The following is a 55951-nucleotide window of genomic DNA, read 5'->3' on the forward strand; positions in this document are numbered from 1 at the left end:
GCTTCGCTCCGGTCGCGTGAGCGGGACGGAGCACCTTTGCTGGACTGACGGCGGGTGCTCCGCCGCCCGATGCCACCCGCGAAGCGCTCCGCAGGAGATCCGTATGGAATCCCAGCCCGGCCGCCCGGACCCTTCCCGCAGCGTGCACTCTCCGGAAGGGCAGCCGAGCGAGTTGGCGGATCTGCGGCGGCGGATCGCGGAGCTGGAGACCGGCGGGAAGCCGCGGCGGCACCGATGGCGGTCGGTTCTCTCCGCTGTGCTGGTGATCCTGGCCGCGGTGCTGTCCGTACTCTCGGTCGTCGCGGTGTGGGCCAACAGCCTGGTGGAGGACACCGACCGATACGTCGACACCGTCGCGCCACTGGCCGAGGACCCGGCCGTGCAGACGGCGGTCACCAACCGCGCCACGACCGCGATCCTCGACCGGATCGATGTGAAGGCCCTGGTGGCCGAGCTCTCCTCGGCGGCCAAGGAGAAAGGGGCGCCCCCGGCTCTGGCCAGGCTGATCGATGAACTCGACGGTCCCATCGAGAGCGGCCTCAAGGAGCTGGTGAGCAGCACGGTCCGCCGGATCGTCACGAGCCCGGCGTTCGCGACCCTGTGGAGGGAGGGCAACCGGGTGGCGCACCGGTCCCTGGACAAGGCGCTCACGGGCAAGGGCGGCGGCGCGGTGACCCTCAAGGGCGATGAGGTGGCCATCGACATCGGCCCGGTCGTCGAACGGGCCAAGGACGAGCTGGTGAAGGCCGGCTTGTCCCGCGCCGCCAACATCCCCGAGGTCCACACCGATTTCGTGGTGTTCTCCTCGGACGAGCTCGCCAAGGTGAAGACGTACACCCGGATCCTGCAGATCCTCGGTTCATGGCTCGGTGTGGTCACCCTCCTGCTCGCCGCGGCGGCGGTCCTGCTGGCCGCGCACCGCCGGCGCGTCCTGGTGGCGACGGCGCTCGCCGTGGCCTTCGGGATGCTGGTTCTCGGCGTGAGCCTGACCGTCTTCCGCGGCATCTACCTGGACCGTCTCCCGGCCACGGTCTCGCAGGACGCGGCGGCGGCCGTCTTCGACGCGCTCGTCACGTTCCTGCGGGCCGGCGTACGGGCGGTCGCCGCCGTCGCTCTGGTGACGGCCTGCGCCGCCTTCCTCACCGGGCCCTCCCGCCCGGCGGTCACGGTGCGACGGGCGTGTACCGGCGGCATCGGGGCCATGCGCGGGGTGGCCACGTCGAGCGGTCTGCGGCTGGGCGCGGTGGGCCGGTTCGTCCACCGGCACAAGCGCTGGATCGGTGGGCTGATCCTCCTGATCGCCCTGATCGTCCTCGTCACCTGGTCGTATCCGAGCACGGTGGTCGTGCTGTGGATCGTCGCCGCGGTCGTCCTCGCCTTCGCCGTGCGCGAGTTCCTCGACGACCCCGGTACGGCGGACGGGCCGGGCCGACCTGACGGCGACAAGGAACCTCTGCCCTCATGAGCGACGCGCCGCAGGAGAGTGATACGCCGCGCCGGACTGGCCGCCTGCGTCTCCTCCTGCCGCTCCTGCGGTCCTCGGCCGTGGTGGCGGCGACCGGCGCGCTGTACTTCCTGCTCCCCCTCGACCGCGATCTCGACGGGCACACGGTCACGGTCCTCGCCCTGGGTCTGCTGGGAATCGGAGCGCTTCTCGCGCTGCAGACGGTCGGCATCGTCACGTCGCCCTATCCCCGGCTGCGGGCCGTCGAAGCGCTGACCACCGCCGTCCCGCTCTTCCTGCTGCTGTTCTCGACCACCTACTTCGTGTACGCGCACGAGCAGGGGGCCCACTCCTTCTCGGAACCGCTCAGCCGGACCGACGCCCTGTACTTCACGGTGACCGTGTTCGCGACCGTCGGCTTCGGCGACATCGTGCCCGTCTCGGAGACGGCGCGGATGCTGACCACTGCCCAGATGGTGGCCGACCTCATCCTCGTGGGCCTGATCGCGAAGGTCATGGTCGGAGCGGTACGGCTCGGTCTGGAGCGACGCCAGTCCGCCACGACGCCCGAGCAGCGCGATCCATGACGTCCACACCCCCGGTCCTGGAAGGACGCCCTCCATGACGACGCCGACGGCCCGCCCGACCCCCTCCGGAGAACCGGAGGAGCCCTCGGAGGCCGACCGATTGCGGGATTTCCTGCGCACGACGGCGTACCGCAAGGTCCTGGTCTTCAGCGCGCTGATCGGCGTCCCGATCTCGCTGGCCGCCTTCTGGTTCCTCGTCGCCCTGCACGAGCTGGAGCACATGGTGTGGGCGGACCTGCCGGAGGCGTGGGGGTGGGACACACCGCCGGCGTGGTGGCCACTGCCCCCGCTGGCCGTCGCCGGGGTCGTCGTCGGGCTGGTGGTGACCCATCTGCCCGGCGCGGGCGGCCACGTCCCCGCGTCCGGCCTCCACCCGGTGAAGACCTCGGCCGCCGCCCTTCCCGGTGTGGTCATCGCCGCGGCCGCGAGCCTGCCACTCGGTGCGGTCCTCGGCCCCGAGGCACCGCTGATCGCGCTCGGCGGCGGCCTGGCCCTGCTGTTCCGGCGGCTCGTCCGCGCCCCCGACACCCCGCAGAGCACCGCACTGCTGGGAGCGGCCGGCGCGGCGGCGGCCATCGCCGCCATCTTCGGCAACCCGCTCGTCGCCGCGGTGCTGCTGATCGAGGTGGCGGGCGTGGGCGGGCCACAGCTGTTCGTCGTCATGCTTCCCGCGCTGTTGTCGAGCGGTGTGGGTGCGGTCGTGTTCACGGGCTTCGGACGCTGGACCGGCCTTCAGACGGGCAGCCTCTTCGTGCGATTCCCCATGCCGCCCCCGCGTCTGGACACGGGGGACGTGGTGTGGTCGCTCGTGCTGGCGGTCGGCATCGGCGTGCTGGTGCATCTCGTGATCGTCGGGGGGCGGCTGGCCGCCTCGTTCGTGGCGGCGGCACCGCTGGTCCGGACGGTGGCGTGCGCGGTCGCCGCCGGGGGCTGCGCCGCTCTGTACGCGGTCCTCACGGGCCGCAGTCCGGTGGAGGTCGCCTCGTCCGGCCAGGCCGGCCTGGCTCAGCTGGCGGCCGATCCGCACGCCTGGGGCGTGGGCGCGCTTCTGGCCGTTCTGCTGTTCAAAGCCGTTGCGTACGCTCTGTGCCTCGGCAGCCTCCGCGGCGGTCTGGTGTTCCCCGCACTCTTCCTGGGCGCGGCAGCGGGTGTGCTGCTCGCGCCGCTGCCCGGACTCGGGGTGATCCCGGGGGCTGCCGCGGGCATGGCCGCGGCTGCCGCGGCCGCTCTACGGCTTCCGGTCAGCAGCGTGACCCTCGTGGTGTTGGTGCTCGGGAATCTGGCGACGGTCCCCGTGGTGATCCTGGCGGCCGTGACGGCCTTCATCACCGCCGAGCTGCTTCCGCAGGGGCTCTCGGCCCTGCCGCGCCGCCCGCGGGAGAAGGCGGCGGGCGGCGGCACCGTCAAAGCCTGATCGCACTCGGCACCGTCAGGGCCTGATCGCGTGGGGCCCGATCACGCGGGGAGCAGCGTGCCCCCTCAGAATTCGAGGAGGCGCTTCTTTTGCGCCGCGAACTCGGCCTCGGACAGCACGCCTTGCTCCTTGAGCTCTGCGAGTTCCTTCAGCTGCGCGATCTTGGTGTCCATCGACGCCGCGGCCGGCGGCGCGGGGGCGGGTGCGGGGGCAGCGGCCGGAGCGCTGTAGACCTCCTGAGGTGGGGCCGCGGCGGCCGGCCCGTAGTCCTGTTGCGCCCATCGACCGGCCTGGCGACGCGAGACCCGGTTGGAGACGGCGGTGGCGGTACCGGAGATGACCGCGGTGCGGGCGACCCCGCGAAGCAGACCTGGCATGACAGTGTCCTTGTCGTCGGGCGAGTGTCGGACGCCGGGTGGTGGGCGGCCGCTAGGCGGCGGGATCGGCCTCGGTGGCCTCCAGAGCCGCCAGGAGGTCCTCGGCCGGGATCCGTCCGTTGGCCACCATCCGGGCTCCACCGCGACGCAGAGCCGCCGCCAGCGGCGCGGCCCACACGTTCTCGTACACGAGGACACCCGCGGAGTTGCCGGGTTCGAGGACGGAGGCGGCCTCCCGGAGGTCGTCCTCACCGAGCAGTCCGGAGGAAGCTCCCTCGAACAGGGCCAGATCGAGTTCCCCGTCGCCGTCCATGTCGCTGAGCCTCAGCGCTCTGACCGAACCGTCCTCGTCCTTACGGACGAAGGACAGGTCGAGGACGCGAATGATGTGGCGGTCGACAAGGTCGAGCAGCAGAGGAAGTCCTTCGCCGGTCATGCGATTGCCCGGGAACTCCAGGACCAGGTAGTCGACAGGCCCCATCTCCGAGAGTTCGTCGACGCTCATACCGACTCCTCGTCCGGCGGCTTCCCGCCTCGGATGGTGCGGCAGCCGCAACCCGACCGCCTCATTGCCCCGTTCAATTCCAACACCGCGGGACCGGCCACGCACCTTCGCAACCGCCGGGGCCACGGTGGTCGGGCGACGGGGATCCGGGGCCCGATCCTCCGGGGCACACCCCCCGGGAGGCCCGGGCCGGTCACCGCAACCGATGCGGAGAGGTCACGACACGACCGAGCGGTGCCGCTCACGGTCGACGGCGCCTGTGACGGCGCCAGTACCAGAGGCCGCCGACCGCCGCGGACGCCGCCGCCAGGGCGATGCCGAGGACCGGCCAGCGGCTGTCGGCGATGCGCAGGCCGGTCAGGAAGGTCATCGCGGCCAGGGCGAGCGGCACGAGGAGGGAGAGGACCGCGCGGAGTGCGCCGGCCGCCGCTTCCGGCACGGGCCGGGGGGTCCGGTGGCGCGGGGCAGCCGTCGTGTCGGCGAAGTAGTAGGCGAGGACACGGTCCATCAGGCGGGCGTCGGCGCGCCGGTAGGACGACGCCATGTACGGGAGCCAGACGAGAGGGGCGACCAGGCCGACCAGAAAGACCACGCCGAGGAGCAGCCACCGCCGGCTGCGGACGGCGACCCGGCGGACACGCCCCACCTCGTCCTGGCTCTCGTCGCCGGGCGCGATCACACCGAGCAGGCGGGCCATGCGCACGGTGACCCCCCACAGGGCCATCGCCCGCCTCCAGCGGGCCGGTGCGCCGACGGCGGGTTTGGTCCGGGCGAGCGCGTCCCGCGCCTGCCGTGTGTCCTCGTACACGCCTTGGAGGACGAGAAGTTCAGCGGCGCGGGCGCCCGCGGTGGGGTCGCGGCCGTCGAGGGCGGCCAGTTCGAGGACGGTACGCGCCTGGCTGAGGAGCGCAGCGCAGAACGCGAAGGGAATCAGCACGAGGAAGGGCCCGCCCACGAGGGCTCCCTCCGACACGACCCGCCGTCGACCGCGAGTGACGACCTGGGCCCGGAGGTGCACCTCGTCGGCGTCGGGCTGCTCCCGTCGAAGCCGGGCGATCTCCTCGGGCACGGCGGGACCCATGCGGCGGACGGCGAAGCCGGCGAGGATCTCGGGAAGGTGCCCCGGATCGGTGACGACCAACGCCAGCAGCGAACGCTCCGGAGAGGCCCCCTCGCGGGGACCCGCCGTGCTCGGGAGCTCCTGGTTCGACACGGTTCTTCCTCCCCGACCTCAACGGCGCGGGGGGCCTGCGGCGTCAACGCCCACGACCGCTTCCGGGGCCTCGGGAAGACGTACGGCGGCCAGCAGCCCGACGAGCCCGATGACGGCGAGGGTGATCATGGCCGCGGCGTAGGGGTCCTCGATGTGACGGCTCAGCACGATGATCAACGCGATGACGAGCAGGAAGAGCGTGATGGGGACCTGCACGCCCTGCACCGTGGTGTCCAGGTCCTCGCTGATGTCGTTGATCATCACGTTCATGTTCGAGCCGGCGAAGCTGGAGATGAACTGTGCGAGAGCCACGGGGACGAGAACCCGTCGAGAATCCGTCGCGGACCGCCCCGAGGGCTTCGTCGCATCCACCGGGCGTCACCGCCCTGCCCGCCGACGCCGGTGTCCGGGCCGGGCCCGGGCCGGGTCCTCCGAGGTGTCGAGCTCTTCGTCGAGGGCCATCGCCGCCGCGATCAGCGCGAGGTGGGTGAACGCCTGCGGGAAGTTGCCGAGCTGCTCGCCGGACGGCCCGATCTCCTCGGCGAACAGGCCGACGTGGTTGGAGTAGGTGAGCATCTTGTCGAAGGCGTAGCGGGCCTGTTCGATCCTGCCGGAGCGGGCCAGGGCCTCGACGTAGAGGAAGCTGCAGAGGTTGAACGTGCCCTCCGAGCCCCGCAGGCCGTCGGGAGAGGCGGCGGGGTCGTACCGGTAGACCAGGCTGTCGCTGACCAGCTCCTCGCCCATCGCATCGAGAGTCGAGAGCCAGGCCGGGTCCCGCGGGGAGAGGAAACCGACCCGGGGCATCAGCAGCAGCGAGGCGTCGAGGACGTCGGAGGCGAAGTGCTGCACGAACGCCTGGCGCTTCTCGCTCCAGCCGCGTTCGACGATCTGGCGGAACACCGTGTCGCGGGCACCGGTCCAGCGGGCGATGTCGGCGGGCCGTGAGCAGTAGGTCGCCACACGGACACCGCGGTCGAAGGCGACCCAGGTCATCAGCCTGCTGTAGGTGAAGTCCTGACGGCCCCCGCGGGTCTCCCAGATGCCCTCGTCCGGGCGGTCCCAGTTGTCGGCGAGCCAGTCCAGCACGTCGCTGAATGCCTTCCAGCCGCGGATGGCCCCCATGTCCCCGCCCACGGCGAGCGCGTCGGCGGCCTCGCCGTAGATGTCGAGCTGGAGCTGGTCGGCCGCCGCGTTGCCCGCCCGTACGGGTGCCGAGGCCATGTAGCCCTCCAGGTGACCGAGGGTCTCCTCCGTCAGATGCGGTTCCCCGTCCACCCGGTACATGATCTGCAGGGGGTCGCCCGAGGGGGTGCCTCCGGCCTCGAAGCGGTCACGCAGCCAGTGGCGGAAGGAGTGCGCCTCCTGCTCGAAGCCGAGGTCGGCCAGGGCCCGGACCGACAGGGAGGCGTCCCGGACCCACGTGTACCGGTAGTCCCAGTTGCGTTCGCCGCCGATCTGTTCGGGAAGCCCCATGGTCGCGGCGGCGATCGGCGCCCCGGTGGGGGCGTACGTGAGCAGCTTGAGCGTGATCGCCGATCGGTTGACCATGTCCTGCCAGCGGCCTCGGTACCGGGAGGAGCGCAGCCACCCGTGCCAGAAGGAGCGGCACGTCTCGAACTCCTCCGCGACGGCGTGCAGGGTCGGCGGTGTCGGAGCGGGCCCGCCGCCGGCGGTGCTGGTCAGTACCACGGCGGCCGTCTCGCCGGCCGTGAGGGTGAAGCGGGCGGTGATGTCGTCGCCCTCGGTGCGCAGCGTGACGCGGTCGGTGCCCTGGAGATGAAGATCCGTACCCGGACCGTGGAAGACGGCCGAACGGTCGTCGGGCCGGGTGAGGGTGTGGGCGGCGCGCGCGTAGTCGAAGCGAGGGCGGCAGGCGAGAGCGAAGGACATGCTGCCCCGGACCACCCGGGCGATCCTGATCAGGCAGTGCCGGTCCGTCGCGGTGGTGCTGTCGAGAGGGGTCATGAAGTCGGCGACCTCGCCGACGCCTCCGGGCGCCAGGAAGCGGTTGACCAGGACCGCGGTGTCGGCGAGGTAGAGCTGGTGGACCGTGAGGTCCCCACCGTTCTCGGACGTTTCGGCGGTGAGTCGGCAGTGGCCACCCCGCTCGCTGTCCAGGAGCGAGGCGAAGACGCTGGGCGAGTCGAAGCGAGGGGTGCACCACCAGTCGATCGTTCCGCCGGAGGAGACGAGTGCGGCCGTCTGGAGATCGCCGACCATGCCGTGGTCGGCGAGAGGCGGATAACGGTTCATGGCTCCTCCTTCGCTCACCGAACCCGGCGATGGCCGACGACTGTCGGCGAGCGCGGCCGATCGTGGGCTGCGCGGAGTGAGCACTCGGCGACGCCGGGGGCCACGACTCCCTGCACCTGATGGCTCCGCCCCTTTCCCTGAACGGCGTGAGCGGTGGGGCCGCTGGTCGCGGGGACGCCGAACGGCCATGGTCCCGGGGGGCGCCCTCACCCTCATAGCGTGCGCCTCGCGGGGGTGCGACGCATGCGGGAAAGGCATCGGATACCGCCCGACCGTGGGCGTACGGGCGGATGTCACGGGCCGGCGCACCGCGCGCCCGGACGAGAAGGCTGGGACGCTGGGAGGCAGGAAGCACCGCCCATGACGTGACCCTGACGGACGGGGGTGATGAGCGCCGTGGCCGAGACCCACGACCGGGCCGGGGAACCCGCGGTTGCCGCCGCTCCGTACGCCGATCCCCTGGGAAATCCCTTTCTGCGCACCCGGTTCGCCCTCCCCGTACGGCCGACCACGTTCCTGCGGCGTCGGCGGCTCGTCGATCACCTCGATCAGGCGCTCCGGACGCCGTTGACCCTCCTCAACGGTCCGGCCGGAGCGGGCAAGACCCTGCTGGCCGCCGACTGGGCCGCCGGGCTGCGCATGCCGGTCGCGTGGCTCACCGCCGAGGCCGGGGACTGTCGGCCCGGAGTGTTCTGGGCGTACGTCCTCCAGGCCCTGCGCGCCTGCGGTGCGCCGGTGTCCGAGGCGGTGGGGACCCCGGCGGACGCCACCGGGGTGGACAGCAGGCTGCTGGCAGCGCTCGCCGCCGAACTGAACGATCGCGATCGGCCCGTGGCCCTCGTACTGGACGAATACGACCGCGTGACCGCTCCCGAGGTCGCGGAGCAGGTGGAGTTCGTCCTCCACCACGCCGGGCAGGGACTGCGCCTCGTCCTCGTCACCCGCACGGAACCGCTGCTTCCCCTGCACCGTTACCGGGCGGCCGGCGAGCTGACGGAGATCCGCGCCGCGGAGCTGGCCTTCACCCCCGAGGAGGCCGCCGTGCTGCTGGAGCTGCACGGTCTGCGCCTTCCGGCCGACGCCGCGCGCGCCCTGGTGGACCGCACCCGCGGCTGGGCCGCGGGGCTGCGTCTGTTCGTGCTGGCCGCGCGGGACAGCGCCGACCCGGAGCTGTACCTGAAGGAGTTCGAGGCGGGCCGCAGCACGGTCGCGGACTTCCTGCTGGCCGAGGTCCTCAAGGGGCGCACGGCGGAGACCCAGGACCTGCTGTTGCGCGTCAGCGTCCTGGAGCGTTTCTGTCCGGACCTGGCCGACGCACTGACCCTGAGGACCGATGCCGAGCCCCTCCTCACCGGTCTCTGCCGCGAGAACGCGTTCGTCGAGCACCTCGGACACTCGTGGTACCAGCTCCATCCGCTGTTCGGAGAGATACTCCGGGCCCACCTGCGCGAGCGCCTGCCCGGGCTGGAGCCGGAACTCAACCGCCGGGCCGCACAGTGGCTCGGACGTGCGGGGTTCCTGCCGGAGACACTCGCCCACGGCGCCGCCGCGGACGACTGGGACCTCGTCGCCGGTGCGCTCGTCGACGACCTGGCGATCGGCCGGCTCTTCACCGGCCTGCACGCGGACGGCCTGGCCCAGCTGTTCTCCCGCATGGGGCCCGAGGCCAAAAGCCCGGCGACGGACCTCGTGCGGGCGGCCCGCGACCTGTCCCGAGGCGGTGTCGACCGCGGCCTGGCCCACCTGCGCCACGCCGAGGAGCGCTTGGCGGACGACACGCCCGAGACGGCTGCCGCCCGGCTGAGCTGTGCGCTCCTGGAAGCGCTGGCCGGGCGACTGACCGGAAGCCCCGCACGGGCCGAGAAGGCCGCCGAAGCCGCCGAGGAGCTGCGGCAGGAAGTCCCGGCGCACCTCCTGGACCGGCACCCCGAACTCGACGCTCTGCTGCTGACGCACGTGGGATCGGCGCTCTTGTGGGCAGGGCGTTTCGAGGACGCCCGGGCCGCTCTGGCCACCGTGGCCGGCTCTCCGGGCGGAGCCGCCACCGCGCTCCCCCGGCAGGAGGCACTGGGGCACCTGGCGCTGCTCGACTATCTGAACGGCTGGCTCGACCGGGCGGAGCGCACGGCCCTGGCGGCCATGTCCGAGGAGGAGCGGGTCGGTCTGCCCCAGCCGTCGGGCTCGGGCGTCGAACGACTGGTCCTGGCCGCCGTGGCCGTCGACCGGCATGAACTCGGCCGGGCGCAGGCCCTCCTGGACGAGGCCCCCAGGCTTCCCCCCGGGACGCGTGACCCGGTGCCGGCGGCGGGGCGCGCCCTGGCCACGGCTCGACTGCTGCTGGTCAGGGGCGAGGGGCGAGCCGCCGTCGAAGCGGCGGACCCGGCCGTTTCCGCCGTCACCGCCTCCCCCTGGGCGGCGGGCCACGAGGCGCTCGTCGCCTCCGCCGTGCACCTCTCCGAGGGACGGCCGGACGAAGCGGCCGAGGTGCTCGGGGAGGTGACGGCGGACCAGCCGGTGTGTGCCGCCGAGGCCGCGGCGCTCCAGCTCGCCGCCGGGCGACCCGAGACGGCGGTCGACCTGCTCGACGGCATCCGCGCCGACGGACGGACCGGTCCGGCGGTGACGGTGAGGGCGGCGCTGGTGAGGGCCCGCGCCGCGGAGAGTGCGGGAGACCTGGCCACCGCTCGCCGGCTCGTGGCCCGGGCGCTCCTCGACGCCCGGCGTGAGCGGTTGCGGCGTCCGTTCCTCGACGCCGGGCCATGGATCCTGCCCCTGCTGGCCGCGGCACCGCCGCAGGAGCCGGCGGTTGACTGGCTCACACCTGGTCCGCCGGGACGCGCCGGCCGTCCCCGGGTGGGGCCGGGGCCACCGCCGCTCGTCGCGGTGGAGCTCAGCGGACGCGAGCGGGACGTTCTGGAGCGTCTGGCACGGATGCTGTCGACGGAGGAGATCGCCGCCGATCTCTATCTGTCGGTGAACACCGTGAAGACCCACCTCAAGAGCGTCTACCGGAAGCTGGCGGTGAACCGGCGCGGCGACGCCGTACGCCGCGCGCGCGACCTCGGGCTGCTGTGACGCGCGTCGGTGACCTCCGCCTGCCGTGACGCCGTCGGTGATCTCACGCCGGCCCTGACAGGCGCGCGTCGGTGCGGGATACGACGCCGCCAGGACCTGCGGGCTTCGCCGGACCACGCTCCTCCCCCGTGGCGGGTGAGGCGCGAGGCGCTCGCCTCGGCTGCAATGGACCCAGCGGCGGGCGGGCGTCGGCTCGGCGACCGGTCCCGCCGAGTCCGAGAGGAGCCGCACGTGCCCAGAGGCAAGGCCGGCCCGACCACGGCACGCGCGGAGCGCCGTGCCGAGCGCCGCGCCCACGCGGACTACACGGGCGGCGTCTACGGATCCATGCTCGCGGCCTCCGTGGTGCTGGGCGCCGGCACGCTGGGCTCGCTCCCCCGTGTCGAGCTGGTGGTGTTGCTGTTGCTGACGAGCGTGGTGTTCTGGATCGCGCACGTGCATGCCCATCTGTTCGGGGCACGGCTCGCGGAGCAGATGCCGGACCGCCGTGTGGTGCTACGGGTGTGCCGTGACGAGTGGCCGATCGTCAAGGCCGCACTGCCCCCGGCGGTCGCGGTGGCCGTCAGCCCGCTCCTGGGCCTGGACGTGCGCGGTGCCCTCTGGCTGGCCCTGTCCGTCGCCGTGGCAGGGCAGGTGGGCTGGTCGGTGGCCGCGGCGTACCGCGCTGGTGCCTCGCGGCGCCTGATGGCCGTCACCGCGTTGGTCAACCTGCTGCTCGGCCTGCTGATCATCTCCGCCAAGATCATTTTGACGCATTGAGGAACAGGGAAAGCCGTCGTCCCCATGGGTGGCGGGGTCACCTGTGCCGGGTGAGGCGCCAAAGAGCCGGGGGGGCGGACGATCGCGGGAGAGGGCGCGGTCCGACCGTCCAGGCAGTCCGTGAAAGGACAGCTCGTGCGCTACGAGATCCGAGTCGAGGGACACCTGTCGGAAACGCTGGTCAAGGCCTTTCCGGAGCTGGGCCATGTGGTGATGTCCGGCCAGACCGTCCTGTTCGGCCCTGTCGTGGACGAAGCACACCTGTACGGGCTGCTGGCGCGCTGCCAGTCGCTGGGGCTGCGCGTCGTGGAGATGCGGCAGCTTCCGGAGTGACGGAGCGGGAGCGCCCGGCCGACCAGGAGGAGGAGCCATGACCATGTCGTCCGATCCGACATCGCGCATCGGCGAGGAAAGGATGCCGCCCGGCGGGGCGGACCCCGATCCGATCGGCGATCCCGCACACATGCTCGCGCGCCTCGGCGGTACCTGGACCTGGCAGCTGGCCGCGGGCGTCGCCACGCTGGTGCCGGGTGTCCTGCTGCTGGTGTGGCCTGAAGCGACCCTGCAAGTCCTCGGCGTCCTCATCGGGCTGTACCTGCTGGTGATGGGAGTGTTCCGGTTCGTGGCCGTCTTCTCGCGGGAGGGACACTCACGGTTCCCCGGGCTGCTCGTGGCCGTGCTGTACGTCCTGGCCGGAGTGCTCTGTCTGCGGAACCCCCTGCAGACGATCACCGCTCTCTCGCTGATCGTCGGGGCCGTCTGGCTCGTCTCCGGAATCCTCACCCTGTACACGGCCATCGCCGCCGACGACCTGCCGCACCGGGGCGTCCTGGTGGGCGTGGCCGTGCTCGCCATCGTCGCGGCGGTCGTGGTCCTCGCTCTGCCGGCCGAGTCGGCCCGTGCGCTGACCCGGCTGCTGGGCCTGTGGCTGGTCCTGCTCGGCCTGGCGGAGGTGGCGGTGGCCTTCGCGTGGCGGACCTCGCTCCGTCGGACGCCTCCCCCGGGGCGTACGCCCTCCGTACCGACAGGCTGACGCCACCGGCACCGCGACCGCCACCGGCACCGGCACCCGCGACCGGGCCGGAGGAGCACCGTCGCCTCAATCCGCCCAGTACGACGCGAGCGCTCCTTCCTGGTACGGGGCCGGGCTCACGCTGAGTTCGCCGGCGAAGGGGCGGTCGAGGACGAGGACCAGGAGCAGGCTGAAGCCGATGAGGGCGGCGACGGAGGCGACGAAGAGAAGCTGGATCCGCAGTTTGCGCATGCCGTACAGGAAGGTGAGCGGGATGAGGACGAGTGCGCCGCCGAAGGCCAGGATCTGGAGGAGCGGGGGGAGTTCCTGCTCGGCCATGGTCAGTCGGGCGCGGCGCTGGGCGGCGACGTCGTTGAGGTGGTTGACAGCTTCCTCGTAGAAGACCTGTTCGCGCGCCGTCTTCGGGTCGTATGCCTGCAGTGTGTCGAAGGCGGTGCGGAGGTGTTGTTCCGTGGCGCCGTAGCTGGGCTGCCCTTCACGCATGCGGGGCCACTGGTCCTCGACGACCGCGTGGACGTAGCCGCTGAGCGCGGCGTCGAGGTCGGCCCGGACCGAGGGCGGGAAGGCCGCGGCGTCGCGGGCGATGAGCGCGACATCGGTGGCCTCGGTGGCCACGATGGTCTGGGTGCTGTCCAGTTGGGTCCAGAGGGTGACGATGACGAAGGCCAGGATGATCCCGTAGATGGCGCCGAACATGCCCAGCGTCACCCCGACCATGTCGTTGTGCTCGCCCTCCGCCAGCGATGGGTACCTGCGGCGAAGCAGCACGCTGCCGGCCACGGACACGGCGACGGTCCCGCCGACGATGACGGCGGTCAGGTTGAAGGTGCTGAAGTGATTGAGCAGCCAGAGCGACATGTACGGGAAGTCTAGGTACGCGACGATCACGGCGCCGCCGCCTGGGACGGCACTCCCCCACCGACCACGACGCTCCTCTCCCTCTCGAGGGCGGTGTACGACGCCTCGCCCCCCAGCTCGCACTCGCGGCCACGCTCCCGCACGCTCCACTCCATCGAGTGAGCGAGCGCGAGACGTCGAAGCGTGCGGGGCCCGCTAGCGCCGTGGTGCGGGCCCGAAGACCGGTGGCCTCTGGTCGTCGCCGGCAGGGCCGACGTCGCCGTCCTTCCACTCCGGGTCGTAGGCGCAGGGCCCGCTGGCGCCGCCCGTGACGTACTCCCGGTCCGCGTACCAGGTGAAGGACATCCGCTCCGTGCCGTCGTCCCGCTGGACGTACAGCTCCCCGTTCCTGCCCTGCCCGCCTTCGCGGTAGGACGTGATCTTCCAGCCGTCGTCCCTGAGGAACTGGTGCAGCCGGCGCAGGGCGGGGACCGCCTGGCTCGCCGGGACGTGGTCCAGAGCCCACGTGTGGTGCATCGAGTAGGCGCCGTCGACGGTCTTGCTCTCGATCCCCAGCAGGCCCCCGTCGTAGCAGTAGCTGGAGCCGAAGGTGTTCCGCGTGCTGACGCCGATGTCCTCCACTCCTGGTTCTATGGTGCGGGTGAACCCCATGACGGCGTAAGCCTGCTGGGAACGCTGCAGGGCGCGGTTGGCCATCTCCTCGGGCGCGACGCGAGGGAAGTCCGTCGACCTCCACGAGCCCCATGCGAGCGTCACGACCAGGAGGAGGGCGCCGACGAGCGCGGCGCCGCCGCATCCCAGGGCGCCGGGGACGCGGGAGGAGGCCCTGGACCCGGTCGAGTCGAGGGTGGCGGCGCTGAGCACGGTCTCTTTCGGCATACGAGGACGCTAGGGGGCGGGGAGGCGCGGCGGATGGGCGCGGGTACCTGACTCGTGCGAGTACGCGTACTCGAACGATCAGCCGCCGGCACCCCTCCCCCGCACTTCCTTCGTCGCAGCGACCACCGGGCGGTCTCGCAGGGCGTCAGGTGGGCGTATGCGCCGCCTTGTTCGTCGTGGTGCCTTCTTCGTCCTGGGCCTCCGACGCAGCGGGCCGCTGCGGCGCGGGCGGGGTGCGGACCAGCAGCGCGACCAGCACGGTCAGTCCGCCGAGCACGGCGCCGACGCCGAATCCCCACCGGATGCCCACGGCCAGGGCGCCGGTGGCGTCGGCACCCTCGGCCGCCGCCGTGGCGGCGCGCCCCGACATGACGCTGATGACCAGGGCGGTTCCGGCGGCGGCCGAGACCTGCTGGAGCGAGCCCAGGATGGCGGAGCCGTGCGCGTAGAGGTGAGGCGGCAGTACGGACAGGCCGGAGGTGAAGATCGGGGTGAAGACGAACGCCATGCCGACGCTCAGGGCCACGTGCAGGCCGAGCACCAGCCACGGGGAGGTCTCTTCGCCCGCGAAGGCGAACAGCGCGAGGCACACCGCTGTCAGTGCGGCTCCGGGCACGACCAGCCGGGGGGCGCCGAGCCGGTCGTAGAGCTTGCCGACCTGCGGGCCGAGCAGGCCCATCGTGAGGCCGCCGGGGATGAGCAGCAGCCCGGTCTGCAGCGAGGTGAGGCCGCACACGTCCTGCAGGTAGATCGGCAGCAGGATGAACGCGCCCATCAGGGCCATGAACGACAGGCACATCAGGGCGAGCGCCACGGAGAAGTGACGGAACGTGAGGCTGCGCAGGTCCAGCAGCGGAGTGGACGATCGCTGCAGCGACAACTGTCGCCAGACGAACAGGCCCACCAGCACGGCACCGACCACGGTCGTGGCCGACGGCGGCAGGGTGGCCTGGTCGGCGTTCCCGGCACCGAGCCCGCTCAGGCCGTAGACCAGGGCGCCGAACCCCGCTGCCGCCAGGATGACGGACAGCCAGTCGATCCGGCCGGCCTGCGGCTCGCCGATGTTGACCAGTTGGCGCAGGCCGAATATGGCCATGGCTCCGGCGATGGGCAGCACGGCCAGGAACAACAGCCGCCACGTCCCGAGCTGCAGCAGCACACCGGAGACCGCCGGGCCCAGGGCGGGTGCGACGGAGATGACGAGGGTGATGTTGCCCATGACCCGGCCGCGGTCGTGCGGGGGAACGAGGGTCATCAGTGTCGTCATGAGCAGCGGCATCATGACGGCGGTGCCGCTCGCCTGGATGACGCGGGCGGCCAGCAGCACGGAGAAGGCGGGCGCGGCCGCGGCCAGCGCCGTGCCGGTGAGGAACAGTGCCATGGCCAGGCCGAAGGCGGTCCGAGTCGTCACGCGCTGGAGGAACCACCCCGTCACCGGGATGACGACGGCCATGGTGAGCATGAAGGCCGTGGACAGCCACCCGGCGGCCGCCGCGGTGACCTCGAACTCGCGCATGAGCCGCGGGATCGCGTTGACCATGATCGTCTCGTTGAGGAGGACGACGAACGTGGACAGCACGAGAATCCGCAGCACGGCGGTGACGCGGGCGGGCGGGAGGGTGGGTGTTGCGTGCGGTGCGAGCATGGTGCCTTCCGTCAAGTGAGTGTCCTCCGTGGGGGCGCGACACACTGACAGACCACGGCGGCGGGAAGAACTCATCGGTGTCACCCGATCCTGTCGGTGACGCCGCCCAGGCTCAAACCATTTTGCCGATCGGGACCGGCACGCACGAACGGTTTTCCGGCCCCCAGGACCCGGCGTCGTCCTCCGGGCGCACACCCGCGCACGGCAACTCCCGGCAGAAGGACACAAAGGGGGTCTCCGTCTCTCCGATCCGGACGACGGCGCTGCCGGTCGCTCGAGGCCGTTGCGTGCGGTCGACGCGGGACCCCATGGCGGCGGGCAGCACTCGCGGGCCTTGAACTATGGTGTCCCACCACATACGCCGCTGACCTGCGTCTTCCTACGGTGTGCAACACGCAAACGTCCCCGCACATCCCCTGGAAGTGGTGCACATGGCCTCCCCCGCAGCGGCTCCACCCGCCGAATCGAACCTCAAGCGCATCGTCGCCGCGAGTCTCATCGGCACCACCATCGAGTGGTACGACAACTCATCCGACCAAAGCTACGACCTGCTGTTTTCCCGTCATTGACCCTCAGAAGTCAGCACCGAACCAGCACCGGGAAATCTCGTGCTGGTTGGGGGGGGGGAGGATGGGCTCGCTTGCGTAGACTGCGGGCCTCCTGATGGGCACCAAGGATGGTCACTCACAGTAGCGTGCTCTACCGCGTCCACACTTCGGCCCGCCCACTGACGTTCTCTCAGCAAAGGCCAAGCGAAGCCGCTCCGGGACGCCGGCAGCGAGTTCAGACCGCCATCGCCAATAAGGGCCCGAGCACCGGCTGACGCCCCGCCGCAGCGAGCGCGCTCCTCAAGTCTTCGGTGTTGCCGTACACCCTGACCAGCCGACGGGATCGGGGCTCCAGCCGGTCCAAGGTGGTCCATCCAGTGCCCAGCATGACGGCGGCATCGGCCTCGTCGACACCGGCGAGATGCGCCTCGGGCAGCCACTTGGCACGGGTCGGCACACGTGTGTCGGACATCAGCAACAGCCGCATAGGCAAAGCGCCGCTGGGCGTTGGGGTCGTTCCGGCGCCGGGCAGGCGGCAAGATGATCATCTTGCCCATTTCAGGGATACTTTCCGGCCGGTTGTCACACCTGCGGCGTAGCGTGGTCCCGTTCGTCGACGCCGTGGTCGGCGGCATGGTCAGCACAGGAGAAGCTCGATGCGCCTGCAGTCCGCTCACATAACCAAGTACAAGAGCATCAACGACTCCACTCAGTTCTCCCTCGAAGGCGACATCACCGCCTTCGTGGGCAAGAACGAGTCCGGCAAGACTGCCGCTCTCGAGGCCCTCTACCGTGTAAACCCGCTGCCCAGCGGGCATCCCACGACGTTCGAGGAGCTTCGGGACTATCCGCGGCGTCACCGCGCCCGTGACAGGAACCGGATCGCGCAGGCTCGCCCGGTCACCGCGACGTTCGAGCTGGAGCAGGGCGACATCGACGCCGTCACCAAGCAGTTCGGCCCCAAGGCCTTCACCGCGAAGAGGATCACGGTGTACCGCCAGTACGACGTCGACACCCGTTGGTACCACGACCTCGCCACCGACACGCTGGCCGCCGCACAGCACCTGGTCGCCAAAGCCGGGCTGGACGTCACCCGGTTTGCCAAGGCCAAGGACATCGACACACTCATCGAGGCGCTCCGCGCCGATGAGAACGCCGAAGCTGCGGTTCAGCTCGCAGACGACCTTGCCGAGCGTGACCTGAACGCGGAGATCAGGAAGATCCTGCACTTGCGGCTGCCACGGTTTCAGTACTTCGACGAGTACAACGTGCTACCCGGTAGCGTCTCGATCGCACGACTGCAGACAGTCGAAGAGGACGAATTGGAGCCGGAGGAGCGCACGGCCCTGTCCCTCCTGAAGCTTGCCGGGGTGGAGTCCGAGGAGTTTACAAGGGACAACTACGAGAGCCGTAAAGCCGCCCTGGAGGCCGCAGCCAACGAACTGACCGACCAACTCTTCGAGTATTGGACTCAGAATCCGGATCTCTCGGTAGAGCTGGACATCGAGTTCAAGCAGGCCCCCACGCCGCACGAACCGCATCGCACCGAGCCGTGGCTCCACATCCGGATCAAGAACCAGCGGCACCGGGTCACCCTCGGGATGGAAGGCCGGTCGAAGGGCTTCATCTGGTTCTTCTCCTTCCTGGCCGCGTTCTCGGAGTACAGCGATGTCACACGGCGACGGATCATCCTCCTGGACGAGCCCGGCCTGAACCTCCACGCCAAGGCTCAGAACGACCTTCTGCGCTACATCGAGGAGCGCCTGGTCCCACAGCACCAGGTCATCTACAGCACCCATTCCCTGTTCATGATCCAGCCCTCGAAACTGGACCGGTGCCGCACGGTCGAAGATGTCGACAACGACGGGACCCAGGTCAGCCAGGAGCTGTGGCGAGCCCGTGCCGACACCGTCTTCCCGCTGCTGGGAGCCATCGGCGTCGACATGACTCAGACACTGGTGATCGGGCCGAACCAGCTGCTGGTCGAAGGTCCGTCCGACGTGGTGTACCTGACCGTGATGAGTCAGGTTGTACGTGAAGCTGGCGGCACGCCCCTCGACCCCAACTGGACCATCACGCCAGTCGGCGGGCTCGACAAGGTTCCGTCCTTCGTGTCCCTGCTCGGCAGCAGCGACCTGAGCATCGCGGTGCTGATGGATGTCGCGGGCGGCGGCAACCAGCGCATCGCACAGCTCGTCTCGCGGGGGCTGCTCGACAAGGGCCGTCTGATTTACCTGACCGAGTTCACCAGCACGAGCGAAGCTGACATCGAGGACCTCTTCACCCCGAGCTGGTACCTCAAGCTCCTGTCCGCCGCGAATGTCGGGCGGTTCACCAAGGCACAGCTCAAGGGAGGCGGTCGAATCATCAGGCAGGTGGAAGCGGCCCACGGTGGCCGGTTCGACCACTACCAGCCTGCCAGCCATCTGATGCGCTCGCCCGGCACGCTGCTTGACCACGTCGACAACGAGACCCGGGACCGGTTTGAGGCCCTCTTCACACGCCTCAACGCCCTCCTCTGACTGAGTTCGCCTGGCCGGTGCCGCTGTCCCGACGCACTGCGGCACCGGCTAGCGACGGAGCGGGCGCGCGGCGGGACATGCGGCGGTACGCCGAGTGGTGCGCCACCGCGGGCCGTCGGCCGGTGCCGACGGCCCGCAGGCCGTGATCGCAACCGCTGCCTCCCGCGGACCTGGGCGACACCACGCCGAACGCCTGAGCCCTCACAAAGTCGTCGGGGTGAGAGCATCTGGCGTGCGGCAATTCTGTCAGGCCGCCTCGACCACTGCCTCGAACTCGGTGGGCAAGTTGAGCTCGGTCTGCATCGTGAAAACGGCATCCATCAGTGACCTCAGCCGTTCCGGAGCGTCGGGCATCACATGCGCATAGGTCTGATGCGTGATCCTAGGGTCGCGATGCCCCAGCCACTCAGCCATGTCCGTGACCGGCACCCCCTTCGACAGGCCGGCGGAAGCGAAGAAGTGGCGAAGCCAGTGCGTCGTGATCCTCCGCGTGATGCCCGCCGCCCTCTTGGCGTTCCGCCACTGACGGTCGACGAGGGAATACATGAGAATGTTGGTCCTCCCGACGTTCGAGAAGAGGTAGTCCCCCTCTAGGCGATTGGGCCCCTCCTCCACGCGAAAGGTGCCGTAGAGCCGGACGTGCTCCTGCACCTTCGCAGCAATGGTGGGTGGCACAGGAACCGCTCGGCCCTCGTCCAGGTCACGCCACTTGAGGTGGCGGACGCAGTGGGCGCGTCCTCTCCCCTTAGTGATGGCCTTCTGTACTGCCGTCTTGGGTTCCTCGTTCTCGCCGTCCTGGGTGACCTGGCGGTCGACGTAGAGCGTGCCACTATCGAAGTCAAACTGCTGCAGCGTCACTGCGCACGCCTCACCGATGCGCAGTCCGCACCCAGCCATGAGCCACACGAGCAACTTATTGGGGCCGGGGAGGTGCCGCTCGATCGCCTCGATCTCCGCCAGTGTTGGCAGACGGATCGTCTTCTTCACCCTGCGCTTCACCCGTTGCCGCCCCGTGCGGACATGCTGGCACGGATTCCTGGTTATGTACTCGTTGGCCACGGCGAAGCTGAAAACGCCCGCTAGCGTCTCATAACGGTTGATCGCCGTGCTCTCTTCATAACCACGTTCTTCCACCATCCATTTCAGCCATGCATTGAGATGCTTCGGCTTGACGGCACCGACGGCCATTGACCCGAAATATGGCTCCACGTGAAGACGAAGGCTCGTCTCATATTGATAACGCGTCCCATTCACTCGGCTCCCGGAGTCGATGAACTCCCGGTACACAGTCACAAGGGGGACCAGGAGGCCGGTAGGAGCGACATAGGTGCCGAGGTCCTTCTCCCTCTCAACCTTGGCAGCAAAGGAGTCGGCGCCCCCTTTTCTCTCGAACGACTTCTCCCGTTGCCGTCCACCACGTCCGCCGGGCTCCCGGTAACGCACAGTCCAAGGATGCCCGCACCGGATAGTGGAGCACGGATAGTTGCCACTCTTTGCATCTTCCTTGCACTTCTGAAATACCCGGGCCAATCTATCGAGCCACCCGATCCATCACAGACAGAGAGGGTCCAAGCAAGTTATCCATACTTCCTTTCCAGGTAGTCGACCACGTCGCGCTCACGAAATCTGAGCAGACGACCGACCTTCTGAGGCCGCAGCCCCCAAGCTCGATATTTGTTCTTAATCGTCTGCTCGCTGACTTTCAACCAGTCAGCTACTTCAGCAGGCGTCAAAAGCCGATAGCTTCCTCCCTGTGCCAACTGTCGATATCCTTTCGAATACAACGGATTCGTCGCCAGAGCTCGAATCCTGCGGTAAGTATGGGCGCGCTCCAGTCCACCATCAAGTTGCCGGAACACAGCACAGATGATCCGCACGATCCCCGGTTTCGAAAACCGGGGATCGTGCGGTATATATCCGCCAGCAGGCGGAGGTTCGTCATCCGGGACGCCAGGCTGCAGGGATCCCCATGCCGTCGCGGGCGCGAAGCAGAGTCTGGCCTTCGGGTGAGCAGTCACCAAGGTCAGGAACGCGACGACCGCGGCGCAGGTCGGCTTACCCTGCTCTCGGCGGAGAGGCCGTTGGCGGCGCAGGCAGAGGGTCGTGGCCAGGACCTCCCCGGCGCAGGCCCTGCCTCTCGCTGAATCTGTGTTCATCTCGTCGAGGGTGAAGAATGCAGAGCGTGAAGGAGAGATCGGAGCGGGGGCTTGGACAGATGCCCTCCCTGAATGGAGCCGTGCGGCATGGGGCGGGATCGGTCACGGGCGCCCCGCCTGATCACGGGTGTTGTAGGTTGACATGTACCTTGGAGGAGTTCCAGTCCTGATAGGGGTTTCCCTGTCTGCCGTGAGCGATCCGGACGCAGCGCGGATTCGGTACGGCGCCCGAGGGGTGCCGTTTACGGATGGACAGCAGGGTGGCGCTGCCCCCACTGCTGCTCCAAGAGGCGAGCCCGCAGCCTCTACACGGAGCCGGTGAGCGCCTGGTGCCTCGTTGCTATGGCGCGTACGTGTTCGGCGACCGCAGCGATCCCATGGGCCATGAGCGGAACCACAGCGCTCACATCGCGGGCGTCTTCCCAGATGCCGGCCGACGGCGTACGGAAGGGCACAACGGCCAATCCGTGTACCGCGAACGGCGTGGCATCCAGGTAGCGCATGCCTCCAGTACCGCACAAGTAACCGGTCGCACCGGTTACGGAGGCAAGGTCGGCGAGGCGCTGCGAGCGCTCCTGCCGAGCCGGAAGCGTGCTGCTACGCACGATCCGTCCCTTCCACCCGAGCAGACGGAGGAGGATACGCGTGGACTCCTCGGCAACGTCGGCTGTGCGGACGGTCTGCTCAAACTGCCTCAGTACGGAGCCCAGTTCACGACGCAGCAACCACCAATCAGCGCTGTCCCTGTAGTAGTGAGGCAGCAGGTACGCGACACGTCGGCGCGAACGTTCCGGATCTGCCAATACCGCGTCCTTGATCAGGGTCGAGCGGCCGTGGGGCAGGTGGGTGGGGATCGAGAGCCACTGATGCCGGGCCGGGCTGGACATGCTGCCAAGCCGGGCGCGGTGCTGGAAGTCGCGGCGGGCGAACTGGACGTCGTCGAGGACGATCCAGCAGTCCGCCGCGAAGATCTTCGCGAGGGTGCTCAGCCGGGGGAAGAGGTTGGGCTGGTGGATCGCCACCAATCCCCCCGGGGCTGCTTCACCTGCCGATGAGCCTGCTGGTGAAGCCGGCACGGATGAGGTCTTCGTACGCGGTACGCACATTCTCCGGGACGTCCTGCTCGATCGCGAAGCCCTGCTTCGGATATTCGATGATGCGCTGGAGGTCGCCGACGAGCATGTCGATGACGAGCTTCTCGTCGCCGATGCTCTTCAGGTAGTCGTCGAACTCCATCGGTTCGGAGGCGCACAGCACTTCGACCTCGGGCCACAGCTTGCGGGCGGTGGCGAAGGAGCGGCGCTCCATGTAGGGCTTGGAGACGAGGAGCACCGACTTCGGGGTGATGCCGGCGGAGGCGAGTAGCTCTCGGGACAGTTCGACGTTCTGGCCCGTGTTGCCGGCGTTCGGCTCGACCAGGATCGCGCTGTCCGGTACGCCGAGCGTGAGGGCGTGCTCGCGGAAATGGACCGCCTCGCCACGGGGGAAGACCTTAGCGGTGGTGGGGCTGTTGCCGCCGGTGAACACCAAGGTGGGGAACAGCCCGGTCCGGTACAGCTCGGCGGAGAAGGCCGCGACGCCGAGGTCGTGGCTTCCGAGGCCGATCGCGACGTCGACGGGACGCAGGTCGTGACCCATTTGGTGGTAGTCCCAGACCAGCTTGGCGTTGCGGATCTGCTCGTCGTTGATGGCCGGCTGGTTGTCGGTCACTCGCTCGTCTCCCTGGTCAACGTGGTGAAGGGCTGGCTGGCCCATCGGCCGTCCTCCGGATGTCCGTGATGCTGCGGAGTTGGTGGGTCAGGCCGTACTGGGCTGCCCGCTTGGCAGCGTCGTCGAGGACGCGTAACCCATCATCCAGGGTCGCGCGGTCGGACAGGAGGATGTGCCCGTACGCGGTGTCCAGCCGTACCCGCTGCATCGGCGCCTCGGTGATGCCTGTGCTGCGGGCCACGTCGATGAGGCGAAGGGCCGCGTCGAGGTTGCCGGATCCACGGTGGGCGAGGGCGAGCTTCTGCTGTGCGACGGACCAGTCGTCCTGCTCGGCCAGGCTCTCGAACTCGCGGATGGCTTCTTCCATCACCCGGACCGCGTAGTCATTGTTGCCGTCCTTGCTGAGGGCGGTGCCGACCCACAGGCGCGCACGGGCGCGGTCTCGTGGGGATAACCGCTCGTCGATCGCGAGGTCTTCGTACTGTCGAGCCGCAGTCTCCAGGGCGCCGGACATCTCGGTGACGACCGCCAGGGAGAGGTCGAGCTGCGCCACACGACGCGGGATGGCCAACTCGGTGTAGAGCGAGCGGGCCTGGGTGTAGCTCCGCTGGGCGGAGAGCGGTCCGACGACCGCCCCCTGGTCCCGCTTGAGATCGCCCTGCAGGGCGATCGAACGGGCGAGGAGGTACGTGCCGCGTTCGTCCAAGTCCGATGGCCGGTAGGTGGATGACCACCGCCGAAGCAGGTCGTCCGCGAAGGCGAAGTTCTGATGGGACAGTGCGACGACCGCGCGTTCGAGGTCGTCCGTCCAGGACTCGTACTCCCAGGCCCGGGGCCGGGGGATGGTGACGCGCGACGTACCGCCGGCCGGTCCTGTCCCCTCTCCTGCGGTGAGCTTGGCGAGCTCCGTCTCGAAACGCACGTGGGTCGCGGCATCGGCCCGGGCCAACGCGGTGTCGAGGATGGCCTGGCTCTCGGTGTTGGGCCGCCGCTTGTCCCGGTACTTCTCCCAGTTGCTGATGGTGTTGACCGCGATGCCGAGGTGCTCGGAGTAGCGACGCACGCTCAGCCGAAGTGCCTTGCGCAGGGCAAGCGCCTCCAGGCCGGTCCATTCGTGAACGGTCGCCACGTGCCACTCCCTTCCGATGCTCATCGAAGCATGTGGCGTCCGTGCCGGGGAGCGGTTGTGGGACAGAAGTGGGACAGACGTGGATTCCGCGATCGCAAGGCGGCGACCAGGCTCAGAGTGTCCCCCTTCCCCGATCCGATGGGTGGTCACGACCATGGAGCCCCTTACGGAACAGCGGAACGTCATGGGCCCGCTCGTGTTCGGATTCCTGCGGCTCGTCGGGGTGTCCGAGAGCCGGCAGCGGGCTCTCGTCGAGGCCGTCACCGACTACTGCCGCCGCCACGAACTGACCCTGGGCGGTATGTACATGGAGCGGCGCGCGGCGACATCGTGCGCGTTCGTCGGCATGCTCGACGCCGTCCAGGCCACTCGCCCGTACGGCGTCGTCTTTCCTGCCCCGTCCCACTTGGGCCCCAGGGCCATAGCGGCTGAGCGCCGACAGCGGCTCAACGCGGCCGGCGCGGAGATTCTGCTCGTACGAGGGGTCCGGCTGGCCCCGACTCGTGATTCCGCCTCGGCACCGGCCTCGGGGAGCGCCACCTCATGAGCCTCAACCGGGAACTGCTGCTGCTGCTGGACAGCCGCCGCATCGACGGGCTGGCCAACATCCTCGACGCCCCGCAACACCAGAAGAGCCTGACGCTCACCGCCGACGACAAGGCTCCACGCACGGCACGCTCGTTCACCCGCGAGACTCTGACGGCGTGGGGCGTGGAAGACCTCCTGGACCATGTCGTGCTCATCGTCAGCGAACTCGCGACGAACGCCGAGCGCCACGGTCAACCCGCCGTGCGGCACAACCGCGTAAGGCAGACCGAGCACGACCGGCACCGGGACGAGATCACGCTGACCCTCGCCCTCCAAGCCGGCGTCGTGGGGATCGAAGTGGAGGACAACTCCCCGGAGACCCCTGTTCCGCGGATCGCCTCCCCCTACTCGACCGGCGGACGTGGCCTGCTCCTCGTTTCCGCCCTGGCCGACGCCTGGACCGCCTGCCCCAAGCAGGACAGCACCGGCAAGCGGGTGGTCGCCTTCGTGAGGCGTTCCGAGAGCTCCGACACCCCCTGATCCACTCCACTGGAGAACCCCATGCTCACTCTGCCCAGACCCTCGCTCTCGCCCCTGAAGGTGCTGCTCCTCGACCTGGACGGCGTCCTCCTCGACACCCGCCCGGTCATGGAGCGCGCGTGGCAGCAGGTCCTGCAAGAGCACGGTCTCGACGTGCCGTTCGAGGAGTACGAGCGCCACCTCGGCCGGCCGTTCGCCGACATCATGGAGCGCCTCGGATTCAGCGAGCCCGAGCCGCTCCACCGTACGTACGACGATGCATCGATCACCGCGTCCCACCTCGCTCGCGAGTTCGACGGAGTCACGGAAGTCCTTCACGGCTTTGCCGCCGCCGGCTGGCGCCTCGGCATCGTCACGTCCAAGCCCCTCGACCGGGCGGGCCCCCTCTTGACCGGCCTCGGATGCCCGTTCTCCACGGTGCGCACGCCGAACGGTGGTGGCCGCGGCAAGCCCGCGCCGGACCCGGTGCTCCTCGCGTTGATCGACTTGGGCGTCGACCCCGCCGAGGCCGTGTACGTGGGCGACATGCCGGTCGACGAGGAGGCGGCCCGCCGTGCCGGAGTCCCGTACATCCACGCGGGCTGGGGATACGGCCGCCCGACCGCCCCCTCCGCTGTGGTCGCTGACTCTCCGAAGGACCTGCTGCGGCTCCTCGCACCGGGCCCCTTCATCGAAGGGGACCTCCTGTGACCTCCCATCGCAGCCCGCTCGGCCTGGCCCGAACCGACCTGGCCGGGCCGCCCCAGTGGGCGCTGGTCAGTGAAAGCACGCTGGCGACTCTGGCATCCGACCGCATCGCCACGAGAGAGCTGGAGGCCCTTCCTCCGGATCCTCAAGAGCTTGAAGTGCTCGTCGACCACGTCATGAACGCTCTCCAGATGTACGGCGGCACTCTCGCGACGACGCCTTCCAGGGCCGAGTGGCTGTACGTCCAGCACGTGCCGGTCCGCCGCCTGGTGGCTCACGTCGCACGCAAGCTGATGGCGCTCAGTGCCTGGGAGCCGTTCACGAAGGCGCCCGGCCCGCTGAAGCTCGCTCCGCACGAGGGGCTCGTCGGGCTGCGGGAAAGCAGTTCCCGGGAGTACCGCGCCTACACCGTCACGTGGTCGGGCATCGCATATCTGCTCGGGGCAGCTGCCTCGTACAACCCGTTCCGTACGGCGCAGCTGCGGAACCTGCAGTCGGCTCGTGTCAACAGCACGGTGCCGAGCCCTCCGCCGTCGGAGCTTCCGTACACCGGTGTCGTCGCCCTCTCGTGGTCGTCCCGCCATGCCGCCACCCTGCTTCCGGTGCTCGAAGACCTGGCGCGTTGTAGACGGACGAGTCTCCTCGTCGATCTCGCCACGGATCCGGCAGAGCGCTGCGACACCGCAGCCGACAAGGGCATCAGACTGGTTACGCCTCCCCCTGGTCTCTTCGGCCTGTCAGGAGCCGTGGAGTGCCTGCAGCTGCGGGACGACGAGCACGTCGTCCGGGTGGGGGAGCACACCGTCCGGCTCTCGCGTCTGGTCCGGCTCCTGGCCGTTCTGCTGGAGACGAGCGGGGGATGCACCCAGCCGTCGTGGCGTTCCACGGTCCGTCTGGAGACCTGGCTGAGCGGTGTGCTGGCGGCATCTCGTCCACACACACTGCTCGTCAGCAACGACACCAGCCCCATCGGCGCGCTCGCCGTCCACCTGGCCGACCGCCGTGGCGTGAACACGGTCCATGTACAGCACGGCGCCTGGACCGCGGAGTCGATGGCATGGCCGGCGCTGCACAGCCGGGACATTGTCGTCATGGGTAAGCGTGACGCCGCTCTCGCCCAGGCCTGGGCACGGCACCCGGACGCCGAGGTCCACGTGCTGGGCCAGCCCCGCTTCGACGCGCTCGCCCGCCTCGATCGCGAGGCCCAGCGGCGCTACTTGGAGGATCTGCTGGCGGCCAGCCGCCGGCGAGGCCCTGCCCGTATCGCGGTGTGGGCCTGCCAGCCTTTCGGACCTGATCGGCTCAAGGCCCAGGCCGACCTTCTCCTGGACGGACTGTGGAAGGCCGGCGGCGACTGGGGCCTCGTCATCGCGCCCCACCCGGCACAGAGCGTCGACATCTTCACCTCCCTGCTCGAACGGGACGGCCGGCCGCTCGTGGCCGTGGCCGATCCCCGGGTCGGCGCCCGCGGCTGCCTCGCCGGTGCCGACGCCCTGGCGAGCGCCTACTCGACGTGCGGCATCGAAGCCGCGCTGGTGGGCGTTCCGGTGCTCGAACTCGGCTCCCCCGGCGACCACACGCTCGGACTGTCCGACCACGGCCTCGCACGGCGGGGCAGCACTGCCGACGACGTCGCCGCCGCCCTCGTCGCACTGCGGGGCACTCGCCCGCCTGCCGACCGGGACGCCCTGGACGCGGTGTGCCGGTGGCGCGGCGACAGCGCCGCCCAGGTCGCACGCCTCATCACGTGCGGCGCCGACGGCCATGTCGCGCACTCCCACCCCATCCACCACGATCCCCGCGGCACCGATTCCGGACTGTCGCAGGGCGAAGGAGTACCTGCCCGATGACACACCTGACCGCCGACAGCGTCGCCGAACTCTTCGTGGGCGCTGTCGCCCTGGCCAAGAGCGGCGAGAGGACCAGCCCTCGCGGCATGGCGACCCGTGAGGTCCTCGACGTCCACATGCGGCTGACCCAGCCGCAGGCCCGCCTGCTGTACGCACCGCCGACGCGCCTCATCAACCCCGCGTTCGCGGTGGCGGAAACCGTCTGGATCCTCTCTGGCTCGGACGCCCCGTGGATCTTCGACTACAACACGCGCCTGCGGCAGTACGCCGACGACGGCGTCCTGCGCGGCGCGTACGGACCGCGGATGCGGAAGTGGGCCGGGAACGTGGACCAGCTGGCCCGCGTCGTCGAGATCCTCAAGGAGGACCCCGACTCCCGCCGAGCTCTGATCCAGCTCTATGACCCGGCCCAGGACACCGCCGGGCACAAGGACGTGCCGTGCACGCTGGGCTTCCGCTTCTACCTGCGTGCCGGCCGCCTGCACATGTCGACGACGATGCGTGGTCAGGACGTGTGGATCGGCATGCCGTACGACCTGTTCTCCTACACCACGCTGCACGAGTTGGTCGCGGGCTGGCTCGGCGCCGAGTTGGGCGAGTTCCACCATCACGTGGGATCGCTGCACATCTACGAGAACCACCTCGACCAGGCCGCGGAGCTGGCCTCGGTCACCGCGAGCGCGGTCATGCCGGACCTCGCCACGCCCTGGCAGGGCTTCGACGACCTCCTCGCCCAGGTCGAGTCGCGGGAGGTCACCGGCCACCCGGGCTGGGACACGATGGCCGAGACACTGCGCAGCTATCACCTGTGGAAGGACGACCGGCGTGACGACGCAGTGCGGTTGGCCGACAAGATCGACGGGCCGCTCGGCGAGGCACTGAGCGCCTGGTACGACAAGTTGAACCACCGTGCCCGCATGTCCACCGTGCGCTCTACGGCGGAGACGCTGTGATGGCCGCCATGGACCGCTCGCCTTCGGTCATCCTCGGCCTGTGCTCCTACACGCATGACTCCTCGGCCGCGCTGCTGGTGGACGGGGAGTTGATCGGCTTCGTCGAGGAGGAGCGGCTCTCGCAGCAGAAGCACACCAAGGACTACCCCTGCCACGCCGTCGATTGGCTGCTGGGCGAGGCGGGGCTCATCGCCGCCGACGTCGACGCCGTCGCGTACAACTTCGAGCCCGGCCGCTACCTTGCCGAGTCGCCGGCGGCCCTGCGCCTGGCGCTCTCGCCGACGACGCGTGACCGGGCGCTGCCGAGGGCTCGCGGCTTCGCCAAGGTGGCGCTGCGAACCCAGCTGCGCACCCGCGTCCTGGGGCGGCGGTTCCCCTCCGCCCGCGTCTCCCCCGTCCTGCACCACCGCGCCCACCAGCTGGCGGCCTTCGCCGCCTCCGGGTGGAACGAGTCTGCCGTGCTCGTCGTCGACAGCCTCGGCGAGCGGCAGACCACGACCATCGCCCGAGGGCACGACGCGCTCCACCCCACCACCCACACCCTGGAGGCGATCAACGACCCCGCCTCCCTGGGCTATGTGTACGGCGCGGTCACCGAGCACCTCGGGTGGCGTCGTGGTGACGAGGAAGGCACCGTGATGGCGCTCGCCCCCCTCGGCGACCCGGAGCGGTTCCGACCCCTCTTCGCCCAGGCTGTGCGCACCACACCCACCGGGTTCGTGATTGACCCCGCCTACTTCCCGCCACGCGTGCTGACCTCGGGCTACCCGCGGACCTCCCGTCGTTTCATCGCGGAGACGTGCCCTGAGCGTCACCCGAGCGAGCCGCTCCAGGACGTCCACCGGGATCTGGCCGCGGCGCTCCAGGAGCGCACCGAGGAGGTGATGCTGCACTTGGCCCGCCGGGCGCGGTTGATCACCGGATCCCGCCGTCTGTGTGTCGGCGGTGGAGTCGCCACGAACTGCGTGAGCATCGGCCGGATCATCGAGGCCGGCATCTTCGACGAGGTCTTCGTCCCGCCCGCCCCCGGCGACGCCGGCACCGCGATCGGGGCCGCCATCGCCGTGCACACCGGCAGCCGCAGCCGACGGTCCGTGTCCGGCGTCGCTGGGGCCTGTTACCTCGGCCCGTCATACCAGGACCAGGCCCTCGATCTCACGCCCTGGCCAGAGCTCCACCAGAAGACGCTGGGCATCGAGACCGCCGAGTTCCTCGCCGACCAGCTCGCCCACAGTCTGATCGTCGGGCTCTTCCAGGGCCGGGTCGAAGCCGGCCCCCGCGCCCTGGGGAACCGCTCCATCCTCGCCTCTCCCCTGGAGCCCGGGGTCGTCGAGCGGTTGAACGCCACTGTGAAGTTCCGTGAGCCGTTCCGCCCGTTCGCTCCCATGGTCCTGGCCGAACGCGCTGCGGAGTTCTTCACCCTCGGCCAGGAGGCGCCGTACATGTCGATGGCGTCCGGCGTGACCGACAAGGCGCGCGAACGCGTGCCGGCCATCGTGCACGCCAACGGCACCTCCCGCCTCCAGACCGTCACCCGGTCGCAGAACCCGTTCATGCACGACGTGCTGAGCGCCTTCGCCCGCCGCACTGGGGTGCCGGTGCTGATCAACACCTCGCTCAACATCAAGGGCAAGCCGATCTGCGGGACACCGGAGATGGCGCTGGACTGCCTGGCCAGCTCCGGACTGGACGCCCTGCTGCTGGAAGGCCGGTGGATCACCAAGTGAAGATCGGATACAGCTTCTGGGGCTTCCTCGGCAACGGGATCACCGACACCCCGGACGGGGGCCGCAGCCACCGCCGCCCCCTGATCGACGCCCTCCTGGGCCGCGGCCACGACATCGTCTTCCTGCAGGCCAACCGGGACGTGGCGGAGGCCGGCGACGACCTGGGCAACGCCTACACCTTCGACAGCGGCGGCCCGGACATCGACGTCCTGTTCCTGGAGTGGCGCTGGGCGATCGACGGGCGCAACACCACCCCGTGCGGCAGCGAGGGTCACACCTGCGACCTGCACCGCCAGGCCGAACTGGTCACCCGGTACACCGTGCGCAGGAAGACACCGACCGTGATCTGGGACAAGGACCGCCGGCTCCGGCCGGACAGCGTGTGGCGGCGCGTCCGCCAGACCACCGTGTGCGAGGCCGCTCTCGAACCGACGCCCGGCGCCCATCGACTGCTCTTCCCGGTCGACGACCGTCTCCTCACCGAGGCGGACCCGATCGTGCTCGCCAAGAAGCCCCGGGACCTCGTCCTCGCGTACCTCGGCAACCAGTACGACCGCGACGAGCACTTCGACCGCTTCTTCGCGCCGGCCGCCGCCCACTTCGATCACCTCGTCGGGGGCAAGTGGACGAAGACCGGCCGCTGGCCGAACGTCCGATTCCTCGGCAGGCTTCCTTTCGAGGTGGTGCACTCCGTGTACGGCAGGTCCCTGGCGACCGTCCTGATGCTGCCGGATCGGTACGCCGCCGTCGGACAGATGACGCAGCGGATCTTCGAGGCCGTGCTCGCCGGCTGCCTGCCCCTCGCCCCCGCTGACATCCTGCACGTCGACCGCTTCGTGCCCAAGGAGCTGGTCGTCAGCTCCGGCGGCGAGGTGATCGAACGGCTGACGCACCTCCAGCGGATCGCCGGCACCCAGCAGCACGCGGATCTGATCGCGGCCTGCCTGGACCGCCTGGACCTGTTCCGCCTGAGCCGGCAGGTCGACGCGCTGGAAGCCCTCCTGGACGCGGCCGCCGACACCGTCGCGGTGGAGCGGGGAGCGGCCTGATGCGGCTGAGCAGCCAGGCCACCGCGTCTGGATCATCCGAACGTGCACGTACAGCCGGTCCGGCCGAGCACCCGAGCACCTCTACGCTGGAGCATCATGAAGAAGGTCGCCATCGTCGGCTGCGGAGGCAGCGGCAAGTCGTACCTGGCACGCGAGCTGGGCAGGATTCTCGACGCCCCGGTCACGCACCTGGACGCCGCGTTCTACGACGACGCGTGGAACGAGCTGCCCATGGAGAAGTTCGCCGCCCTGCAGCGGGAGCTGGTCGCGCAGCCGAAGTGGGTGATCGACGGGAACTACAACTCGACGCTGCAGATCCGGCTCGAAGCCTGCGACACGGTGGTCCTGATGGACGTCTCGACCGTGGCCGCGCTGTACGGGATCGTCTCCCGGCAGATCCGGCACGGGGCCGGGCACAAGGGCAACGGGGTGCACAACCGCATCCACTGGGGCGTGATCAAGTACGTGGCGACGTACCGCCGCAGGATGCGCCCGCGGGTCATGGCGAAGATCGAGGAATTCGCCTCGGGCCGTGCCGACGTGGTGCTGCTGTCCGACCGGAGGCAGACGCACCGCTGGCTGCGAAAGGTCGCCGCCGAGAACCGCTGAGCACTCCGCGCCCCCGACGGGAGGGTGCGGCATGAGCGGCACCAATCCCTTCCTGGACCCCGCGCGGCAGGTAGAGCTGTACGGCCACGCCTCTCGGCTGGCCGGCCGGTCCGACGCGCTGATGCGGGCGAAGACCTCCGGGCGTCCCGTACCGGACTCGATCGTCGGGCTGGTGCGCGCCCACCACGAGCGGCCGGATCGTCTCGGCCTGGTCCTGGACCTCGGGTGTGGTCGCGGTACGAGCAGCCTGACCCTCGCCCAGGAACTCCGGCCCCGGCGCGTCGTCGGCCTCGACGCCGCGCCGGCCTTGATCGAGCAGGCGCGCCAGCGCGCCCGACGGCTGGCCGACCTCCCGGTGAGCTTCCATCACGGCGACTTCCATCACCTCCCCGTGTCCGCCGGGTCGTGCGACGTCATCGTCGCCGCGTTCTGCCTGTACCACTCACCGCATCCCCAGACGGTGGTCGCGGAGATCGACCGGGCGCTCGCTCCTGGCGGTCTGGCCGTGCTCGTCACGAAGGCGCTCGACAGCTACCGGGAGATGGACCGGCTGGTCGCGGCCGCCGGCCTCGACCCGCGAGCCGAACAGCACGAGAGCCTGTACGTCTCGGCGCACAGCGGCAACCTCACCGATCTGGCCGCCGCGTCTCTCGACGTGCTCGCCGTGGAGCACGAGGAGCACACGTTCACCTTCGACGGCCACGACCACGTCGCCGAGTATCTGGCCACCAACCCGAAGTACGACCTCGCCCCCGGCCTGTACGGCAACGCGGACGCGCTCGCGGCGGCCCTGCACGAGTTGCTGCCGGACCGGCTCCTCACCACCAGGTCACTCGTCACCTTCGTCGTGGCCCAGCCCCGCGGAGGACGGCGATGAGGCTCCGGCACTTCACCAAGCGCTACGAGGCCCCTGGCCAGGTTGCCTCGGCAGCCCGCCATCACGCCTGGCTCACCGAGCACGCCCGGCCGCTGCGGCTGCCGGCGCTGACCGTGGTCGGGCCGAGAAGTCTCACGTACGAGTGGATCGACGGACGGCCGGCCCAAGCCGAGGACCTGCTGCCCCTGGCCCGGATGCTGGGCGACGCCCACGGCGCCGCGTGGGGCAGCGACCTTCGGCCGTCCTCCCTGAACACGCCGCACCGTTTCCAGGACGGCACCGCGTTCGGCGACTACATCGGTCCCCGGGACACCGCTCTGCGAAGAAGGTTGGAGCAGGGCTACCTGCCGAACCGGTCCGCCCTCCACGCCATGCTCGGGCTGCTGGAGAAGACCGCCGAGGGACGGACTGCCTTCTACAAGGACAGCAACCCCCGAAACTTCATCATCACCGAGGCCGGCGACATCTACACAGTCGACACCGACGACCTCACGCTCGCGCCCATGGGTTACGACCTGGCGAAGCTGATCGCGACGCTGGCCCTGACGTACGGGCCTCTGCCGGCCCCAGCCATCGACGCCGCCCTTCTCGCCTACAACGAGGCCGCCGAGCGGCACCACGCCGGGCTCGGCACGACAGATCGCCGGCGGCTTGATGACTTCCTCGCCCTGCACGCCGTCCTGACCGCTCCGTACATCGGGCGCAACGGCTATCTCGACACCTGGGTACCCCGACCACGCCCCCGAGGTTCCGCATGATCACCACAGAGCTCGTCTTCGTCCGCCACGGCCAGGCCCAGTGCAATGTCGACGGCCTGGTCGGCGGCCCGCGCACCTGCACCGGGCTGACCAACCGCGGATACGCGCAGGTCGAGCAAGTCGCACTCCGCCTCACCGCCGAGCACCGCGACAAGCGTTTCGACGCGCTGTACGCCGGCCCGCGCATCCGCTTGCGCCAGACCGGCGAGATCATCAGCCAGGCCCTCCGGCTCCCGATGTACACGGACGACCGTCTCGACGGTCCCGTCCACGGCGCCGCCGACGGCCAGCCCTGGGCCGAGGTGAAGACCGCCGCCGATGGCGGGCCCCATGCCCACCCCGACAAGCCCTGGGCTGCTGGGTCCGACACCTGGAACAGCTACGTGGAACGGGCCGGCGGCTTCCTGCGGGAACTCATCGAGCAGCACGAAGGTGAACGCGTCCTCTTCGCCGCGCACGGCGAGACCGTGATCGTGGCGCACACCCTGCTCCTGGGGATCCCGCGCGGCTCTGCGGCCGGATTCACGGTCTCCCACGGGTCGATCACCCGCTGGCAGCACCACCTCAATCGGCTCGGACAGAGACGGTGGATGCTGGACCGGCACAACGACACCGAGCACCTGGCCGCCTTAGCGCAGGAGGCTGCCTCGTGATCACTATGTTCGACGATCCGCGTCTGAACCTGGCCCGAGGCGCGCTCGGAGCGGTTCGGATCGTGCACGATCCGACTCTCCCGCCCCGCGTGCTGCGTCTGGTCGACGCCGAGGGCGATGAATTCTTCGCCAAGCAGCACGGCGAACGCAGCCGTTACACCCGGGAGCTGCACGCCTATCTCGCCTGGGGAGCACACCTGATCGGCCACGTCCCCCGTGTGGTGGGCCGACAGGACACCACGTGCACCCTGCTGCTCACCGCTGTTCCCGGTGTACGGGCGGATTCGGTCGCACCAGGGTCGCCCGAGGAGGAGCAGGCTCACTACGAGGCCGGGCGCGTCCTGGGCAAGCTGCACCACGCCACCTCGGTACCGCGCACTGGCGCCGTCGGCACGGAACTCGCCCAGCGGCTGCGCGACTGGATCACCCGCGCGGACCGGGCCGCCCTCATCTCCACGGTCGAGCGTGCCCGCCTGAGCCACATGGCGGACGTCCTGGCGTACACCCTCATGGACAGCGCGGTATGCCACCTCGACTACCAGCCGCGGAACTGGCTCCTCGGGGAGGTCTTCGGGCTGTGCGACTTCGAGCACATGCGCCGCGACGCCCGCATCCGTGACTTCGCCCGGCTCGAGTTCCGCCGCTGGCAGGCCGCCCCCAACCTCCGGACGGCGTTCTTCGCCGGATACGGACGGCCTCTAAACGACACCGAACAGCGGCTGCTGGAGTCCTTCGGCGCGATCGAGGCCGTCACAGCCCTCGTACGCGGACACGAACAGGACGACCTCGCCCTCAGCGCCCACGGCCGCACCGTTCTGACCCGCCTCACCTGAGCCACCACCCTCCCCGGATTCCTGGAGATTTCCGTGTCACAGCACCCATCACACCTGACCACCCCCGTCCCCCGCCGGGCCGTGGTGACCGGCGCCGCCGGCTTCATCGGCTCCCATCTCGTGCACGCCCTCGTCCAGGCCGGCGCCGTCGTCGTCGGCGTCGACCGGCGCGACCCGGCCACCGACCACGCCGCCGCGGCCAACCTCGCCGTCCTGCAGGGGCTCCCGGGATACATGCATGTCACCGCCGACCTGCTCGACTGCGCGATCGAGCCGCTTCTCGTCGACGCGAACGCCGTCTTCCACCTGGCGGGCGTCCCCGGTGTACGCCCCTCCTGGGGGCCGAGGTTCAGCGAGTACGTCGCCTCCAACGTCCTCGCGACCCACCGCGTCATGGAGGCCGCCACCCGGATGGGCGTTCCCCGGCTCGTGGTGGCCTCCTCCTCCAGCGTCTACGGCCCCACCGACGGCGGTGCGAGCGTCGAGACCGACCGGCCCCAGCCGGCATCCCCGTACGCGGTCACGAAACTCGCCGAGGAGCAGCTCTGCCTCGCGCACTCCACCCAGGCCCACTGCCCCACCAGCGTCGTCGCCCTGCGGTACTTCACCGTCTACGGCCCCCGGCAGCGCCCCGACATGTTCACGCACCGCGCCCTCACGGCCGCCCTCACCGGCCAACCGCTGCGCCTGTACGGGGACGGTCACCAGCGCCGGGACTCCACGTACATCGCCGACGCGGTGGCTGCCACCATCGCCGCGGGCACCATTCCGACGGCCAACGGGGTGATCAACGTGGGAGGTGGTTCGAGCGCCTCCCTGCTCGAAGTGATCAACATCGCGAACAGCTTGTCTGGGCGCGAGATCCAGGTTCACCAGGAGAACCCGCGCAGCGGTGACGTCCTCACCACCCGCGCCAACCCCGGCCGCGCCCACGAGGTCCTGGGCTGGCGGCCCCATGTCGACCTCCACAACGGCATGCGGGCCCAGATGCAAGCACTGGCCGCCGAGTCCACCGCGTACGGTCGCGCGGCATAACCATCAGGACGGACTTCGCCTCGCCCACCGCTGGCACCAAGTTGGCCCTCCTCCCCCGCCCGTTCGTTTCTGACACTCACAGACGGGAGCACTCCGTGGCCGCCACCACAGCCGCACCAGCGAACATCACACGCCCTCGCCACATAGCCGTCATCCCCTGCCGCTGGGGAGCCTCCCGGCTTCCCGGGAAGCCCCTGGCACAGCTCGGGGACAAGCCGCTGCTGTGGCACGTCCACCAGCGCTGCCTGGAGGCGAAGCGCCTCGACGGCGTGGTCGTCGCCACCGATGACGAACGCATCGAGGATGTATGCTACGAACTGGGCATCGAGTGCCTGCGCACCGGCGAACACCCCACGGGCACCGACCGGGTCGCGGAGTGCGCGGAGCGCCTGCCCGCCGACGGGTACATCAACGTCCAGGGCGACGAGCCGTTCATCTCACCCGCCGCGATCGACGCCGTCTCCGAAGCGTTGGAGCACCTGCCGCCTGAAGCGCTCGCAGTGAACTCCTACACGGAGCTGGATGACGTCGGTGCCGTCCTGGACCACAACGCCGTCAAGGTCGTCGTCGATGCCGAGGGCAACGCCCTGATGTTCTCCCGGCAGCCGATCCCTTACCCGCGCGGGGAGCGGCCGAGGTACCTACGGCAGCTCGGTCTGTACGGCTTCACGAGAACAGCCCTCCGGACGTTCCGACATCTGCCCCAAGGGCCGCTGGAGCGCGCCGAAGGCGTGGAGATGCTGCGCTTCGTGGAACATGGCCATGGTGTGCGGATGCTCAGCGTCGTGGACGAAGGGATCGCGGTCGACACACCGGAGGACCTCGTGAGGGCGGGCAGACTCCTGCGGGCTCGCACGGAGCGCGGGTAGCGCCCGAAGCACGGCGCAACCGTGATCGCGGACGTTGTCGAGCCCTGACCACTTCTGGAAGGTGCTCACGATGCCCAGGCATCGCCTCGACCATGGTTGTGGCGTCATTGCGCCATCGCGTCTTTACGCAACCTGCGGCGCTTGGCCAGGGATTCGGCACTGCACGAAGATGATCCTCGCGACGCGGCCCCGGCGGCACGGGAGCCACGTCCGAACGGCAAGGACCGGGCGTTGCCCTGGAGGCGCACGGTACGACGAGCGAACCCCTTCCTCCACGCGCTCGTCGAACCTGCGGCGCTCGCCCGGTCCTGCCGTCCTGCTGCGAAGTTCCCGCAGACGCATGCGCTCAGCCGCCCTGGCCGCAGCCTGCGAAGTCGAGGTGCGCTTGGCTCGGGTCAAGCAAGGTCCGGAAGGACGGTCTAGGTTCTGTCTCCCCGATTGCGGTCAGGGGGCTAGGTTCTGCCTACTGACCGTCAGCTGAGAGCAGAGGATGTCGTACGCCCAGCGCTCCCACTGGTCCGGCGGCCACTCGCGGTCGCGGGTCAGGACCAGGAAGAGCTCCGGACTGAGCAATGCGTAGATGATGTCCGCCGCCTCTCCTGCGGAGAGGGCGGGGCGGGCGCCGGGCTTCTCTGTCAGGGCCTTCGCTGCTGTCGAGATGACCGTGTACCGCGGGTTGGTCCGGTCTGGCCACAGCTCCCGGATCTCAGGGTTGGTCGCTGTCGCGGCGCGGACCATCTCGTCGATGGCCGCGACACGTTCGAGTGTCCTGCGGGTGCCGGCGACCAGTGCAGCCAGGGCGGACTCTGCGGTGGGCGCGGTCGTGACCTCCGCGAACCACGGCCGGTCCATCGTGGGCACGGGGTCGTCGTCTCCCGCGATCGCGACATCGACCAGTTCCTTGAGCAGCGAGGGCTTGTTCCGGAAGACGAAGTAGATCGTCTGCACCGCCACGCCCGCCCGGTCGGCGATCTCCTGCAGCTTGGTCGCCCCGTAGCCCTGCTCGACGAAGAGGCCGGCGGCCGCGTCGATGATCCGCCGCCGTGTCTCCCGGGCCTTGTCGCCCCGCTTTCCCTTGACCTCAGTCATGACTGGAGTCTATATCTAGAGTGGAACTCTAGAGGTTGACTCTAGTGACTGGAGGGTGAGTCATGCACGCCATCGCCAACCGTCAGCAGGCAGAGGCATGGAACGACTGGGAGGGCATCCACTGGGCCGAACACTCCGAGCGCTACGACGCGATGATGGGCGCGTTCAACGCACCTCTGTTCGCCGCCGCGGGCATCGCGGCCGGCGACCGGGTCCTCGACGTCGGCTGCGGCACCGGCCAGACGACGCGCGTCGCCGCGCGGCAGGCGTACGACGGAGACGTTGTCGGAATCGACCTGTCCGCGCCCATGCTGGAACGCGCCCGACGTGACGCCGCCGCGGAAGGCATCGACAACGTCACCTTCGAGCAGGGCGACGCCCAGGTGCATCCGTTTCCCGACCGCGGGTTCGACGTCCTCATCAGCCGCGGCGGCGTCATGTTCTTCGCCGACCACATCGCGGCCTTCACTCATCTCAGGCACGCGCTCGCGCCGACGGGCCGACTCGCGTTCCTTGGCCCGCAGCCCGGGGGCCCGGACAGTGCCTATGCCCGTGCGACCTCCGCGCTCTCACCGTTCCTGCGCGAGGCATCCCCTGCCGCCAGGGGTATGGGGTCGCTTCTCGACCCGGCGCGCATCCGCCAGGTGCTTGCCGCCGCCGGGTTCACCGACATCGACGTAGTCTCCGCCGAGGCTCCCATGACGTTCGGCGCCGACGCGGGCGACGCCGTCGGCTTCCTCTTCGCCATGGGCCCGACCCGCTACAACCTGCGCGATGTCGAGCCGGTGACCATCTCCCGTATCCGTGCCGAAGTGCATGACGCGCTCACGGAGTTCGAGACGCCCGACGGCGTCCGCATCCCCGGGGCAGTCTGGATCGTCACTGCTTCGCAGGAGCACACCCCTTCGATCACGTGATTCGTCGTTCCAGACGTGACCAGCGGGAGGGGAGCTGACGGACGATGAGTGGGCACTGCTGAAGCCGCTACTGCCTTTGGACAACAACCGGTTCGGCTCGCCGGATTACACGCAGTTCGAACCGGTGATCCAGGTCAAGATCCGCGCCCCGCGCACGGGTCGGGGGCGCCCCCGCCGCACCCCGGGCAGAGTCGCAGCCGACAAGGCATACGCAACCGCGACAAGGAGCGCCACAAGAAGCACAACGTCTGGGCGATCAGCAAGCTGAAAGAGTTCCGGGCCGTCGCTACCCACTACGACAAGCGCGGATACGTCTACCTCGGCACCGTGACCGCTGCTGCACTAGCCATCTGACTCCGATCATGGTCGGAGGACAGAATCTAGCCCTGTGGACGTCCCGCCGTGACCAGCCAGGAGGTGCTCAGGAGGCGAACCGTGCCGTCGGATGTCTCATGCGCGGCCAGGTGGGCGGTGAGCGCCTCAACGGCGCGGGCACGGGTGGGCGGGTCGGCCTGCTGCATGAGGTGGCGGCCGGGGCCCGTGGCCAGCAGGAAGCCCGCAGCGTCCATGGCGTCTTGGCCCCAGGTGCCGTACGCCGTCACCTCGTCAACCGTGACGTCGGCGTAGCCGGCGGCCGTGAGGACGGCGCGGACGCAATCCGGGGCGGACAAGGAGAACATGCCGGGCCCGTCGCCCGGTGTGCCGAAGTCGCCCACGGGCAGGATGCCGTCCAGGGATGTCATGGCCGTCACCCAGCCGTTGAGCTCGGGGGCGGAGGGGCAGATGAACGCGAGACGACCTCCGGGGCGCAGGGCGCGTCCGATGTTGCCGAACGCCTTCTCGGGGTCCGCGTAGAACATCACGCCATAGCGGCTGATGGCCGCGTCGAACGCGGCCTCCTCAAAGGGGTGCACCTGCGCGTCGCCTTGGAGGAAGGAAACATTGGCCACTCCCTCGACCGCGGCGCGGGTGCGTGCCTCCGCGAGCATCGGTGCGGACAGATCCAGGCCAAGCGCACTGCCCTCGGGGGCTCGGAGGGCGGCGAGGCGGGTGGTCTGGCCGGCGCCGCAGCCGAGGTCAAGGGTGCGGCAGTCATCGGTTACGGAGGCAGCGGTCAGCAGAGGCTCGTTGAAGCCTTCATTGACGGCGTTCCAGCGATCCTGGTAACGGGCCCAGTGGGCGCCTTCCGGACCGTTCCACGCTTGCGCCTGCTGGGTGTTGACGATCTCCGGCACAGAGCCTCCTCAAGGACGTAGCAGAATGGGCGAATGCCCAAACCTGCGCGCCCCACAGTATGGGCGAGCGCCCATACTGGCAATGGCCATACGATCCAGGTCCGTCAGGACGGCGGAGCACGACAGAGAGGACGGGCAGGCTGATGTCACCGCGTGGAGTGGCGACCCCGGACGTGCGCGAGCGCCTGTTCGCGGCCGCGGAACGCGTCGTCGAGAGGGACGGGCCGGGCGCCCTCACCAGCCGTGCCGTCACCATGGAGGCGGGGTGTGCCAAGGGGCTGCTACACACGCACTTCGCGAGCTTGGACGCGTTCGTGGCCGAGCTCGTCCTCGACCGGTTCGCACGCACCACCGAGCGGGCTGGCGCCCTGGCCGGGCTCGCCGGGCAAGGTGCGGTGACCGGAAACCTGGACGCTGTCGTCCTCGCACTGTTCGACTCCGGCGGTCCCGCCCTGTCGGGCCTCGCTATGACTCGGCCCGCCGCCGCGCTCCGCGTCCGGGAGGCCTTCCAGTCCGGGGCGCCCGGCTTCGCGGCGATCGAAGAGGCGGTCACCGACTACCTCCGTGCGGAACAGGAGCTCGGTCGGGTAGCCAGCCGCGTGGACGCGAGCACGGCGGCCCTCGCCCTCGTGGGCACTTGCCACCACCTACTGATGACCTCATGGCCGGGCACACCCGACCCGCGCCCGGCCGTCCAACGGCTCGTCACCGCACTCGTGAGCCAGTGACCCGAGCCAGTGATGCCTTGACAGGGGCCACCAGCACCCGAGCCAGGTGCTCACATACCCGGAGTCCTGGCGCACTGATCGATGACACCACGCTTGCCCGAGAGCCGCAGCGGTCGCCTCAGGTGGCCGCCGCACCACCATCGCCCTCGCGCTGCGGCAGTGAGCCGTTTCACCTGGTCGTGATACCCCCTGGGGGGTAGAGAAATCACCCAAGACGCCTTGCATGACCGACGAGCGATGGGGTAGACATAACGCAGCCGGATACCCCCTAGGGGTATCAAGGAATCGGGAGGGTTTCATGCCCGCGTACACCACCACCTACAAGGTCGACGGCGTCAACAGCACCCACTGCAAGGGTGTCGTCACGAAGGCGCTCGGCGAGATCGAGGGGGTCGACGCCATCGACATCACGATCGGCACCGGCCTCGTCACCGTCCACAGCACCGCCGCGCTCGACGACACGGTCGTCGAGGAGACGATCGAGGACGCCGGCTACGACTACCGCGGCCGCGCCTGATCCCAGCACATCACCAGCGAACGAGGAGCAGCAGTCATGAGCACCCCAACGACGGCCGGCGCCGCCCAGGTCGAGCTCGCCATCGGCGGCATGACCTGCGCCTCGTGCGCGGCCCGCATCGAGAAGAAGCTCAACCGCATGGACGGGGTCGAGGCCACCGTCAACTACGCCACCGAGAAGGCGAAGGTCACCTTCGACGCCGACATCGACGTCGCCGACCTCATCGCCACCGTCGAGGCGACCGGCTACACCGCGGCCGAGCCCGCTCCCCCGAAGAGCGAGACCCCCGGCGGCCAGGACGGCCCCTCCGACGAGGAGAAGGCCGACGAGGAGCTGCGGCCCCTCAAGCAGCGGCTGGTCACCGCCGTCACCCTCGCCGTACCCGTCATCGCGATGGCGATGGTCCCGGCACTGCAGATCGAGTACTGGCAGTGGCTGAGCCTCACGCTCGCCGCGCCGGTCGTCGTGTACGCGGCCTGGCCGTTCCACCGGGCCGCCTGGACGAACGCGAAGCACGGCGCGGCGACGATGGACACGCTGATCTCGGTCGGCACGATCGCCGCGTTCCTCTGGTCGCTGTGGGCGCTGTTCTTCGGTACGGCCGGTACGCCGGGGATGACCCACCCCTTCGAGTTCACCATCGCCCGCAGTGACGGCGCCGGGAACATCTACCTGGAGGCCGCGGCCGGTGTCACCGCCTTCATCCTGGCCGGCCGCTACTTCGAGGCCCGTTCGAAGCGCAAGGCGGGCGCCGCGCTCAAGGCGCTGATGCAGCTGGGCGCCAAGGAGGTCACCGTCCTGCGGGGAGGCCGCGAGGTCACCGTACCCACCGCCGAACTCGCCGTCGGGGACCGCTTCCTGGTCCGTCCCGGCGAGAAGATCGCCACCGACGGCACCGTCGTCGAGGGCTCGTCCGCCGTCGACGCCTCCATGCTGACCGGCGAGTCCGTCCCGGTCGAGGTCTCCGCCGGCGACTCCGTCACCGGCGCCACCCTGAACGCCGGCGGCCGGCTGGTCGTCGAGGCCACCCGCGTCGGCTCCGACACCCAGCTCGCCCGGATGGCGAAGCTGGTGGAGGACGCGCAGAACGGCAAGGCCGCCGCGCAGCGCCTCGCCGACAAGATCTCCGCCGTCTTCGTGCCGATCGTCATCGCGCTCGCCCTCGGCACCCTCGGCTTCTGGCTCGGCACCGGACAGGGCCTCACCGCCGCGTTCACCGCCGCCGTCGCCGTCCTGATCATCGCCTGCCCCTGCGCCCTGGGCCTCGCCACCCCGACCGCCCTCATGGTCGGCACCGGCCGCGGCGCCCAGCTCGGCATCCTCATCAAGGGCCCCGAGGTCCTGGAGACCACCCGCAAGGTCGACACGATCGTCCTCGACAAGACCGGCACCGTCACCACCGGCCGGATGACCCTGATCAAGGTCCACACCGCCGCCGGTACGGACGAGACCGACGTGCTGCGCCTCGCGGGCGCCCTGGAGCACTCCTCGGAGCACCCGATCGCGCAGGCCGTCGCCACCGGCGCCGCGGCCAGGGTGGGCACGCTGCCGACGCCCGAGGACTTCGCCAACATCCCCGGTCTCGGCGTGCAGGGCGTCGTCGAGGGCCACGCCGTCCTCGTCGGCCGCGAGAAGCTGCTCGACGAGTGGGCGATGGAGCTGCCGAAGTCGCTGAAGTCCGCCAAGGACGCGGCGGAGACGGCCGGCAGGACGGCCATCGCGGTCGCCTGGGACGGGGAGGCCCGTGCGGTCCTGGAGGTCGCCGACGCCGTCAAGGAGACCAGCCCCGAGGCCATCAGGCGGCTGCGGGCGCTCGGACTGACCCCGATCCTGCTGACCGGTGACAACAAGGCCGTCGCCGAGTCCGTCGCCGCCGAGGTCGGCATCGACGAGGTCATCGCGGAGGTCATGCCGCAGGACAAGGTCGACGTCGTCAAGAGGCTCCAGGCGGAGGGCCGTTCGGTCGCGATGGTCGGGGACGGTGTCAACGACGCCGCCGCGCTCGCCCAGGCCGACCTGGGCCTTGCGATGGGTACGGGCACGGACGCCGCCATCGAGGCCGGCGACCTCACCCTCGTACGCGGGGACCTGCGGGCCGCGGCCGACGCGATCCGACTCTCCCGCAGGACGCTCGGCACGATCCGCTCCAACCTCTTCTGGGCCTTCGCCTACAACGTGGCGGCCCTGCCGCTCGCCGCTGCCGGACTGCTCAACCCGATGATCGCGGGCGCGGCCATGGCCTTCTCCTCGGTCTTCGTGGTCGGCAACAGCCTGCGCCTGCGGGGCTTCCAGCCCATCGACAAGTAGGGCGAACCAGCACCGAGGGGCGGACCCGGCCGAGTCCGCCCCTCTTCCGTGCCCCGTCGCTCCCTCACGCCAGCCACCGCCCCACCCCACGAACAGTGCGCTGCTTGTCGGCGCCGATCAGCCGTTTCAGCAGCTCGCACGGGCCCCTTGCCCGCCGAGGCCCGTTCATCCGGCCGTCGTCTGCCACCCCGCCCGGCCGCAGGTAGGCGGGGCACGGTTGACTGTCGGGGGCGGCTCCGCCCCGCCAGCGTGAATGCCAGACCGCCCGGCTGACGGCCTGCGGCGAGGCGTCGCGCGCCGCCGCCGGCAACTTCCCCCCACAACCGACCCACCCCGACATCACAAACAGCACGAGGTGAAGCCCGATGTCCCCCTCCTCGACTCCCTCCCGCCGAAAGGGCACCCGCGCTCTTCTCGCGGCCGGCGCCATCGCCGCCGGAACCTTCCTGCTCGCCGCATGCGGCGAGGGCAGCCCTACCGATGGTGCCGCTACCCAGGGCAAGGAGCCGCAGCCTGCGCTGCACAGCCACATCCACGGACTCGGAATCGACCCGGAGGACGGCCGGCTCTACGTGGCCACTCACGAGGGGATCTACACCGCGGATGACAAGGAAAGCCCTCAGCTCGTCGGGGACAGCAGGGACGACTTCATGGGCTTCACCGTGGCCGGCGCCAAGACCTTCCTGGCCAGCGGCCACCCGGCCCCCGGCAGTGACCAGCCGGACAACCACGGGTTGATCAAGAGCACCGACGCCGGAAAGTCCTGGAAGTCCGCCTCGCTCAAGGGCGAGGCGGACTTCCACAGCCTCGACCACGCCAAGGGCATCACTTACGGGTACGACAGCACGGGCGGTCTGCTGCGCGTCAGCAAGGACGGCACGACCTGGCAGGACCGCGCTCGCCTGCAGGCCCTCGACTTCGCGGTGAACCCCGCCGACCCGAGCCAGCTTGTCGCCACCACGGCGGAGGGCGTCGCGCGCAGCACGGACGGAGGCGTAACCTTCGCCCCCGGCCAGGGGCCGGGGATGGAATTCCTCTCCTGGGCGTCCACCGAATCCCTCTTCGGCGTCGACTTCACCGGTGCCCTCAGCATCAGCTCGGACGGCGGAAGCACCTGGAAGAAGACAGCTTCCGTACCCGGAGGCCAGCCACAGGCCCTGACCGCCGTCGACGAGAAGCACATTCTCGCAGCCACCCAAGACGGCATCTACGAGTCCCGGGACGCGGGGAAGACGTTCACCAAGCGCATCTCCGTGGCCAGCGGCAGTCACCACTGAGGTGAGCATCCTGGCGTGATCACGCCATCGCGTGTTGCCGCAAGAGAATGCGCTTGTCGCGCGCTGCGCGCCCACGCCAGGATGCTTTACACGGCTCGGGATCCGGCGCCCCGGTACCGAGCCTCAACGTCTAGGACCGGGCGATGCCCCATGGTTGCAGGTACGTCTGCGGCACATCCCCCGCCCGCCCGGCGTACCTCACGGTGCGCTCGCCCGGTCCTACGGCTTCTCGAGACGCGACAAAACCGGGTGTCCAGGGGAGGGCGAGAATGCTGGAGAGGCAGAGCACAGTTGACAGCGTCCCCATCGGCTCGTTCGTAGCCTTGGGAGACAGCTTCACCGAGGGGCTCGGCGACGAGGCTCCCGACGGCACTCTCCTGGGGTGGGCCGATCGCCTCGCCGACCTGCTGGCCCGCCGCTCGCCGGTACCCTTCCGCTACGCCAATCTCGCCGTTCGTGGCCGGCTCATCGACGAGATCATCGAGGAGCAGGTGGCGCAGGTGGGCGAACTGACGCCGGACCTGGTGAGCTTCTGCGCCGGCGGCAACGACATCTTACGGCTGGGCAGTTCGGTGGACCGCATCGCCGAGCGGTTCGAGGAAGCAGTGGTCGAGCTCAGCTCCAACGCGAAGACCGTGCTCGTGTTCACCGGCTTCGATCCCCGGAGCACGCCCGTACTGCGCCGACTGCGAGGGAAGATCGCCACCTACACCGCACACGTCCACGCCATAGCGGATCGGCACGGATGCCTGGTCGTGGACCTCTGGTCGATGAAGGCCCTCCAGCATCCCCGCGCGTGGAGCGATGACCGACTGCACCTGTCGTCCGAAGGGCACCGACAGGTCGCACTACGAGCCGCAGGCGTTCTGGGGCTACGCCCGATGCGAAGCGCACCCGCAACCCACGCACTACAGGGACGCGTACGACAGCCCCAGAGGCTGGAAGACCTTCGCTGGGCCAAGGAACACCTCCTTCCCTGGCTTGGACAGCACGTGCTCGGCAGGGCATCCGACGAGGTCCTGGTGCCGAAGCGTCCGCAACTGCTTCCCCTGTAGCTCCCCGATGGCCCCGTATCGCCGGCGGTCAGTTCTCTTCCCAGGTCCGCACGGCCGAGAGCGTCCCCATCCGCAGGTTCCAGCGGCCGTTCCGCCCGATGAGTTGCACTGCGGCCAGGGGCGGCACATCGATCCGCCAGAACAAGGCCCGCGGCATGCCCAACGCACCGACGACCGCCGCACGCACCACCGACTGTTCCGCGACGGCCAGCACCCGCCCGGCATCAGCGGGCAATCCGTCGAGCCAGACGGCGACCCGCTCGCACAGCTGTGACACGGACTCGCCACCATGCGGTGCCGCTTCGGGATCGGTCGTCCAGGCGGCAAGCCCGTCGCTCTCCCGCTCGGCGACTTCACCGAGGGTCCGCCCTGCCCACCTGCCCATGTCCACGTCGCGAAGGGCCGGCTCGACGGTTACGACATCCCACCTCAGGGCACGGACCGTCTGCTCGCATCGCTCCGAGGGTGCCGAGTAGTGCAGTGAGGCTCGCGGCAGGGCAGCAGCCAATTCCCCGGCCTGCCGCAGCGCCCGCTCGTCCAGCGGCACATCGCCGAATCGCACATCGCGCTCCGCAGCGGCGGGGGCGCACAGCAGCGTGAGCCGGACGGTCACAAGCGTTCCCTTCGTTGTGCACAGAAACCGGATCATCGTAAGACGCTCCCGGCGAGAGCTTTCTCCCCCTTGTCCGACCCACTTGTGACATCCCTCACGCCGTGCCGCGCAGACCCTCATTGGAGCTAAGTTTCTAAGCAGCTTAGTATTCGTGACGTCTTCGCAGCCGGTCGCCCATCCGGGGCGGCGACGGAGACGCCGCCGCGCCAGCTGTACGCCCAGTCCGTCGGCGGTCGAGGAAGAAGGAGCTCCGCCGTGGCCTCCCACCGCCGCCCGAAGCAGTCAAGTCCGCGCTACACCGGCGTCATCACCGCCACCGCCGCGGCGGCCGTGGCCCTCTCCACCCAGGCCGCTTCGGCCGACCCCCTGCCTGACCCGAGCAAAAAGGGCGTCAAGGCGCAGGTGGACCGTCTCTACGAACAGGCGACCCAGGCCACCGAGAAGTACAACGGGGCCAAGGAGAAGTCCGACGCGCTCAAGAAGGAAGTGGAGACCCTCCAGGACTCGGCGGCGCGCAAACAGGTTGAGCTGAACGAACTCCGCGACAAAATCGGTACGGTGGCCGCCGATCAGTACCGTTCCGGCGGCCTCGACCCTGCCCTCCAGCTGTTCCTGTCCGAGGACCCCGACACGTACCTGGAGAAGGCGTCCGCCCTGGACCGGGCCGGCGAACGGCAGGCAGCCGTGCTGCACCAGTTCCTCGCCCAGCAGCGGGCGCTCCAGCAGCAGCGCGCGGAGGCATCCGGGAAGCTGCGTGACCTGAACTCCGTACAGAAGGAACTGGGCAGCCGGAAGACGGAGATCCAAGGCAAGCTGCGGGAAGCCCAGCGCCTCCTCAACACCCTCTCGGCAAAGGAGCGGGCCCGGATCGCGCAGGAGGAGGACCGGGCCAACCGGGCGAGCGAGCGCACCGAACTGAGCAACGAGGCCAGCGCCTCCGGGCGCGCCGCGGCGGCCTTCGCCGCGGCCAAGAGCCGGGTCGGCATGCCGTACGTCTGGGGTGCTAGCGGCCCGACATCGTTCGACTGCTCCGGGCTCACGTCCTGGGCGTACCGCCAGGCCGGCGTGACGATACCCCGGACCTCCCAGGCGCAGGCCGGCGCCGGGACGCGCATCAACTCCCTGAGCGCCCTAAAGCCCGGCGACCTGATCCTCATGCGCAGCGACCTCAGCCACGTCGGCTTCTACGCCGGGAACGGACAGATCCTTCACGCCCCCAAGCCCGGCGCACAGGTCCGCTACGAGTCTATCGCCCGCAGCGGCATGCCCTTCATGTGGGGCGTACGCATCGGCTGACGCACACAGCGGAAGGGGCGCCGGTACGAGACCGGCGCCCCTCGCGTGCGGACGGGCTTCAGGGCGAGGGCGCGACCGCTGCCCCCGGCTCCGCTACCTCGAGCCGCTCGCCGGTCCGGCGCGGCTGCAGCAGCCGCTCGGCCAGCACGCCGAAGACGAGACCGAATCCGGCCCACAGCGTGGCCTGGATGGCGAGCGCGGAGATGCGGAACTGCCAGACGACCTCGGCGGGGAAGTCCTTCGGCATCTCGCTGACCGCGGGCAGGAAGGCGTACGCGAGTCCGACGGCGAGGGCGAAGAACGCTCCTGCCGCGACGGTCGCGTTCCAGTTGCCCAGACGGAGCGCGAGCCGCTTGCCGAGGATCACCGCGGCGACGGCGAGCAGCACGCTGAGCACCACCATGAGCAGGTAGAGGGTGGTGCGTTGACTGATCGTGGCCGGGTCGCTGACCGCCGGCGGGTTGGCCGGGTACTTGAAGAACGGCACGACGTAGACCGCGAGCAGGCCGCCGAGAGACAGCAGCCCGGCCGTGGCGCGGGGGCCGAACGCACCGACACGGCCCAGGGCGAAGCAGTACGCCAGCGCGGCGATGCCGCCCAGGCCGACGCCGTAGACGAGGACGCCGGTCGCGAGACCGGTGGTGGACTGGGCAGCACGGCTGACCAGTTCCTCGCCCTCCTCGTGGCTGTGTGCCGCCTCATAGGCGATGCCCGCCTCCGTCGGCGGCTCGCCGAGGAAGTAGGCGACGACCAGAGCGAGGAGTCCGGCCACGAGGCCGGCCACCATGCCGCGGGCGAGGAGCTTGCCGACGATTGTGGAGTTCATGATCCGGGTTCCTCTGTCTCAGTGGCAGGGGAAGCCGAGCAGGTGACGGCCGTCGTGCACCCACTCATGGACGCCTTCGCCAGCGAAGATCGCGGTGGCACCCTGTTCTGCGCCGACGAAGAAGAGCGCAAGCAGCATCAGGGCCCCGAAGAACACGGCCCAGGGCAGAATCGACTTGATGGGGAGTACGGCGGGGGTGGCGGCAGCACTCGGCTGAGCAGTGGCCTGGGCCATGGCAGGACCTCCAGGGGAACTCGCGTCCCGGTCGGTGGAGCTCGAACGACGGGGCGAGTCTGACTCGCCGGGCCGCAGGGCTCAGGGAATGAGCGGCTGCCGCCGGACACACAGTGGCGCGACCGTGCCGGATTCCCACCGGCTTCCGCTGCCCGTCGATTGACTTGTCCTGGTCAAAGTAGCCGACAGGACCCGCGCCCACAGTCAAGAGCTTCTAAAGAAGGTAGAAGAAACGACCAGGGTCCCCCAGACCTCACGCACTCCGGGACGGCCTCAGTGCGACGCGAACGCGCCTGCCGTATACGACGACGCCTCGGCGAGTGACTAGAGAGCGCCGCCACGCGTCACGCTCGTCCAGTCGGACCACTGCGCGGCCGTCGGCACCGACCACCGCACAGACCGATCCGAGCAGACGGGAAGAGCATCGTTGAGCCGTAAATTTATTTCTTAGTTGATTAGTAAAGACCCTCACCGATTCCTCTAAATCGGACAATCGAGCGAGCGTCTACACGACTTATTCACGCCATGTTCCGGACGGAATTCCGAACAATCCCGAAGAGCTGGTTAAGATAACGACGTGATTACAGCCCGGTCGCGCTCGCGTGCGTCGCAATCCCGCCTTTCGGTGAGGCTGCGACGGCTGCTCGGCCTGGTCGCGCTCCTGTTCGGCCTCCTGGCCGGGCATGGAGTGCACATGGACATGGACGGGGCTGTGGTTGTCGTGTCGCCCGCCCTGTCCAGCATCTCCCACAGCATTGAGGAAAGCTCCGGCGGACTGGACCCGGCGCATCCGGCCCACGAATGCTCGCCGGGACTGCCGGACGGAACGCCGGCACCCAATACGCCGTGTTCCGCACGACAGCCCGATGCGCCGTGCTCTTCCGAGCCTTGCATCCAGACTCACGTCCACGTGGTCGAGGCCAACACAACACCGTCCGCCGCCCCGAGAGCCTCGACGGTTCTTCAGGTGTAGAACGCCCTGCCGTCCGCTCACTTCCGCCCACCCGCCTGCGTGCTTGCGTGCCCGGTGGCGAGACGAGCGGCGCGTTCTGCCCCCCCCATGACCCACATCTCTCGCGGGTACCGCTCCCTCCTGTCACCAGGGACCGAGACCGGTACGGCCCCGCCCGGAGGAACTGTGCCTCGCCATCCCAACAACCCTTTGATCGCCGCTGTGATCGGCGCCCTGATGCTGTCGGTCTTCCTCTGCCTCACGCCTGGGGGCGAAGCCGGGCACGCCACAGTGGACAGAGACACCGTCACCACGGCCGCGCTCGGCCTCTATGCCGAGCGCGCGGAAGACCGGTCCCCGCAACACGGGCACCACGGCCACGGCACCCACTGTTCCTCCGCCGGCGTCGTGCCGGAGACCCCCGCCGCGACACGGCACGTGTCCGACGCCATCGCGCTCGCCGCATCCTTCGGCGACACCCTGCCAGCCTCGGCCACTGTGGTACGTGCTCCGCCCCATGCCCCAGCGCCCATAGCGGGATCAGGTCGCTCGACGCAGATCCGCGTCTGCCGGTGGCGCATCTAGACCGTTCGGCTCCCGGCCGCGTGCAACGCGGCCGCACTCCCGAACGAGTACTCGACGCGCACCACCGAAATGAGAGCGGAACATGCACTCCTCGACCACCGACGTCACACCCCCCACCCGCTCCGCCCTGTCCGGGCTGGTAGGCAACACACCGCTCCTCCACATCTCAGAGCCGCTCGCCCCTGTTGGCCGCGGATTCTGGGCCAAGCTGGAGGGCTTCAACCCCGGCGGCATCAAGGACCGCCCCGGCCTGCACATGGTCGAACGAGCCCGCGCCCGCGGCGACCTGCGCCCCGGCGCCCGGATCATCGAGTCCACCAGCGGAACGCTCGGTCTCGGGCTCGCCCTCGCCGGCATGGTGTACGGCCACCCCGTCACCCTGGTCACCGACCCGGGCCTGGAGACGTCCATGACCCGGCTGCTGACCGCCTACGGCGCCCAGGTCAACGTCGTCGCCGAACCCCACCCCACCGGCGGCTGGCAGCAGGCCCGCCGCGACCGCGTCGCCCAGCTCCTCGAACAGCACCCCGGCTCCTGGTGCCCGGACCAGTACAACAACCCGGACAACACCACCGCCTACACGCCGCTCGCCCTCGAACTCGCCACGGAACTCGGCCACATCGACGTCCTGGTGTGCAGCGTCGGCACCGGCGGACACTCGGCCGGCGTCTCACGCGTCCTGCGCCAGCTCTACCCCGACCTGACCCTCGTCGGAGTCGACACCATCGGCTCCACGATCTTCGGCCAGCCGGCGCGCACCCGGCTCATGCGCGGCCTCGGATCGAGCATCTACCCGCGCAACGTCGCGTACGAGCAGTTCAGCGAGGTGCACTGGGTCGCGCCGAGCGAGGCGGTGTGGTCCTGCCGTCAGCTCGCCACCTCCCACTACGCCACCGGCGGCTGGAGCGTCGGCGCCGTCGCCCTGGTCGCGGGCTGGCTCGCCCGCTCCCTGCCCAAGGAGACACGGATCGCCGCGATCTTCCCCGACGGCCCGCAGCGCTACCTCAGCACCGTGTACGACGACGACTACTGCGCGGCCCACGGTCTGCTCGACGGGCCGCCCGCGATCGAGCCGGACGTCATCGGTCGTCTGGACGAGAAGGAGGTCACCCGCTGGACCCGCTGCGCCACCGTGGTCGACCCCCTCGCGCTCACCGATACGGACGCTGACATGGACGTGGACGTGGACGGCGAGGACCTCGCGGACGCCGCGGAGGAGCAGGTCTGATGAAGGGCACGATCTCCCAAGTCCGCTCGTACGACCGCAGCGTGCAGCTGCTGATGGTGAACCAGTTCACCATCAATCTCGGCTTCTACATGCTGATGCCCTATTTGGCGGCGCATCTCGCCGGGCCCTTGGGCCTCGCCGGCTGGCTCGTCGGACTCATCCTCGGCGTACGCAACTTCAGCCAGCAGGGCATGTTCCTCGTCGGCGGCACCCTCGCCGACCGGCTCGGCTACAAACCGATGATCATCGCCGGCCTCGTCTTGCGGACTGTCGGCTTCGCGACCCTCGGCCTGGTGGACTCCGTGCCCGCGCTGATCGCCGCTTCCGCGGCGACGGGTCTGGCCGGCGCCCTGTTCAACCCAGCCACCCGCGCCTACCTCGCCGCCGACGCGGGCGAGCGCCGGGTGGAGGCATTTGCACTGTTCAACGTCTTCTACCAGGCGGGCATCCTGCTCGGGCCGCTGGTCGGCATGGTGCTGACCGGGGTCGACTTCCGCGTCACCTGCCTGGTCGCGGCGGGCATCTTCGCCGTGCTGAGCGTCGTGCAGATCCGCGTCTTGCCCGCCCGCCGGGCCAAGGAGACGAAGGAGAAGGAGGGGCAGAGCGTGCTGGCCGAGTGGCGCGGCATCCTCGCCAACCGCCCGTTCCTGCTCTTCTCGGTGGCCATGATCGGTTCGTACGTCATGTCCTTCCAGGTCTACCTTGCGCTTCCCCTGGAGGTCCGGCGGCTGGGCGGCGAGGGCACCTTCGGCACAGCGGCCGTCGCCGCCCTGTTCGCCGTGTCCGGGCTGAGCACGATCCTCTTCCAGACCAAGGTGACCGCCTGGTGCAAGGCCCGTATGGCGCCGGGGCGCGCCCTCACCTGGGGCCTGCTCACTATGGGCGTGGCCTTCGTGCCCCTGCTCGCGGCCACGGCGATTCCCGTACCGGGCGACGGCATCGGGCTGTGGCTGCTGGCCGCCGTACCGCCGACGCTCGCGGCGCTGCTCCTGGCCGTGGGCACGATGATCGCCTACCCGTTCGAGATGGACACCATCGTCCGGCTCTCCGGCAACCGCCTCGTCGCCACGCACTACGGCCTCTACAACACCATCTGCGGAGTCGGCATCACCGTCGGCAACCTCCTGACCGGGGCCGCGCTAGACGCCGCCCGGAAGGCCGGCCTTTCCGCCCTGCCCTGGCTAGCGCTGACCGCGCTCGGCCTGGCGTGCACCGCCACCCTGTACGGCCTGCACCGCACCGGCCGCCTCGCCGAACCACCGGCCGAGGCCCGGCCGCAGCCCGTGACCGTCTGACCTGACGCCGACGGCAGGGGGCGGGCGCCCACGACGCGCCCGCCCCCTGACCGCCATGCCCACATTCGGGAGTGAACCTTGACGACCGTCCCGTCGCTGAAGGCGCCTACCACCGTACGGCTCCATCCGTTTCGCGCCGTCCGATACGACCCGGCGCGGGCCGGCCAGCTGGCCGCCGTCCTCAGCGCCCCGTACGACGACATGAGCCCCGCCCACGCCCGTGCCCAGCGCGCACGCCCCCACCACATAGCCCGACTGCTCTTCGCGCCCAATCCGCAGGACGCCGCCGGTCAGATGGAACGGTGGCTGGAGCGCGGCGTACTGCGCCGCGACCCCGCCCCCTCCTTGTACGTCTACGAGCAACGCCTGGGCCCCCGACTCCTGCAGCGTGGCCTGATCGGCGAGCTCACCGTCGCCGGCCCCCACGCCGGCCCCGTTGTCCCGCACGAGGACGTGCAGGAACACGTCGTACGGCAGCGCGCCGCCCACATGTCCGGTCTCGGGGCCCAGTTGGAGCCCCTGCTGCTCACGCACCGCTCCACCGAGGGGACCGGCCGCCGTCTGGCGGAGTGGGTCGCGGAGCACCCGCGCGTCGCCAGCGCCCAACTGGGCGGCGTCACGCACTATCTCTGGCGGTGCACCGATCCCGCCGACCAGGACCTCCTCACCGCCGGCCTCGGTGGGCCCCGGATTCCGCTGGTCGCCGACGGGCACCACCGCCTCGCCGCCGCGCGCCGGCTCGCCCGGTGGCGGGACGGCGTCCCCTGGCAGCGCAGCCTGGCGTTGCTCGTCGACTCGGCATCGACTCCGCTGCGGCTCAGGGCGATCCACCGTGTCCTGCCCGGTCTGGAGGCGGAGAAGGCCGCGCGAGCGGCAGCCGGCGTCGCGCGCGTCCGGCCGCTTCCTTCCGGCCCCCGACTCCCCCGGCCGGGCGAACTGGTGCTCGTCGGCGACAGGCGGGCCTGGAGCGTGACGGAACCGCGGGCGTCGACTCTGTCCGACGCGCTGGCCGGACTGCCGATCGAGTGGCGGGCTCAGCCGGCAGCTGTGACCGACAGTCTCCTCATCCCGGTCTGCTGGTCCATACCCGACCTGCCCGGCGCGGTCGTCCACCTGCACGACGCCGACCGGGCCGTCGCCGCGGTGACCTCCCGGGGCACGGGCATCGCCGTGCTTCTGCCGGCCCCCACCGAGGACGGAGTGCGAGAACTCGCCGAGCAGGGCGTTCTCCTACCCCGCAAGTCCACCTCGTTCGGACCGAAGCCCGCCGCCGGACTCGTGATGCGGGTCCTACGGAACACATAGGCGCAGCAGCGGGGCACGGCCGGTTGGTGCCGGCCGTGCCCCTCATACGCGTCCCGAGCTTCCGTCAGCTCTTGCCGAGCATCTTGTTCATCTGCTCGATCTCTGCCGTCTGGGCCTTGATCACCTCATCGGCCAGCTCGAGGGCGGGGCCGTACTTGCCCTCCGCCTTCTCCTTCTCGGCCATCTCGATGGCACCCTCGTGGTGCTTGATCATCATCTCGGCGAACATCTTGTCGAACTCAGCACCCTTGGCCTTCATGAGCTCGTCCATGTCCTCCTTACTCATCATGCCGGGCATGCCATGAGCCATGTCGTGGCCTTGGTCAGCCATGTCTGCGGGGACTTCCTCGCCCCAAGAGGTCAGCCAGCCGGACATAGTCTTGATCTCCGGGTCCTGGGCGCCCTTGATCTTCGCGGCCAGTTCCTTGGTCTCCGCGGACGACGCCCGCGTGGGGGCCAGATCGGCCATCTCCACGGCCTGGCGGTGGTGCTGGATCATGTCCTTGGCGAAGGAGACGTCCGCCGCGTTGTGGTCACCGGTCTGCGCCGGCGCGCTGGTGGCGGGGGCGGAGGTCGTGGACTCCATGGAGCCCATGTCGTGCCCGCCTCCTCCATTGCCGCCGCAGGCGGCGAGCACCAAGGCGGCGACGCCGGTGGCTGCGACGAGGGCGGTACGGCGGATCGGCTTACGGTACGTGTTCATGTATGACTCCTGCGTTCGCTTCGGAAGGTATGCCGATGAGCGCCGCCTCGCCCGGTGGGCGAGCCACATGGGTCACGGCGCCGCAGGTGCTTCCTAGATCCGCAGGAGCTGAAGTTCGGACAGCGAGGGCGGAGCACGCCCACCGTTGGCTGCAACGGTGTCTGTGGTGACGAGGCCCGCGGCAGGTTCGGCCGGGCAGATCACCGTGGGCTGGAGCGGGGGGAGAGAGACCGAGGCCCCGACAGCGGCCGAGGCGCACGTCGGATCGGCGTGGTTGCCTTTCCCTTCGTGGCCCGAGCAGTCGTGATCACAGTGCCCAGTCGCCGCGTCGATCACCACGGCTGCGGGCTGGTGGGAGCCGCTCGCCTGCGCGATCGCAGGAACGGGCCCCATGGCGTGCATGCCCAGCAGCCCAAGGAGCACGGCCAGGACGAGCAGCACATCCAGACGCAGCCTCTTCGGCGGCGCTGCGCTCTTCCTGACGGCACTCATGGCCCCATCGTAGGCGCTGACTTTCAGCGGGTGAGATCAGCAAGGCCGTTCAGTGCGGTGTCGATCTCTGCCGGCGTGTTGATCACGGCGGTGCCGATGCGGGTGTAGTTCAAGGTGGACAGCCGTACGCGGCGGGATGCGGCGTGGTCGACGACCTGCTGGTGGGTGTATCCGGCCACGCTGAAGCAGGTGATGCCGGCTGACAGATCGGGGTCGGCAGGA

55 protein-coding genes and 1 riboswitch (1 of these 56 running past the window's edge) are annotated in these 55951 nt (G+C 69.8%); of the genes, 33 read left to right on the forward strand and 22 right to left on the reverse strand.

Annotated elements, in window-relative coordinates; all coding sequences use genetic code 11:
* Window positions 1-103 precede the first annotated feature (103 nt).
* Genes ACZ4VW_RS08595 through ACZ4VW_RS08605 form a run of 3 tightly spaced genes read left to right on the forward strand, consistent with a single transcriptional unit; the run spans window position 104 to window position 3445 of the window.
* Window positions 104-1465 carry a hypothetical protein gene (locus ACZ4VW_RS08595; RefSeq protein WP_467959912.1) on the forward strand — a complete coding sequence of 454 codons (1362 nt, stop codon included), beginning with the start codon at window positions 104-106 and terminating at the stop codon, window positions 1463-1465.
* The gene (locus ACZ4VW_RS08600; RefSeq protein WP_467959914.1) at window positions 1462-2031 is read left to right on the forward strand and encodes a potassium channel family protein; all 570 of its coding nucleotides are present in this window, start codon (window positions 1462-1464) and stop codon (window positions 2029-2031) included. Before ACZ4VW_RS08595 ends, ACZ4VW_RS08600 begins: the two co-directional genes overlap by 4 nt.
* Window positions 2032-2065: 34 nt before the next feature.
* The gene (locus ACZ4VW_RS08605; RefSeq protein WP_467959916.1) at window positions 2066-3445 is read left to right on the forward strand and encodes a chloride channel protein; all 1380 of its coding nucleotides are present in this window, start codon (window positions 2066-2068) and stop codon (window positions 3443-3445) included.
* A gap of 65 nt (window positions 3446-3510) precedes the next feature.
* Here ACZ4VW_RS08605 and ACZ4VW_RS08610 read toward each other — a convergent pair whose 3' ends face one another.
* The 5 genes from ACZ4VW_RS08610 to ACZ4VW_RS08630 all read right to left on the reverse strand — a co-directional run bounded on the left by ACZ4VW_RS08610 (window position 3511) and on the right by ACZ4VW_RS08630 (window position 7793).
* Window positions 3511-3822, reverse strand: a complete 312-nt coding sequence (locus ACZ4VW_RS08610) for an SHOCT domain-containing protein (RefSeq protein WP_467959918.1) — start codon at window positions 3820-3822, stop codon at window positions 3511-3513.
* Window positions 3823-3874: 52 nt separating this feature from the next.
* Window positions 3875-4327 (reverse strand): DUF6325 family protein, encoded by a 453-nt coding sequence (locus tag ACZ4VW_RS08615; RefSeq protein WP_467959920.1) that lies wholly within the window; start codon window positions 4325-4327, stop codon window positions 3875-3877.
* 241 nt (window positions 4328-4568) lie between these two features.
* Window positions 4569-5540: a hypothetical protein gene (locus ACZ4VW_RS08620; RefSeq protein WP_467959922.1), complete on the reverse strand. Its 972-nt coding sequence runs from the start codon at window positions 5538-5540 to the stop codon at window positions 4569-4571.
* A gap of 18 nt (window positions 5541-5558) precedes the next feature.
* On the reverse strand, window positions 5559-5852 hold the full coding sequence (locus tag ACZ4VW_RS08625) for a hypothetical protein (RefSeq protein ID WP_467959924.1): 294 nt from the start codon (window positions 5850-5852) through the stop codon (window positions 5559-5561).
* Window positions 5853-5918: 66 nt separating this feature from the next.
* Window positions 5919-7793, reverse strand: a complete 1875-nt coding sequence (locus tag ACZ4VW_RS08630; RefSeq protein WP_467959926.1) for a glycoside hydrolase family 15 protein — start codon at window positions 7791-7793, stop codon at window positions 5919-5921.
* 387 nt (window positions 7794-8180) lie between these two features.
* On the opposite strand from ACZ4VW_RS08630, the gene ACZ4VW_RS08635 reads away from it, so the two are divergent.
* The 4 genes from ACZ4VW_RS08635 (at window position 8181) to ACZ4VW_RS08650 (ending at window position 12660) form a co-directional block, all read left to right on the forward strand.
* Entirely contained in the window at window positions 8181-10868 is a 2688-nt protein-coding gene (locus tag ACZ4VW_RS08635) for a winged helix-turn-helix domain-containing protein (RefSeq protein ID WP_467959928.1), read from the forward strand.
* Between the two features lie 231 nt (window positions 10869-11099).
* On the forward strand, window positions 11100-11627 hold the full coding sequence (locus ACZ4VW_RS08640) for a hypothetical protein (protein ID WP_467959929.1): 528 nt from the start codon (window positions 11100-11102) through the stop codon (window positions 11625-11627).
* Between the two features lie 135 nt (window positions 11628-11762).
* Window positions 11763-11960 carry a hypothetical protein gene (locus ACZ4VW_RS08645; protein WP_467959931.1) on the forward strand — a complete coding sequence of 66 codons (198 nt, stop codon included), beginning with the start codon at window positions 11763-11765 and terminating at the stop codon, window positions 11958-11960.
* Window positions 11961-11997: 37 nt separating this feature from the next.
* Window positions 11998-12660, forward strand: a complete 663-nt coding sequence (locus ACZ4VW_RS08650) for an HdeD family acid-resistance protein (RefSeq protein ID WP_467959933.1) — start codon at window positions 11998-12000, stop codon at window positions 12658-12660.
* 66 nt (window positions 12661-12726) lie between these two features.
* Here ACZ4VW_RS08650 and ACZ4VW_RS08655 read toward each other — a convergent pair whose 3' ends face one another.
* The 3 genes from ACZ4VW_RS08655 to ACZ4VW_RS08665 form a co-directional block, all read right to left on the reverse strand.
* Window positions 12727-13518: a bestrophin-like domain gene (locus tag ACZ4VW_RS08655; protein ID WP_467959935.1), complete on the reverse strand. Its 792-nt coding sequence runs from the start codon at window positions 13516-13518 to the stop codon at window positions 12727-12729.
* 195 nt (window positions 13519-13713) lie between these two features.
* Complete coding sequence (locus ACZ4VW_RS08660) at window positions 13714-14397, reverse strand: hypothetical protein (RefSeq protein ID WP_467959937.1); 684 nt, start codon at window positions 14395-14397, stop codon at window positions 13714-13716.
* Window positions 14398-14542: 145 nt separating this feature from the next.
* Entirely contained in the window at window positions 14543-16042 is a 1500-nt protein-coding gene (locus ACZ4VW_RS08665) for a DHA2 family efflux MFS transporter permease subunit (RefSeq protein ID WP_467959939.1), read from the reverse strand.
* A 431-nt stretch (window positions 16043-16473) separates the two neighbouring features.
* On the opposite strand from ACZ4VW_RS08665, the gene ACZ4VW_RS08670 reads away from it, so the two are divergent.
* Window positions 16474-16611, forward strand: a complete 138-nt coding sequence (locus ACZ4VW_RS08670) for a hypothetical protein (RefSeq protein ID WP_467960833.1) — start codon at window positions 16474-16476, stop codon at window positions 16609-16611.
* Window positions 16612-16825: 214 nt separating this feature from the next.
* On the opposite strand, the gene ACZ4VW_RS08675 is transcribed toward ACZ4VW_RS08670, so the two are convergent.
* Entirely contained in the window at window positions 16826-17062 is a 237-nt protein-coding gene (locus tag ACZ4VW_RS08675; protein WP_467959941.1) for a hypothetical protein, read from the reverse strand.
* 184 nt (window positions 17063-17246) lie between these two features.
* On the opposite strand from ACZ4VW_RS08675, the gene ACZ4VW_RS08680 reads away from it, so the two are divergent.
* Window positions 17247-19112 (forward strand): ATP-dependent nuclease, encoded by a 1866-nt coding sequence (locus tag ACZ4VW_RS08680; RefSeq protein WP_467959943.1) that lies wholly within the window; start codon window positions 17247-17249, stop codon window positions 19110-19112.
* A gap of 246 nt (window positions 19113-19358) precedes the next feature.
* On the opposite strand, the gene ACZ4VW_RS08685 is transcribed toward ACZ4VW_RS08680, so the two are convergent.
* The 5 genes from ACZ4VW_RS08685 to ACZ4VW_RS08705 all read right to left on the reverse strand — a co-directional run bounded on the left by ACZ4VW_RS08685 (window position 19359) and on the right by ACZ4VW_RS08705 (window position 24107).
* Entirely contained in the window at window positions 19359-20555 is a 1197-nt protein-coding gene (locus ACZ4VW_RS08685; protein ID WP_467959945.1) for a tyrosine-type recombinase/integrase, read from the reverse strand.
* 134 nt (window positions 20556-20689) lie between these two features.
* Window positions 20690-21268 (reverse strand): helix-turn-helix domain-containing protein, encoded by a 579-nt coding sequence (locus tag ACZ4VW_RS08690; RefSeq protein ID WP_467959947.1) that lies wholly within the window; start codon window positions 21266-21268, stop codon window positions 20690-20692.
* 305 nt (window positions 21269-21573) lie between these two features.
* On the reverse strand, window positions 21574-22290 hold the full coding sequence (locus ACZ4VW_RS08695) for a WbqC family protein (protein WP_467959949.1): 717 nt from the start codon (window positions 22288-22290) through the stop codon (window positions 21574-21576).
* Window positions 22291-22309: 19 nt separating this feature from the next.
* Window positions 22310-22978 (reverse strand): YdcF family protein, encoded by a 669-nt coding sequence (locus ACZ4VW_RS08700; RefSeq protein ID WP_345279495.1) that lies wholly within the window; start codon window positions 22976-22978, stop codon window positions 22310-22312.
* Window positions 22979-22994: 16 nt separating this feature from the next.
* On the reverse strand, window positions 22995-24107 hold the full coding sequence (locus ACZ4VW_RS08705) for a helix-turn-helix domain-containing protein (protein ID WP_467959952.1): 1113 nt from the start codon (window positions 24105-24107) through the stop codon (window positions 22995-22997).
* A 154-nt stretch (window positions 24108-24261) separates the two neighbouring features.
* Between ACZ4VW_RS08705 and ACZ4VW_RS08710 the strand changes: the two genes are divergently transcribed.
* From ACZ4VW_RS08710 to ACZ4VW_RS08775, 14 genes are all read left to right on the forward strand, one after another.
* Window positions 24262-24654 (forward strand): hypothetical protein, encoded by a 393-nt coding sequence (locus ACZ4VW_RS08710; protein WP_467959953.1) that lies wholly within the window; start codon window positions 24262-24264, stop codon window positions 24652-24654.
* A complete protein-coding gene (locus tag ACZ4VW_RS08715; protein WP_467959955.1) occupies window positions 24651-25175 on the forward strand; it encodes an ATP-binding protein in 525 nt (174 codons plus the stop codon). Before ACZ4VW_RS08710 ends, ACZ4VW_RS08715 begins: the two co-directional genes overlap by 4 nt.
* Before the next feature lie 21 nt (window positions 25176-25196).
* Window positions 25197-25865, forward strand: coding sequence for an HAD family hydrolase (locus tag ACZ4VW_RS08720; protein WP_467959956.1), 669 nt, complete (start codon window positions 25197-25199; stop codon window positions 25863-25865).
* Complete coding sequence (locus ACZ4VW_RS08725) at window positions 25862-27712, forward strand: hypothetical protein (RefSeq protein ID WP_467959958.1); 1851 nt, start codon at window positions 25862-25864, stop codon at window positions 27710-27712. The genes ACZ4VW_RS08720 and ACZ4VW_RS08725 overlap by 4 nt, the downstream gene beginning before the upstream one ends.
* The gene (locus ACZ4VW_RS08730) at window positions 27709-28665 is read left to right on the forward strand and encodes a thymidylate synthase (protein ID WP_467959960.1); all 957 of its coding nucleotides are present in this window, start codon (window positions 27709-27711) and stop codon (window positions 28663-28665) included. Before ACZ4VW_RS08725 ends, ACZ4VW_RS08730 begins: the two co-directional genes overlap by 4 nt.
* A gap of 8 nt (window positions 28666-28673) precedes the next feature.
* On the forward strand, window positions 28674-30392 hold the full coding sequence (locus ACZ4VW_RS08735) for a carbamoyltransferase family protein (protein ID WP_467959962.1): 1719 nt from the start codon (window positions 28674-28676) through the stop codon (window positions 30390-30392).
* Window positions 30389-31441 (forward strand): glycosyltransferase family protein, encoded by a 1053-nt coding sequence (locus ACZ4VW_RS08740; RefSeq protein ID WP_467959964.1) that lies wholly within the window; start codon window positions 30389-30391, stop codon window positions 31439-31441. The genes ACZ4VW_RS08735 and ACZ4VW_RS08740 overlap by 4 nt, the downstream gene beginning before the upstream one ends.
* A 96-nt stretch (window positions 31442-31537) precedes the next feature.
* Window positions 31538-32050, forward strand: a complete 513-nt coding sequence (locus tag ACZ4VW_RS08745; protein WP_467959966.1) for a P-loop NTPase family protein — start codon at window positions 31538-31540, stop codon at window positions 32048-32050.
* Window positions 32051-32081: 31 nt separating this feature from the next.
* On the forward strand, window positions 32082-32927 hold the full coding sequence (locus ACZ4VW_RS08750; protein WP_467959968.1) for a class I SAM-dependent methyltransferase: 846 nt from the start codon (window positions 32082-32084) through the stop codon (window positions 32925-32927).
* The gene (locus tag ACZ4VW_RS08755; protein WP_467959970.1) at window positions 32924-33685 is read left to right on the forward strand and encodes a phosphotransferase; all 762 of its coding nucleotides are present in this window, start codon (window positions 32924-32926) and stop codon (window positions 33683-33685) included. The genes ACZ4VW_RS08750 and ACZ4VW_RS08755 overlap by 4 nt, the downstream gene beginning before the upstream one ends.
* The gene (locus ACZ4VW_RS08760; RefSeq protein WP_467959972.1) at window positions 33682-34338 is read left to right on the forward strand and encodes a histidine phosphatase family protein; all 657 of its coding nucleotides are present in this window, start codon (window positions 33682-33684) and stop codon (window positions 34336-34338) included. Before ACZ4VW_RS08755 ends, ACZ4VW_RS08760 begins: the two co-directional genes overlap by 4 nt.
* 5 nt (window positions 34339-34343) lie before the next feature.
* Complete coding sequence (locus tag ACZ4VW_RS08765; RefSeq protein ID WP_467960793.1) at window positions 34344-35171, forward strand: phosphotransferase; 828 nt, start codon at window positions 34344-34346, stop codon at window positions 35169-35171.
* Between the two features lie 33 nt (window positions 35172-35204).
* Window positions 35205-36206: an NAD-dependent epimerase/dehydratase family protein gene (locus tag ACZ4VW_RS08770; RefSeq protein WP_467959974.1), complete on the forward strand. Its 1002-nt coding sequence runs from the start codon at window positions 35205-35207 to the stop codon at window positions 36204-36206.
* A 95-nt stretch (window positions 36207-36301) separates the two neighbouring features.
* Window positions 36302-37075: a 3-deoxy-manno-octulosonate cytidylyltransferase gene (locus ACZ4VW_RS08775; protein WP_467959976.1), complete on the forward strand. Its 774-nt coding sequence runs from the start codon at window positions 36302-36304 to the stop codon at window positions 37073-37075.
* A gap of 444 nt (window positions 37076-37519) precedes the next feature.
* Here ACZ4VW_RS08775 and ACZ4VW_RS08780 read toward each other — a convergent pair whose 3' ends face one another.
* Complete coding sequence (locus ACZ4VW_RS08780) at window positions 37520-38164, reverse strand: TetR/AcrR family transcriptional regulator (RefSeq protein WP_467959978.1); 645 nt, start codon at window positions 38162-38164, stop codon at window positions 37520-37522.
* A gap of 62 nt (window positions 38165-38226) precedes the next feature.
* Here ACZ4VW_RS08780 and ACZ4VW_RS08785 point away from each other — a divergent pair, with 62 nt between their 5' ends.
* Complete coding sequence (locus ACZ4VW_RS08785) at window positions 38227-39081, forward strand: class I SAM-dependent methyltransferase (protein ID WP_467959980.1); 855 nt, start codon at window positions 38227-38229, stop codon at window positions 39079-39081.
* Window positions 39082-39461: 380 nt separating this feature from the next.
* On the opposite strand, the gene ACZ4VW_RS08790 is transcribed toward ACZ4VW_RS08785, so the two are convergent.
* A complete protein-coding gene (locus tag ACZ4VW_RS08790) occupies window positions 39462-40316 on the reverse strand; it encodes a class I SAM-dependent methyltransferase (protein ID WP_467959982.1) in 855 nt (284 codons plus the stop codon).
* Window positions 40317-40459: 143 nt separating this feature from the next.
* Here ACZ4VW_RS08790 and ACZ4VW_RS08795 point away from each other — a divergent pair, with 143 nt between their 5' ends.
* The 5 genes from ACZ4VW_RS08795 to ACZ4VW_RS08815 all read left to right on the forward strand — a co-directional run bounded on the left by ACZ4VW_RS08795 (window position 40460) and on the right by ACZ4VW_RS08815 (window position 46200).
* The gene (locus ACZ4VW_RS08795; protein WP_467959984.1) at window positions 40460-41044 is read left to right on the forward strand and encodes a TetR/AcrR family transcriptional regulator; all 585 of its coding nucleotides are present in this window, start codon (window positions 40460-40462) and stop codon (window positions 41042-41044) included.
* Window positions 41045-41342: 298 nt separating this feature from the next.
* On the forward strand, window positions 41343-41561 hold the full coding sequence (locus ACZ4VW_RS08800; protein ID WP_467959986.1) for a heavy-metal-associated domain-containing protein: 219 nt from the start codon (window positions 41343-41345) through the stop codon (window positions 41559-41561).
* Window positions 41562-41597: 36 nt separating this feature from the next.
* A complete protein-coding gene (locus tag ACZ4VW_RS08805; protein WP_467959988.1) occupies window positions 41598-43868 on the forward strand; it encodes a heavy metal translocating P-type ATPase in 2271 nt (756 codons plus the stop codon).
* A gap of 365 nt (window positions 43869-44233) precedes the next feature.
* The gene (locus ACZ4VW_RS08810; protein WP_467959990.1) at window positions 44234-45145 is read left to right on the forward strand and encodes a F510_1955 family glycosylhydrolase; all 912 of its coding nucleotides are present in this window, start codon (window positions 44234-44236) and stop codon (window positions 45143-45145) included.
* Window positions 45146-45414: 269 nt separating this feature from the next.
* Entirely contained in the window at window positions 45415-46200 is a 786-nt protein-coding gene (locus ACZ4VW_RS08815) for an SGNH/GDSL hydrolase family protein (protein ID WP_467959992.1), read from the forward strand.
* A gap of 28 nt (window positions 46201-46228) precedes the next feature.
* Here ACZ4VW_RS08815 and ACZ4VW_RS08820 read toward each other — a convergent pair whose 3' ends face one another.
* Window positions 46229-46849, reverse strand: coding sequence for a histidine phosphatase family protein (locus ACZ4VW_RS08820; RefSeq protein ID WP_467959994.1), 621 nt, complete (start codon window positions 46847-46849; stop codon window positions 46229-46231).
* Window positions 46850-47068: 219 nt separating this feature from the next.
* Between ACZ4VW_RS08820 and ACZ4VW_RS08825 the strand changes: the two genes are divergently transcribed.
* Entirely contained in the window at window positions 47069-48109 is a 1041-nt protein-coding gene (locus ACZ4VW_RS08825) for a C40 family peptidase (RefSeq protein ID WP_467959996.1), read from the forward strand.
* Between the two features lie 58 nt (window positions 48110-48167).
* On the opposite strand, the gene ACZ4VW_RS08830 is transcribed toward ACZ4VW_RS08825, so the two are convergent.
* The gene (locus ACZ4VW_RS08830; protein ID WP_467959998.1) at window positions 48168-48935 is read right to left on the reverse strand and encodes a CbtA family protein; all 768 of its coding nucleotides are present in this window, start codon (window positions 48933-48935) and stop codon (window positions 48168-48170) included.
* An 18-nt stretch (window positions 48936-48953) separates the two neighbouring features.
* Complete coding sequence (locus tag ACZ4VW_RS08835; RefSeq protein WP_467960000.1) at window positions 48954-49169, reverse strand: CbtB domain-containing protein; 216 nt, start codon at window positions 49167-49169, stop codon at window positions 48954-48956.
* Window positions 49170-49202: 33 nt separating this feature from the next.
* Window positions 49203-49341: riboswitch (cobalamin riboswitch) on the reverse strand.
* 1447 nt (window positions 49342-50788) lie between these two features.
* On the opposite strand from ACZ4VW_RS08835, the gene ACZ4VW_RS08840 reads away from it, so the two are divergent.
* The 3 genes from ACZ4VW_RS08840 to ACZ4VW_RS08850 all read left to right on the forward strand — a co-directional run bounded on the left by ACZ4VW_RS08840 (window position 50789) and on the right by ACZ4VW_RS08850 (window position 54534).
* Window positions 50789-51934 carry a PLP-dependent cysteine synthase family protein gene (locus tag ACZ4VW_RS08840; protein WP_467960002.1) on the forward strand — a complete coding sequence of 382 codons (1146 nt, stop codon included), beginning with the start codon at window positions 50789-50791 and terminating at the stop codon, window positions 51932-51934.
* The gene (locus ACZ4VW_RS08845) at window positions 51934-53229 is read left to right on the forward strand and encodes an MDR family MFS transporter (protein WP_467960004.1); all 1296 of its coding nucleotides are present in this window, start codon (window positions 51934-51936) and stop codon (window positions 53227-53229) included. Before ACZ4VW_RS08840 ends, ACZ4VW_RS08845 begins: the two co-directional genes overlap by 1 nt.
* 78 nt (window positions 53230-53307) lie before the next feature.
* Window positions 53308-54534, forward strand: coding sequence for a DUF1015 domain-containing protein (locus tag ACZ4VW_RS08850; RefSeq protein ID WP_467960006.1), 1227 nt, complete (start codon window positions 53308-53310; stop codon window positions 54532-54534).
* A gap of 64 nt (window positions 54535-54598) precedes the next feature.
* Here the strand turns inward: ACZ4VW_RS08850 and ACZ4VW_RS08855 are convergent, their stop codons facing one another.
* The 3 genes from ACZ4VW_RS08855 to ACZ4VW_RS08865 form a co-directional block, all read right to left on the reverse strand.
* Window positions 54599-55237 carry a DUF305 domain-containing protein gene (locus tag ACZ4VW_RS08855; RefSeq protein WP_467960007.1) on the reverse strand — a complete coding sequence of 213 codons (639 nt, stop codon included), beginning with the start codon at window positions 55235-55237 and terminating at the stop codon, window positions 54599-54601.
* A 93-nt stretch (window positions 55238-55330) separates the two neighbouring features.
* Entirely contained in the window at window positions 55331-55729 is a 399-nt protein-coding gene (locus ACZ4VW_RS08860) for a DUF6153 family protein (RefSeq protein ID WP_467960009.1), read from the reverse strand.
* A gap of 23 nt (window positions 55730-55752) precedes the next feature.
* Window positions 55753-55951, reverse strand: partial view of an aminotransferase class V-fold PLP-dependent enzyme gene (locus tag ACZ4VW_RS08865; protein WP_467960011.1) — the 3' end only. The gene runs 956 nt beyond the window's last position; the window shows 199 of its 1155 coding nt (coding positions 957-1155); the start codon falls outside the window, past its right edge; it ends in the stop codon at window positions 55753-55755.

This window comes from Streptomyces sp. NPDC029139 (assembly GCF_055564335.1).

Excerpts from the sequence above, each read along its gene's own strand:
- ACZ4VW_RS08735 (WP_467959962.1), top strand. The coding sequence starts at position 28,674 with ATGGACCGCTCGCCTTCGGTCATCCTCGGCCTGTGCTCCTACACGCAT.
- ACZ4VW_RS08665 (WP_467959939.1), bottom strand. The coding sequence starts at position 16,042 with ATGCTCGCACCGCACGCAACACCCACCCTCCCGCCCGCCCGCGTCACC.
- ACZ4VW_RS08840 (WP_467960002.1), top strand. The coding sequence starts at position 50,789 with ATGCACTCCTCGACCACCGACGTCACACCCCCCACCCGCTCCGCCCTG.
- ACZ4VW_RS08780 (WP_467959978.1), bottom strand. The coding sequence starts at position 38,164 with ATGACTGAGGTCAAGGGAAAGCGGGGCGACAAGGCCCGGGAGACACGG.
- ACZ4VW_RS08690 (WP_467959947.1), bottom strand. The coding sequence starts at position 21,268 with ATGAACACAGATTCAGCGAGAGGCAGGGCCTGCGCCGGGGAGGTCCTG.
- ACZ4VW_RS08835 (WP_467960000.1), bottom strand. The coding sequence starts at position 49,169 with ATGGCCCAGGCCACTGCTCAGCCGAGTGCTGCCGCCACCCCCGCCGTA.
- ACZ4VW_RS08730 (WP_467959960.1), top strand. The coding sequence starts at position 27,709 with ATGACACACCTGACCGCCGACAGCGTCGCCGAACTCTTCGTGGGCGCT.
- ACZ4VW_RS08800 (WP_467959986.1), top strand. The coding sequence starts at position 41,343 with ATGCCCGCGTACACCACCACCTACAAGGTCGACGGCGTCAACAGCACC.
- ACZ4VW_RS08675 (WP_467959941.1), bottom strand. The coding sequence starts at position 17,062 with ATGTCCGACACACGTGTGCCGACCCGTGCCAAGTGGCTGCCCGAGGCG.
- ACZ4VW_RS08680 (WP_467959943.1), top strand. The coding sequence starts at position 17,247 with ATGCGCCTGCAGTCCGCTCACATAACCAAGTACAAGAGCATCAACGAC.
- ACZ4VW_RS08845 (WP_467960004.1), top strand. The coding sequence starts at position 51,934 with ATGAAGGGCACGATCTCCCAAGTCCGCTCGTACGACCGCAGCGTGCAG.
- ACZ4VW_RS08860 (WP_467960009.1), bottom strand. The coding sequence starts at position 55,729 with ATGAGTGCCGTCAGGAAGAGCGCAGCGCCGCCGAAGAGGCTGCGTCTG.
- ACZ4VW_RS08635 (WP_467959928.1), top strand. The coding sequence starts at position 8,181 with ATGAGCGCCGTGGCCGAGACCCACGACCGGGCCGGGGAACCCGCGGTT.
- ACZ4VW_RS08750 (WP_467959968.1), top strand. The coding sequence starts at position 32,082 with ATGAGCGGCACCAATCCCTTCCTGGACCCCGCGCGGCAGGTAGAGCTG.
- ACZ4VW_RS08600 (WP_467959914.1), top strand. The coding sequence starts at position 1,462 with ATGAGCGACGCGCCGCAGGAGAGTGATACGCCGCGCCGGACTGGCCGC.
- ACZ4VW_RS08670 (WP_467960833.1), top strand. The coding sequence starts at position 16,474 with ATGGCCTCCCCCGCAGCGGCTCCACCCGCCGAATCGAACCTCAAGCGC.
- ACZ4VW_RS08655 (WP_467959935.1), bottom strand. The coding sequence starts at position 13,518 with ATGTCGCTCTGGCTGCTCAATCACTTCAGCACCTTCAACCTGACCGCC.
- ACZ4VW_RS08720 (WP_467959956.1), top strand. The coding sequence starts at position 25,197 with ATGCTCACTCTGCCCAGACCCTCGCTCTCGCCCCTGAAGGTGCTGCTC.
- ACZ4VW_RS08660 (WP_467959937.1), bottom strand. The coding sequence starts at position 14,397 with ATGCCGAAAGAGACCGTGCTCAGCGCCGCCACCCTCGACTCGACCGGG.
- ACZ4VW_RS08765 (WP_467960793.1), top strand. The coding sequence starts at position 34,344 with ATGTTCGACGATCCGCGTCTGAACCTGGCCCGAGGCGCGCTCGGAGCG.
- ACZ4VW_RS08820 (WP_467959994.1), bottom strand. The coding sequence starts at position 46,849 with ATGATCCGGTTTCTGTGCACAACGAAGGGAACGCTTGTGACCGTCCGG.
- ACZ4VW_RS08605 (WP_467959916.1), top strand. The coding sequence starts at position 2,066 with ATGACGACGCCGACGGCCCGCCCGACCCCCTCCGGAGAACCGGAGGAG.
- ACZ4VW_RS08755 (WP_467959970.1), top strand. The coding sequence starts at position 32,924 with ATGAGGCTCCGGCACTTCACCAAGCGCTACGAGGCCCCTGGCCAGGTT.
- ACZ4VW_RS08830 (WP_467959998.1), bottom strand. The coding sequence starts at position 48,935 with ATGAACTCCACAATCGTCGGCAAGCTCCTCGCCCGCGGCATGGTGGCC.
- ACZ4VW_RS08810 (WP_467959990.1), top strand. The coding sequence starts at position 44,234 with ATGTCCCCCTCCTCGACTCCCTCCCGCCGAAAGGGCACCCGCGCTCTT.
- ACZ4VW_RS08610 (WP_467959918.1), bottom strand. The coding sequence starts at position 3,822 with ATGCCAGGTCTGCTTCGCGGGGTCGCCCGCACCGCGGTCATCTCCGGT.
- ACZ4VW_RS08715 (WP_467959955.1), top strand. The coding sequence starts at position 24,651 with ATGAGCCTCAACCGGGAACTGCTGCTGCTGCTGGACAGCCGCCGCATC.
- ACZ4VW_RS08595 (WP_467959912.1), top strand. The coding sequence starts at position 104 with ATGGAATCCCAGCCCGGCCGCCCGGACCCTTCCCGCAGCGTGCACTCT.
- ACZ4VW_RS08855 (WP_467960007.1), bottom strand. The coding sequence starts at position 55,237 with ATGAACACGTACCGTAAGCCGATCCGCCGTACCGCCCTCGTCGCAGCC.
- ACZ4VW_RS08785 (WP_467959980.1), top strand. The coding sequence starts at position 38,227 with ATGCACGCCATCGCCAACCGTCAGCAGGCAGAGGCATGGAACGACTGG.
- ACZ4VW_RS08795 (WP_467959984.1), top strand. The coding sequence starts at position 40,460 with ATGTCACCGCGTGGAGTGGCGACCCCGGACGTGCGCGAGCGCCTGTTC.
- ACZ4VW_RS08805 (WP_467959988.1), top strand. The coding sequence starts at position 41,598 with ATGAGCACCCCAACGACGGCCGGCGCCGCCCAGGTCGAGCTCGCCATC.
- ACZ4VW_RS08615 (WP_467959920.1), bottom strand. The coding sequence starts at position 4,327 with ATGAGCGTCGACGAACTCTCGGAGATGGGGCCTGTCGACTACCTGGTC.
- ACZ4VW_RS08760 (WP_467959972.1), top strand. The coding sequence starts at position 33,682 with ATGATCACCACAGAGCTCGTCTTCGTCCGCCACGGCCAGGCCCAGTGC.
- ACZ4VW_RS08650 (WP_467959933.1), top strand. The coding sequence starts at position 11,998 with ATGACCATGTCGTCCGATCCGACATCGCGCATCGGCGAGGAAAGGATG.
- ACZ4VW_RS08815 (WP_467959992.1), top strand. The coding sequence starts at position 45,415 with ATGCTGGAGAGGCAGAGCACAGTTGACAGCGTCCCCATCGGCTCGTTC.
- ACZ4VW_RS08710 (WP_467959953.1), top strand. The coding sequence starts at position 24,262 with ATGGAGCCCCTTACGGAACAGCGGAACGTCATGGGCCCGCTCGTGTTC.
- ACZ4VW_RS08630 (WP_467959926.1), bottom strand. The coding sequence starts at position 7,793 with ATGAACCGTTATCCGCCTCTCGCCGACCACGGCATGGTCGGCGATCTC.
- ACZ4VW_RS08745 (WP_467959966.1), top strand. The coding sequence starts at position 31,538 with ATGAAGAAGGTCGCCATCGTCGGCTGCGGAGGCAGCGGCAAGTCGTAC.